This is a genomic window from Pseudomonadota bacterium, assembly GCA_039193195.1.
In the GTDB taxonomy this organism is placed as follows: Bacteria; Pseudomonadota; Gammaproteobacteria; order Steroidobacterales; family JBCBZW01; genus JBCBZW01.
The window spans coordinates 1-45,613 of the sequence record JBCCWS010000048.1 but is presented as its reverse complement, the minus strand read 5'-3'; the positions used below and the strand labels follow the sequence as shown (position 1 = coordinate 45,613).

Annotated in this window: 38 protein-coding genes; 16 read left to right on the top strand and 22 right to left on the bottom strand. The window is 62.3% G+C overall.

Going from position 1 to position 45,613, the window contains the following annotated elements; genetic code table 11:
• From AAGA68_23270 to AAGA68_23210, 13 genes are all read right to left on the bottom strand, one after another.
• A partial coding sequence (locus tag AAGA68_23270; GenBank protein MEM9387995.1) for a hypothetical protein occupies positions 1 to 371 on the bottom strand: 371 nt, incomplete at its 3' end.
• 96 nt (positions 372 to 467) lie between these two features.
• Positions 468 to 923 carry an Lrp/AsnC family transcriptional regulator gene (locus AAGA68_23265; GenBank protein MEM9387994.1) on the bottom strand — a complete coding sequence of 152 codons (456 nt, stop codon included), beginning with the start codon at positions 921 to 923 and terminating at the stop codon, positions 468 to 470.
• Positions 924 to 1,087: 164 nt separating this feature from the next.
• On the bottom strand, positions 1,088 to 3,673 hold the full coding sequence (locus AAGA68_23260) for a hypothetical protein (protein ID MEM9387993.1): 2,586 nt from the start codon (positions 3,671 to 3,673) through the stop codon (positions 1,088 to 1,090).
• Between the two features lie 100 nt (positions 3,674 to 3,773).
• Entirely contained in the window at positions 3,774 to 4,772 is a 999-nt protein-coding gene (locus AAGA68_23255; GenBank protein MEM9387992.1) for a hypothetical protein, read from the bottom strand.
• A 444-nt stretch (positions 4,773 to 5,216) separates the two neighbouring features.
• Entirely contained in the window at positions 5,217 to 5,693 is a 477-nt protein-coding gene (locus AAGA68_23250) for a BLUF domain-containing protein (GenBank protein ID MEM9387991.1), read from the bottom strand.
• A gap of 28 nt (positions 5,694 to 5,721) precedes the next feature.
• A complete protein-coding gene (locus AAGA68_23245; protein ID MEM9387990.1) occupies positions 5,722 to 6,255 on the bottom strand; it encodes a BLUF domain-containing protein in 534 nt (177 codons plus the stop codon).
• Positions 6,256 to 6,299: 44 nt separating this feature from the next.
• Complete coding sequence (locus tag AAGA68_23240; protein ID MEM9387989.1) at positions 6,300 to 7,049, bottom strand: hypothetical protein; 750 nt, start codon at positions 7,047 to 7,049, stop codon at positions 6,300 to 6,302.
• Between the two features lie 687 nt (positions 7,050 to 7,736).
• Positions 7,737 to 8,405, bottom strand: coding sequence for a DUF2490 domain-containing protein (locus AAGA68_23235; GenBank protein MEM9387988.1), 669 nt, complete (start codon positions 8,403 to 8,405; stop codon positions 7,737 to 7,739).
• Positions 8,405 to 10,216: a cation-translocating P-type ATPase gene (locus AAGA68_23230; protein ID MEM9387987.1), complete on the bottom strand. Its 1,812-nt coding sequence runs from the start codon at positions 10,214 to 10,216 to the stop codon at positions 8,405 to 8,407. Before AAGA68_23230 ends, AAGA68_23235 begins: the two co-directional genes overlap by 1 nt.
• A 116-nt stretch (positions 10,217 to 10,332) precedes the next feature.
• Positions 10,333 to 11,565, bottom strand: coding sequence for a protease modulator HflK (locus AAGA68_23225; GenBank protein MEM9387986.1), 1,233 nt, complete (start codon positions 11,563 to 11,565; stop codon positions 10,333 to 10,335).
• A complete protein-coding gene (locus AAGA68_23220) occupies positions 11,562 to 12,536 on the bottom strand; it encodes a protease modulator HflC (GenBank protein ID MEM9387985.1) in 975 nt (324 codons plus the stop codon). The genes AAGA68_23225 and AAGA68_23220 overlap by 4 nt, the downstream gene beginning before the upstream one ends.
• A gap of 41 nt (positions 12,537 to 12,577) precedes the next feature.
• The gene (locus AAGA68_23215) at positions 12,578 to 14,257 is read right to left on the bottom strand and encodes an SPFH domain-containing protein (protein ID MEM9387984.1); all 1,680 of its coding nucleotides are present in this window, start codon (positions 14,255 to 14,257) and stop codon (positions 12,578 to 12,580) included.
• Between the two features lie 28 nt (positions 14,258 to 14,285).
• A complete protein-coding gene (locus tag AAGA68_23210; GenBank protein MEM9387983.1) occupies positions 14,286 to 15,023 on the bottom strand; it encodes a hypothetical protein in 738 nt (245 codons plus the stop codon).
• A 277-nt stretch (positions 15,024 to 15,300) separates the two neighbouring features.
• Between AAGA68_23210 and AAGA68_23205 the strand changes: the two genes are divergently transcribed.
• The 5 genes from AAGA68_23205 (at position 15,301) to AAGA68_23185 (ending at position 20,634) form a co-directional block, all read left to right on the top strand.
• Complete coding sequence (locus AAGA68_23205) at positions 15,301 to 16,320, top strand: AraC family transcriptional regulator ligand-binding domain-containing protein (GenBank protein ID MEM9387982.1); 1,020 nt, start codon at positions 15,301 to 15,303, stop codon at positions 16,318 to 16,320.
• 63 nt (positions 16,321 to 16,383) lie between these two features.
• Positions 16,384 to 16,986 carry a hypothetical protein gene (locus tag AAGA68_23200; protein MEM9387981.1) on the top strand — a complete coding sequence of 201 codons (603 nt, stop codon included), beginning with the start codon at positions 16,384 to 16,386 and terminating at the stop codon, positions 16,984 to 16,986.
• Between the two features lie 48 nt (positions 16,987 to 17,034).
• Positions 17,035 to 17,883, top strand: coding sequence for an SDR family NAD(P)-dependent oxidoreductase (locus AAGA68_23195; GenBank protein MEM9387980.1), 849 nt, complete (start codon positions 17,035 to 17,037; stop codon positions 17,881 to 17,883).
• Positions 17,884 to 18,262: 379 nt separating this feature from the next.
• Positions 18,263 to 19,213 carry a hypothetical protein gene (locus AAGA68_23190; protein MEM9387979.1) on the top strand — a complete coding sequence of 317 codons (951 nt, stop codon included), beginning with the start codon at positions 18,263 to 18,265 and terminating at the stop codon, positions 19,211 to 19,213.
• 347 nt (positions 19,214 to 19,560) lie between these two features.
• Positions 19,561 to 20,634: a hypothetical protein gene (locus AAGA68_23185; protein ID MEM9387978.1), complete on the top strand. Its 1,074-nt coding sequence runs from the start codon at positions 19,561 to 19,563 to the stop codon at positions 20,632 to 20,634.
• A 111-nt stretch (positions 20,635 to 20,745) separates the two neighbouring features.
• Here AAGA68_23185 and AAGA68_23180 read toward each other — a convergent pair whose 3' ends face one another.
• The 4 genes from AAGA68_23180 to AAGA68_23165 all read right to left on the bottom strand — a co-directional run bounded on the left by AAGA68_23180 (position 20,746) and on the right by AAGA68_23165 (position 27,370).
• A complete protein-coding gene (locus AAGA68_23180) occupies positions 20,746 to 21,816 on the bottom strand; it encodes a S41 family peptidase (GenBank protein MEM9387977.1) in 1,071 nt (356 codons plus the stop codon).
• 139 nt (positions 21,817 to 21,955) lie between these two features.
• The gene (locus AAGA68_23175) at positions 21,956 to 23,302 is read right to left on the bottom strand and encodes a diguanylate cyclase (GenBank protein MEM9387976.1); all 1,347 of its coding nucleotides are present in this window, start codon (positions 23,300 to 23,302) and stop codon (positions 21,956 to 21,958) included.
• A 426-nt stretch (positions 23,303 to 23,728) separates the two neighbouring features.
• Positions 23,729 to 25,087, bottom strand: a complete 1,359-nt coding sequence (locus AAGA68_23170) for a hypothetical protein (GenBank protein ID MEM9387975.1) — start codon at positions 25,085 to 25,087, stop codon at positions 23,729 to 23,731.
• 198 nt (positions 25,088 to 25,285) lie between these two features.
• Entirely contained in the window at positions 25,286 to 27,370 is a 2,085-nt protein-coding gene (locus AAGA68_23165; GenBank protein MEM9387974.1) for a TonB-dependent receptor, read from the bottom strand.
• 464 nt (positions 27,371 to 27,834) lie between these two features.
• On the opposite strand from AAGA68_23165, the gene AAGA68_23160 reads away from it, so the two are divergent.
• The 10 genes from AAGA68_23160 to AAGA68_23115 all read left to right on the top strand — a co-directional run bounded on the left by AAGA68_23160 (position 27,835) and on the right by AAGA68_23115 (position 37,067).
• The gene (locus tag AAGA68_23160; protein MEM9387973.1) at positions 27,835 to 28,992 is read left to right on the top strand and encodes a sialidase family protein; all 1,158 of its coding nucleotides are present in this window, start codon (positions 27,835 to 27,837) and stop codon (positions 28,990 to 28,992) included.
• Between the two features lie 168 nt (positions 28,993 to 29,160).
• Positions 29,161 to 29,865, top strand: coding sequence for a hypothetical protein (locus AAGA68_23155; protein ID MEM9387972.1), 705 nt, complete (start codon positions 29,161 to 29,163; stop codon positions 29,863 to 29,865).
• Between the two features lie 443 nt (positions 29,866 to 30,308).
• Positions 30,309 to 30,899, top strand: coding sequence for a hypothetical protein (locus tag AAGA68_23150; GenBank protein MEM9387971.1), 591 nt, complete (start codon positions 30,309 to 30,311; stop codon positions 30,897 to 30,899).
• Between the two features lie 51 nt (positions 30,900 to 30,950).
• Positions 30,951 to 31,661, top strand: a complete 711-nt coding sequence (locus AAGA68_23145; protein ID MEM9387970.1) for a hypothetical protein — start codon at positions 30,951 to 30,953, stop codon at positions 31,659 to 31,661.
• 77 nt (positions 31,662 to 31,738) lie between these two features.
• Positions 31,739 to 32,077, top strand: coding sequence for a hypothetical protein (locus AAGA68_23140; protein MEM9387969.1), 339 nt, complete (start codon positions 31,739 to 31,741; stop codon positions 32,075 to 32,077).
• Between the two features lie 49 nt (positions 32,078 to 32,126).
• Positions 32,127 to 32,801: a hypothetical protein gene (locus AAGA68_23135; protein ID MEM9387968.1), complete on the top strand. Its 675-nt coding sequence runs from the start codon at positions 32,127 to 32,129 to the stop codon at positions 32,799 to 32,801.
• The gene (locus AAGA68_23130; protein MEM9387967.1) at positions 32,788 to 33,507 is read left to right on the top strand and encodes a hypothetical protein; all 720 of its coding nucleotides are present in this window, start codon (positions 32,788 to 32,790) and stop codon (positions 33,505 to 33,507) included. The genes AAGA68_23135 and AAGA68_23130 overlap by 14 nt, the downstream gene beginning before the upstream one ends.
• Positions 33,459 to 33,737, top strand: a complete 279-nt coding sequence (locus tag AAGA68_23125) for a hypothetical protein (GenBank protein ID MEM9387966.1) — start codon at positions 33,459 to 33,461, stop codon at positions 33,735 to 33,737. The genes AAGA68_23130 and AAGA68_23125 overlap by 49 nt, the downstream gene beginning before the upstream one ends.
• 176 nt (positions 33,738 to 33,913) lie before the next feature.
• Complete coding sequence (locus tag AAGA68_23120; protein MEM9387965.1) at positions 33,914 to 34,462, top strand: hypothetical protein; 549 nt, start codon at positions 33,914 to 33,916, stop codon at positions 34,460 to 34,462.
• Between the two features lie 433 nt (positions 34,463 to 34,895).
• Complete coding sequence (locus AAGA68_23115) at positions 34,896 to 37,067, top strand: glycosyl hydrolase (protein MEM9387964.1); 2,172 nt, start codon at positions 34,896 to 34,898, stop codon at positions 37,065 to 37,067.
• Positions 37,068 to 37,129: 62 nt separating this feature from the next.
• Here the strand turns inward: AAGA68_23115 and AAGA68_23110 are convergent, their stop codons facing one another.
• The 3 genes from AAGA68_23110 to AAGA68_23100 all read right to left on the bottom strand — a co-directional run bounded on the left by AAGA68_23110 (position 37,130) and on the right by AAGA68_23100 (position 41,292).
• Positions 37,130 to 39,538, bottom strand: coding sequence for a TonB-dependent receptor (locus AAGA68_23110; protein ID MEM9387963.1), 2,409 nt, complete (start codon positions 39,536 to 39,538; stop codon positions 37,130 to 37,132).
• A 183-nt stretch (positions 39,539 to 39,721) separates the two neighbouring features.
• Positions 39,722 to 40,759 (bottom strand): FecR domain-containing protein, encoded by a 1,038-nt coding sequence (locus AAGA68_23105; protein MEM9387962.1) that lies wholly within the window; start codon positions 40,757 to 40,759, stop codon positions 39,722 to 39,724.
• Positions 40,759 to 41,292, bottom strand: a complete 534-nt coding sequence (locus AAGA68_23100) for a sigma-70 family RNA polymerase sigma factor (GenBank protein MEM9387961.1) — start codon at positions 41,290 to 41,292, stop codon at positions 40,759 to 40,761. Before AAGA68_23100 ends, AAGA68_23105 begins: the two co-directional genes overlap by 1 nt.
• Before the next feature lie 327 nt (positions 41,293 to 41,619).
• Between AAGA68_23100 and AAGA68_23095 the strand changes: the two genes are divergently transcribed.
• Complete coding sequence (locus AAGA68_23095) at positions 41,620 to 43,866, top strand: hypothetical protein (protein ID MEM9387960.1); 2,247 nt, start codon at positions 41,620 to 41,622, stop codon at positions 43,864 to 43,866.
• A 46-nt stretch (positions 43,867 to 43,912) separates the two neighbouring features.
• On the opposite strand, the gene AAGA68_23090 is transcribed toward AAGA68_23095, so the two are convergent.
• Complete coding sequence (locus AAGA68_23090) at positions 43,913 to 44,911, bottom strand: phosphotransferase (GenBank protein MEM9387959.1); 999 nt, start codon at positions 44,909 to 44,911, stop codon at positions 43,913 to 43,915.
• A gap of 64 nt (positions 44,912 to 44,975) precedes the next feature.
• A partial coding sequence (locus tag AAGA68_23085) for a WD40 repeat domain-containing protein (protein ID MEM9387958.1) occupies positions 44,976 to 45,613 on the bottom strand: 638 nt, incomplete at its 5' end.

Sequence of the window (45,613 nt, the reverse complement as noted above, 5' to 3'; positions counted from 1 at the left end):
TTTCCGTCGGTGACCGCGACGGCGCAGTAGTCCGGATCCGAGTGTTTGCGATCAAACAACGAGGCGTAATCCGGCCGAACGCCCCATTCTCGCTCAGTCCGATCGCGCAAGGTCTCACCCAAAGCGTACGCACCACCCAGCGACTTGAAACTCTTAAGCGGCTCGCGCAGACCCTCGTCCTTTATAAACAGCTCGCCAACACCCACTTCGATCGCAAGGTTTGGCAAGCGATGTAGGGGTGTTCGCGGCGCAAGACCCCAGCCGCGAAGTTCCTTCCGCGCAAGCGCCGCTCGCGCCAGGTCAACGGGGATGTCTTCAAGACACTCGTACGGAAAGGTCGGGTCGAATGACGGATTTAGCTGAAGGCGCATCGTCGCGGAGTTGCTGGAGCCAGCATCTGTGCAGCGCGAGAGACTGAGTGACCTGACACGGACCCACGCGCTTTACGCAGCAAACGCGTCAGGCGTTCAAACAGGAAGCGAGAGCCCAACTTTAACTCTCCGCATCACCACAGTCGTATGGAATCGCCGCATGTTGGCGTTTGCAAAGAAGTTCTCCTGCGTAAATCGCTCGTACTCCTCCATGGACTTCGCCGTGACCAGCAGCACGTAGTCATGATCACCCGTGACGTAGTAGCACTGTTGCACCTCGGGCAGCTTCTGCATCTGCTTCTCGAACTCTGCGATCAGCTCCACCCGCTCCCGTTCAAGCGTCACCTGAACCAGCAGGAGTAGCTCGCGGTCAACCGCCTTGGGGCAGAGCAATGACACATCTGCCTCGACGACGCCGCTTTCTCTGAGCCTCTTGAGCCGCCTCTGCACGGACGCCGGCGACGTACCCAACTCCTGTGCCAAGTCCTCGGATGTACGCCGGTTGTTGACTTGGATTTGCGTAAGCAGCTTTCGATCAATCTTATCCATCATCGACACCAAATTGCTTCGAATTTGGACCTCATTATGATGGATTCACTCGTCTAAGCTCATCCAAGAGATTTTATCCATCAGGCATGTCGGGGCTTGTCGCTGCGGGTCCAACAGCAAGTCAGGATTAGCGTGCTTTGGCTACCAGGCGATCGGATCCAGAACACTCAGTCACCTGTGCACGGACCGAACGCATACACGCCATCATGCGCATCGCCGTCTATGTCGATGAAGGCGCTGTAACTCGGATACCCTGGGAAGTTGATACACACACGTCTCTCGTCGCGCTTCAGGTGCACGGGCCAAAGGGACCTTGCACGGGGGCGCAGCCGATCATGGTGCTTGAGTTCGAGGACGGAGGACCATCGCTCGCCTAGCGCGCTACCCGTCTGCGCACGCAGGATCAACCCGGCCGCAATGGCCTGCCCATCGATCGCATCGTAGTCCCAAAAACCCACGATCTCCGTGGCCCTTTGTACAGGGGCGGTGACAGCGGTCTCGGGCGTCGCAGAACGATTCTCCCGGGTGAGCGCGGGTGGCGTCTCGCCGCTACCGGGCGGATAGGCGTACAAGCGCAATAGGTCGTAGTTCACCTGACGTGCATCTTCGTTTCTCACGCGCACGGTCAACGCCCCCACCAGCGGTGTGTTCGGTGCCTCGTAGATGAGGTCGAAGGGGGCAAACTCGCCCTTCTGTGGCGTTGCGAAGCGTCTGCTCGCGACCACCTCCTCCCCGGAAAGCAACTCCAGGTGGAAATGGCCGGACTCGAAGCCAGGCTCCAACCGATTTCCGGCCCACACTTGCAAAGTGTAAGTCCAGCCCGGTGCTGGCGGATGGGAAAGGGTCTGCGCCATCCACGAGCCCGCCTTGGACAGGTACGCGACCTGCCGCCCCCCGGGCGCCAGCCCCCCTGGGTACATCGTCGCGGGCGGAGTCACCACGCCATGGCGTTGACCCTGCCACTGCTCCATCGCGAACTGATACTGAGCAACGCGTGGCGCTTCGAAGCTCGAATTCGCCAGCGGTTGCAAGCCGGGTGTCGGGACGGCGGCGCGCTCAGGCACTCTCCCGGCGGTGACCGGGGGTGCCTGACGGGCCGCAGGCGATGGGGGCGGGGAGGCTGCTTGCTTTGGTATCCTGCCCACCACCCTGATCGGCTTTCCACTCGCGTCGCAGAGTCCGAGCGCCCTGGGCATCGCCGGCCGTCTGCCGAGACTGTTGAGATAATCCACGTTCAACCCGTACCGAGACAAGGGGCTGGCGCTGTACTGCATTAGCAAGCGCATACGATAGGTGTACAGGCGATCGTTCTGTGCCTGAACGTGATTGAGGATCATGATCCCATCGTACTGCGGGTCCACCGTGAGGGTGATCTCGCCGGCGAACAAGCGCAGCACGATACCCTTCTCCTCATAGGCCCATCGATGCTGATCATCGAAGACGTTGTCGATGCCGATCACTCCGTCGGCACGCAGGAAGATGGCCGCTCCCAGCGATCCGGTGTTGCGGTAGCGCGTCGCCAGCGCTGCATCCCAGTTCTTGCCGATCACCTGTTGGCGCGCCGCGTAGCGCGGCCGGCGCTCAAGCGACCACAAGGTGTCGGCGAAGCTGCGGCCTCGAATCCGCTCGTAGTCGAGTTGCGCCGTCGAGCAATCGCGCACCTGCATGTAATCGAGGGGCGGCCAGGCCGCGGCCGGCACGAGGCCGCGCCGCGTAGGACGGAGGAACAGATTTTGCTCAGCCGGGGTGGGTTCCGGCACAGCCACTTCGCCCCAGAAAAGGTGGTTGGATCGTTCGATCACACCCGGCCACTGCAACAGTTGATCGCGCGTGGTCTCGCAGCGCTGAACCAAACTGTTGTCTTGCAGGTCAGCGCTGAACTTGCGCAGCACAGCGCAACGCTCGCCCCAGCGATTGTAGGTGTCGTTGAGGATCGCTCGCGTCTGCGAGCCAACGTTGGGCCCGCGCCGTTCGTAGCGCTTGAATCGCGGCGACGGACGGGCCTCGAACAGGTAGAAGCCCCCGTCGAAGATCAGCAGCGGTTCTCGCAGCGCGATCGATTCCGTCAGCTGCTCGAGATTGCTCACCGAATCAGTCGATTCATGGTAGTTCACGGCTACCGCTGACCTGGCACGTATCAGGGCGAAGTTCAGCGCAGCGATCTCCTCCCGCAACGCGTCCTCGAACACGGCGTGCATCACCTTGGTGGTGGCTAGATCTCGTTTGTTCCGGCGCTCTCGCGCGCGCGTCTCCTTGAATCGATCCCGTAGTGTCGTCTTGGCCTTGCCAGTGGCCGTGCGCTGCTCCTCGGTCAGTGATTGCACAGACTCTTGGAGCTCGACCGCTTCGCGCTCCAATCTGTCCCAGTACGCGCGAATCTCGGCGATCGATTGCGCGCTCACGGTCATCTGGCCTTCTACCTCCAGCTGCCACTCCAACACGTTGTACTTCGGCGGGCGCTTGTCCCGAGTGGTCGAGCCGTGCGTCTTGAGGAACACGGGGCCGCCGGGGGGCTTCGCGTTCACCAGGTAGCGCGTGTTGACGATGGTCACCGGCCGGTAAGCACCCACGAGATTGGCCTTAAGCCGCGCCACTTCAGCGTCGCTCACGGGCGGTGCCGTATCGGTCACCAGCTGCTCGAAGGTGGCGCTATGCGCCCTCGGAACGCCCGCGCTCAACACCGCCAGGAACATCCAGCAGCATGCCGTGAGCCCGGGATGCTGCGCCCAGATCGTTCGGAGCAATCTACTCACGCGAAGTCTCCTTCTAACCCGTATCCGTCGAGGTCACGGTGTCCCTTGCGCCAGGTGAGTATCCAGTGACTATTGGCGATTATCTAGGTGATGAAGTAGGTCATTCACACGGGCCGAGCCGGTACACCCCGTCAGCGTCGTCCCCCGGTGCGTCGATGAAGGCCGCGTAGGTGGGATAGCCGGGGTAGTTGATGCAGACCCGGCGAGCGTCGCGGTGCAGCTCGACGGGCCAAAGCCGGCGGGCGCGCGGGCGGAGTTCGCCGTGGTCGGCGAGCTCCAGGCGGCGCTGCCATTGCGTGCCAAACGCGGCGCCTGGCGCTTCCAACACCCGCAAGCCGTGGCTGAGGTGCTGAGCGTCGATCTCGTCGTAGTCCCAGTAGCCGACAAGCTCGACGGGGAGTGGCGTTGTGGCGGGCGAGGTAGGGACTGTCTCGCGCCACCACCAGGTGGCTGTCCCCACTGCCGCAGCCACCGCGAGGGCGAGGAACACGCGAAGGGGACGATTGATCCCGCTCTCAGTCAACGCCCCGACGGCTACCAAATCAGCCGCAGGCGGCTTCCCGGTAACTGGCGCGACGATGCTCTCGGCAAACTGATCCTCCAAATGGCGCGCCGTCTGCTGGCTCACCGACGGCCAACGGCCGTCGAGAAGCGCTTGCACGAAAGTCTCAGGCCAGGCGCTCGTCTCGGCTAGCTGGGCTGGCGACAATTTGGCGCTTATCAGCGCTGAAGACAGGCGATCGGCATCGACAAGATAACGGTTGGTCGTGCCTAGCGGGCGGTTCCCTGTGCGACTCGCCACTCCTTCTACGCCATCGTATTGGTGTGCATCCTCTAGCAGTTCCCACCAAGGAAGCGGTGGTTGCCCGCAAGCCGCGGTGCTGGCACAGAACTTTTTGATCACCGCTTCCGTGTGGTGTCCCCAGCGGTCTGCGCGTCGGCCGCCCGCGATAGCTTGCGCTGTAAGCAACAGGCGCTTCTCCCCTGCCTCAAGCGCCGAAGGGCGGATGCGAAAGATCTCCTTCGCCTGCAACACCAGGTCCGGGCGCACCGCAAAGTAGGCACTATCCAAAGATACGATCCGGGTTGTGGTGGTCACGCTCGCCCGCCCAACACCTCGTAGACCGCCTAATCGTAGTCGGCTGCGGTGCTACTCAGGCACAGGGCTGGGTCCCTCGCGGGGTGGGGCCACCATGTGGATGAGGGCTCATCGTTCGCCCCGCCCTCGCCTGCGGTCAAGACCTCAAACGATAGTCTTGCAGTGATTTACAGGGTCCACAATGGGAGCCTGCAAGAGGCACCCGCGTTCCGGCGTCATCGCGGGTGCCGCATGGATTGAGATTAGACGACAACGGATCTCGGAACTGCTATGGGGATGCCACGGTAGCATCCCAGCGGTCCTGCGCTTCTTGTCAGGCGCTGGCGAGTGCCTTGACGCCTTGCGGCGCAATGCACGAGCGCAGCGACAGATTCAGTGGGCGTCGGATCAAGACGCCCTCGGGGACGTTGCTCCACGCCTTGGTTGTCATCCGCCCCTCGAGGCTCAGCCGGCACTCGCAGCGAGCGGCGCCGCACTCTCAGTTTGAATTGCTCGACGACCCAGATCGCGCAGCAACAGGCGCGCGGATTCCACATTGAGCAGATAAGGGTTGAATTGCACCGTCGTCGAGTACTTCAGATACGTCGCGAGATTACCCTCTGTCGGCGAGGCGTAGTTCATCGACCACTGCGCCCACTCTCGGGCCTTGATTTCCTTGCTCTCGATCACCTGAAGATCATGATGGCGGCGGTCATTGATCAGCTTGGCTAACAACCCATTGATCTGAGCGCGAGGACCCTCAATTGTCTGCAGGAAGTACTCGCGATTGAAGGTCAGCATCCCCGTAATGCCGTTATCGCGGTTATTCTCTTGGGCCTGACGCAAGATCTCCTGAAAGTCCTTTGGCGATACATCCGGATTCGCTCGGCTGGCGTACGTCAGCGAGATGAGAATGTGGGCGTCGGTATGGACTTCGCTCATTGTTCCGTTCCTCTCGAATTTGACCGCTTCAACTGGCCTTCAGCAGACCAAAAAGCTTGCGTGAGGACTTGATCGATTCCTCGGCGCGGCTTCGATGCTCCTGCATCTTGGTGAGCGATTCGATCAACAGCATCACCTGCTTAGTGCTCATCAGGTACGGATTGAAAGTAGCTCCACCGGAGAAGCGAAGAGCCTCGTTCTGGTACTTCTTCGTGGGCGTCAGGTAGTTCATCGACCACCCGCTCCAGCGGCGTTGGTCGATCTCTCTGGCCTCGATGATCTGCAGAGCGAAGTGACGCGAATCCCTAACTAGCTTGCGCAGCAGATTGTTGATCACTGGACGCCGCCCTTCAATACTCTGCAGGAAGTAGTTGTGATTGAACACGAGCACTCCGGTGATGCCGTTGCGCTCGTTGTTCTCCTGCGCCTGGGACAGGATACGCTGCAGCTCATCCGACTCATTGTGGTTGTTGTACCGGCTGATGTACGTAAGTCGCAGCAAGATGTGCTCACCGTGCATGGCCTTTAGGGCTTCGTCGTTACTCTGTAGGTTGCTCATCATGGATACCTGAAATACTGGGATTCACTATATTGACGAGCCAAACGCTAGCTGGCGGCTCGCAGGGCGGCTGCCAGCCTCGCCACCCCGCGTGGCAGCTTGCGCGTCGTCTTCTCGAAGTGATCGAGGAGCTGCAGCAAATCATTCGCACTGCCACACCTCTCTAGCTGAAACAGCCAGGTCCACGGATCATCGAGCGAGGGGTGGCGCTCGATCGCCTCCGCTAGGGCTGCACGCACAGCCTGCCAGTCCACGCTAGGCGACTTATGGGTCACCTGCGGCTGCCTCTTGCGCGGCGCAGGCTCAGGCTGATGCTCTCGCAGGCTCGCCATCGCCTGCTCGGCCCGCTTGTCCTCGAGTCGAACCACCGGCGCTCGGCCCGCGGCCTCTCCCTCTGCAACCTCTGGCGGATTGGTTAGCTGCGGCAGAGGTGCGTCGATGGTGTCATCGCTCGCCAGCACTATTTCCTCTGCGTATTCTGCCGCGTGATCTAGAGCCGTGCTGTGCGCCGAGTTCACGGCTCGAGAATTGAGCTGCTCACCGGTCTCAGGTTGCTCTTGCGACTTGGCGCACAGGTACTCCAGATCAAACAGCAGCTGTACCAGCTGATCGATCCCTCCCAGAGATTCGAATACCTTGCTGGCACTGAGGGCGTTTCGGTACTGCTCTAGCGTGTCTTTGCCGTTGATCAAGATCAGCAGAGAGCGTGCCTCGCGTGGCAGCAGGGCGTCGTCCTGCACGCGCATTTGGGCGAGCCCCTTCTCGGTCTTAGCGAGAATCTCGTTGCCGGTGAACATAGTTTCACGTCCTCAATTCCTGTTGCCTTCTCAGCTTTTGTGGCCAACACGCCAGCTCGTCACGCCCAGGCAGCTGCCCGGACACCGAAGCTTAGTCCTGACGCAGACTTAGTAGACCTGTTCGTCGCGCGGTGGTGAGACGGCTTGGGAAGCAGCGCGCAGTTCGAGACTGTGATGAGCCGCGCATAATTGAGCGACAACCCAAAATGGGCCATTCGCGAATCAGGGGGCGCCAGGGGGCGCTACGAGGTCCACAGCCTGCGGTAGATCCCGAGCGACGCTATCGCGCCGCGCATCACTCCACAGGAGCCAACAGGATCGCTTTCGGTCAGCATCCTCGAGTGCGGCGTCCCGGAAAAGGCCGATCAGCCCATGGGCATCGCGAGCCGCACTCGAGGGAGAGTAGACCGCTGCTCCCTTTTGCAGATTGAGGGGCAAGTGAACAAATGATGTGATTAGGCCAATCAGCACATACGGAATCACAGCGATGATCCAAGGCCTGCGGCGATAGCTGATCCGCCAGTCGACCTGCGCTGACAGCAGCAACCCCAGCAACGTAAGTAGATACAGGGGAGTGATCGTCAGAGCAAAGCTCGGGAACTGCCCCAGAATACCGGGTAGAAGTACGCAAGCAGCTGCAAACGCGCCGATAGCCGGAGCCACACGACGAGGCCGCCACCAGCATCCTTAGAAGAAGCCCACAAGCCCCACACCAGGGAAGCGGAAGTCCGGCCCTCTCTCCGTTTCCGTCCACTGGTGGAACGCGTTTATTTGAAAGTGCTTGTTCAGGCGAAAGTACAGCCCGCTTGCCCAGCTTGTCTGATTGTCATCGTCGTCCGTGAGGTTGAAGATCTGCTCTACGGAAGCGTAGAGCTGGAACTCGACACCGGCCATGTCACCGAAGTAGCTCACGCGGAATCGAGGCCTGTAGCGCGTGCGCTCGTTAACACCGGAGGTGTTCAGACGTTGCTCCAACACTTGCCTCGTATCCAGTCGCCAAGACTGGCCGAAGAAGCGCTGGGCGTTGAGATAGCCCCAAAAGGTATGCTGATCACTGCTCCCGTCAGCACCGAGAAACTGGTAGCGCCCTCCCAATTGAATGTTGTCGTTGAGCGCCTTCGCTAGGTCGAGCACACCGAGGCCAATACTGTCGTCGATGCCGTAGGCTGCATACAGCTGCCCAGTCCATCCCTCTGTCAGGTTTTTAGAGACACCAAGGTAGAGCAACTCGACGGCAATGTCGGTCGCCAGATCGGTGGAAACAGACGGCGTTTCCGGCGTAACCTCTTGCGCCATGGCGCCGCCGGCAGCAGCGCAAAGTAGGGCGACATAGAGAGTCCTAGGCTCGCGTTGCATCACACACCTGTTGGCTCGAGTGGATTGCCTCGCTCGAGGAGCCTCGAGCTGTTGAAGACCACGAAGACGGCGCCCGCGTTATGCAGTAGCGCGCCAGTGACAGGATTGATCCATCCAGCGCTGGCGATCGCCAGCATGCCTACAGAGAACGTGAGGCCGACCACCACGTTCTCCAACACCACCCGTCGGGTGCGGTCGGCCAGTGCCACCGCATCGGGCAAACACCGCAGCTCGTTCGAGAGTAATGCGACGTCGGCACCGCCCAAGGCCACTTCGTTGATCTGCGCGCCCACGGCCACCCCGACGTCGGCTGCCGACATCGCGAGAGCGTCGTTGATGCCATCGCCCACCATCAGCACGCGGCGCCCAGCCGCTTGCTCACGCTCTACGACACAGAGCTTCTCCGCGGGGAGCACCTCGGCGATAACCTCGTTCAGTTTGAGGCGCTCGCCCACTGGCTTGGCCACTTGCTCGCGATCGCCGGTCAGCAGCACGATGCGAGCGAAGCCGAGTGCCCGCATCTGCGCGATGGCCTCCTCCGCGCCCTCCTTCAGGTGATCCGACAAGGCGATGAACCCCAAGGCCGTGCCGTCGCGAGCCAGCCACACCCCAGCGCCCTGCGACTCCAGTCGCCCCGCTACGCCGCACTGCCTCAGCCAGCTCGCGCGACCGATTTGCACCGTTGCACCGTCGACGGTTGCCCTCACCCCGCGCCCTGGATACTCGCGAGTATCCCGTGCCACTGGTACCGCGAGCTTGCGTGCCTGCGCCTCGGAATTGACGGCCCGTGCCGCCGGATGGCGAGACCCATGCGCCACCGCCGCTGCTAAGCGGAGTATGTCGTCTTCGGTCGTTCCGTCGCACGGTTGCACACGATCGACCGATTGAACGCTGTCGGTCAGAGTTCCCGTTTTGTCGAGCACCAGCGTGTCGACCGTGGCCACCCTTTCGAGGAACGCCGCGTTCTTGATCAGGATGGATCGCTTCGTCGCCGTCGCCATCGCCGCCACCATCGCGGCGGGCGCTGCGAGGATGAGGGCACAGGGGCAGGCCACGACCAAGACAGTGACAAAGCGGCTAAGCTCACCCGTAACAAACAGGGTGAGGGCGGCCAGGGTAACAACGGCGGGGAGGTACACGGCGGCACCTCGCTCGAGCAAGCGCACGACCGGCGTCTTGGCACTCTCGACCTCCCGGAGAATGCGAATCACCTCACCGAGAACGGTACCGCGGCCGGCCTTCTGCACGCGCACTTCGAGCAGTCCGTCCAGGTTGATCGTTCCGGCGTACACAGCGTCTCCGGGGCCGACGCCATTGGGACTGGACTCACCGGTGACTGGGCTCTGGTCAAGGCTGGCGTGCCCTGATTGCACGACGCCGTCCGCCGCAATCACCTCGCCCGGCCGCACTATTAGCAGATGACCTGGTTCGATCACCTCCGCAGGCATCTCACGCTCTTGCTCATCAATCGACACGGTGGCGGTGCGAGCACAGAGTTGGCCCAGGCGATCGATCGCTGCCTGCGCACCTAGGGCACTGCGCTCTTCGAACAGATGTCCGATCTCGAGGAGCAGCGGTACCAGGGTGGCCGAAAGGAAATCGCCGGAGGCGATGGCCGCCAACACCGCGAGGGCTACGAGCTGTTCGCTGTAGTTGTACGGTGGCACACTGAAGAAACCACGCAACGCCTGGTGGAGAACCCCGGCGCCGACCATCAACGCGGCGGCGAACTGAAACAGCTGGCCAACCTCGAATTGCCCCCCCGCGCGCCCGATCAACAGGCCTACGAGAAACAATCCGGCGCCGAGCATATTGACGCCTAGCCTCCTCGATATGCTGTTGCGCTCACGCCTAGTGAGAACGCTAGCCTTGGCTCGGTCGGAGACCCCGACGGCCTCGCCGATCGCGCTCAACTGTCGGACCCCCGTCACAGGCTCGAGCCTTCGGTCGGCACCGACTCGACCGCAACACTTTCGCGCCGAGGGGGCTCGGCCTGGTCCACGTCCCCCACGGCGCGGACGGATGGGGTCGCCGAGGACGCTGACCCCGAAGGTAGGGACAGCAAGAAACGCGTGCCCCCATAACCACCGGCGCCAGGAGGTGGCACGAGCTTTAGCTCACCAACTCCCCCCAGCGCGCGCTCGAGGCCCTCGCGATACAACCGTTGCCGCACCAACTCGGGCGTCGCCTGGTAGGACGGTAGTAGGGCCGCGAAGGCACTCGACTCGGCTCGCGCGGCGGAGGTCAAGGCAAGGGACGCTGCGCGCGCGCGGCTGACGATCTCCTGCGCCTGTGCTTTCGCGGCCGGCACCAACTGAGCGGCGTAAACGTTGGCCTCTCGTCCCAGGGTTTGGGCCTCGATGTAGGCGCTTTGTACTGAGTCGAAAGCCGCTTCGACGGCGCTCGGGGGCGAGAGGTGTTCAAGCTCTATGCTTACGAGCTCGAGGCCCACACGGACCTTATCGAGCCTCGATTGGGCATCGCGCATCACTGCCCGAGCGAACTGCTCCCGCCCGCCACCCAGTAGGTCATCGAGGTGCCTGCCCCCCGCAAGCCTCGTCATGCTCTCGCGCAGCGCTGAGCGGAGAAAGTCCTCAGCGTCAGACGCCAACAGTAGGCGCTCGATGGGGTCGCTCACGCGGTAACGGGCAACGAGCTGAGCATGGGCGAGGTTGCGATCACCCGTGAGCGCATAGCCCACGATAGATGACCGCTGTTCGAACCCATGCGGGTCGCCGTCTGCTTCTTGGGCCCCCGCCAGATCCTCGCCCGCCGCGCCGCGCACGCGGACCTGCCCACGCGGTAGGGCGAGTTCGTCGATCACGATCGTCTCGATGCGATCGACCTTGACTCTGATAACCTCGTCGAAGGGCTTTGGATAGGCGAGCAACATGCCTGGACGATGAATCACAGGGCCATCGGAGGAACGGGTAATCGCGCCAAAGCGAAGCACGATCCCTACCTCGTCTGCCTCGATGATGGAGATCCCCGAGACGGCGTAGAGCAACGCGAAGGAAGCGACGACAAGCGGCATTCGCTGCCACGCCAACCCAAGCAACCGAGTGAGCGGCGAGAGGAACAGCAAAAGCTCGTGATCGGCGCCGGAGCGTCGTCGTTTCGGGCCACGATCTACCCGGCGCAGACTACTAGCTCGGCTCACTCGCCGCCCTCCGCGGGTTCGAGCGCAGACCTCGCTGGAACGGACGTTAGCGCCCCACGCTCGTGCACCTTGGTGCCCGATCCTGCCTCCAGACTGATGAGCAACTCGAAGGGAGCTGAATCAGTGCGCAGCGTGACACCGGCGTCGCGACCTAAGGTCCGGGCAAGGCTGTCGAGCGATCTCATGAAGTGATAGAAATCAGGGTTAGTGCGGTGGGCATCGACGTAAATTCGGGCTGCCTCCGCCTCTGCCTCACCGAGTATCTGCGCCGCCTGCTCTTCGGCCTGCGACAGAATCCGGGCGGCCTCGAGATCTGCCCTGCTCCTAACCTGAGCTGCCTGCAGACTCCCTTGCGCACGGAATCGAGCTGCGAACTGACGACGCTCGGCGCGCATCTGCTCCAGCACGAACACAATGTTCTGCTCTGGCAGCGAGACTCGCTGGAATCCGGCGTGCACCACTTCCACGCCGTACTTGCTGGATGAAACCTCGTTCACCGCCTCGAGCACATCCCGCTCGATGCGCTCCACCTGCAAGGCCTCGGAGTCCGTAGAGACGAGGGCAGACAGATCGTAGCGTCCGAACACCGCGATCTTAGCATTCACCATGAGACTGTTGATTTTCTCATCGGCTTGCTCGAGCGAGCCCAGTGCACGATAGAACTGCACGGCATCGCGAGTCTGCCAGGCCGCGCCGGTCACGAGCACGATGTTCTTGCGATCCCGGGTCAGCAGTTCCGTTGGCGGCGTCGACAGCCAGCGGCGACGGGCATCGATCTCCACGATGCGCTCGATCGGCCAGGGAGCCTTGAGGTGAAGGCCCGCCTGCTCAGTCACCCGTACCACCTCACCGAAGCGCACCACCACGGCTTGATGCCCTTGCGGAACGCTATAGCCGATGGCGGACCCGAGTAGCGCGACCACGCAGACCCCACCGACCAGGTAGCGCAGCACCGTCCGACCGCGAGACATCGTCTCCCCAGATCGCGGTGTGACGAAGGACTTTGATTCGCTCAGTTCTCGAACCACAGCACCCCTCCGTCCCGCTCGATTCGTTCATCGATCACTGCGAAGGGGCGGTCCCTCACCAGCGCCTCGAGGGCACGTAACCGATGGTGCTGCTCGAAGGCGGTTGGGGCGAGCGCGTGGACCGCTTGTAGCTGTCGAAAGGTCTTCGCCGCGCCGCGTGCGCTGGCGACCCTCGCCACAGCCGCCGCCTTCGCATCGGCCAACCTCTCGAGCGCTGCGACCTGCGCCGCATGAACGGTCTCGATTTCATACTGGAGGCTGGCCAGAACCTCGATCTGGCGTTCATGTTGCGCGCTGACCACGGCTTGATAGTCCTCCGCAACGCTTACGGGCGGGTGCAGCCCCTGCAACGACAGCCCCATAATCTGCGCACCCACGCCGTACTGCTTCACCCGCTGACGGATCGCCTCTTCGATCTGCTGAGCTAGCACTGTCGTGTTGTCGGACAGCACCTCATCCAAGGAACGGCTGACCGTGGCACTCAGCAAGGCCTGCTCCGCCGCTATGCGCAGCCCCTTTTCGGGGTTTTGCGTCTCATAGCGCCACGACCAAGCGTCCAGCACCCGGTACTGGAGCGAGGCGTTGAAAGTCACAAGGTCACGGCCATCACCGAGAAGAAGGCTGTATTCCTCTTGCGCATGTGCCCTGGTCCAGAGAAGCGAGGCACCCTCCATCGGGCCCACATAGCCCAGTGGAATCGATCGCACACGAGCAGTCTCCACCTGCCGAATCTCTTCGATGGGCCAGGGGGCTTTGAGGTGCAAGCCAGCAGCGAGCGCCTCCTCCAGCACTGATGCACCGAAGCGCTCGCGCACCCCGCTCTGCAAGACACCTACCGTCACAAGGCTGCTCGAGAGCCACAGCACAAGGGCCAACGCCACTGCTAGCGGAGCGAATAGGCGCCGAATGCACGTGAGCGCCCAGGTGCTCCTCACGTCCACGGCGGTCGCCCGCTCGATTGCAGCGAACAGGCTCCGCACAGGGTTCAGTCGACCGAACAGCAGGGGTATCCCTCGAACATCGCCGACGAGCGATGCACGCCCGTCCTCGTGGGCGAGTGTACGCACGAGCCACTCGAGCACGGGAAGCAGGGATGAGAGCATCAACCCCTGCACGATCGCTTTCTGAGTCTGGACTATTCCGGTGGCCAGTAGCAGTGAGAAGAGCAGCGCAGTCGTAGTCAACCATATCGACGCGCGGCACCAACTCGCCAAGCGCTTCGCTTGGAGCAGATCTGACGCTGATTTACGCTCGAAGTAGTTGGCGAGTGCGAAACTCAGACCTACGAAAGCCGCTAGTGTGGCGATGGCGACGGCGCTCTTACCGCCGTCAAAAGGCCTCGTCGGAGCATTGTAACCGAGGCCAACACAACTCGTTAGCAGCAACCACAGAACTAGCGCCGAGCTGAGAAACGCCGGTGGTACGAACGCGCCTGAGCCAGCGGCGTGATGGTCCGTCACGCTAGCGGCAAGCCGATACCTGAGCTCTAGGAAGAGCAGTGCCTGTAGGCCCAACCATGCGGCGGCAGCCGTTGCCGTGTGATGTCTCGACCACATTGCCACCGCCAGGCAAACCAGGGCACTCGCGAGAAGAAGGGCGGGCAGCAGCGTGCCGGAAAACTCGACATGCCGGCGAAGCGCATCATCTTCGGGCGCGTGTTCCATCGACTGCTTGGCGTTGTGTCAACGACAGCTAGCGCGCGACGGCGCTAGCCGGCGGGGAGATTCCCACCCCCTGGGAGGGTCGCGGGATCAAGGAGAAGACATTGATGTGAGAGGCGTATAACCAAACGATGTAGACGGGCAGCATCGACAGCAAAGCATGGGTGATGAACGTGTGCGTTACGTACCAGGAGATCGTGGAGTGCTGCACCAAAGCGGGCTCGAAGCCGATGCCCCATAGCCCCCCCAATAAGGCCCAGACCCCAAACAAGCACTTCGCACCGAGCGACGCGTTGGGCGCATTTCTGATGAACACGTACACCATGCCCCAGATACCCATCAGCGACGTGACGCCAAAGGCGACGAAGGGAAACCACACCATGGGGATGCCGAACAGGTGCATATCCACCCAATGCTCAGCAAATGGCTGGTGGTCACCGCGAAGGTACGAGTACAGCTCGATGAGATGATCTGTACCACCGCCCGCCAGCCCAAACCAGCCGAGAACGATGAACCACAGCGGCAGGTGATGCCGACCGTAGAGAAAGCTCGCGTTGGCGCAGTACCAATTTGAGATAACAAACCAGACGCTCGCCAATGGCACGATGGCGCCGCTCGCCAAAGCCGTGTCCCCGCGGGTGCTGAAGAATTGCTGCACAGCGACCCCGGAGGCACAGACCGCACCGGCCAAGATGATGAAGACAACGGTCTTGCGAGTGAACCGGACCTGCCCGTCCTGATTGTTGTTCCTAGGTTCGGTTCGACTCATCTGCCCTCTCCTTGAGCGTGGCCGTTCGGTCACGAATGAATGCTTTCGACGCTCCCACAGTTCGCGAGTCGGAGGGAGGACAAATCGCGCCAGGTTTTTGCCCCCGGAATGAGCCCAAAGACCGCACACGATGTCGTATTGAGAAAAAACCGACGGTGCGTCGAAAATGGGGGCACGATGGAAATCTTCAACGTGACTGCAGGAGAGTTGGGTGAGGACGACAACAAGCATCCAGCGGGCTAGGAGGGGTCGAGGGCTGATCGGGCGTTCAGGTACTGTGAGCGCCGATCCGGTGCTCAGCCTCGCTCGGTACTCCCTGCGCTGCGGCATGCCAAGGGATCGCATTGAGAGTCTGATCGGCGTATCGCTGGGTGCTTTGAACCCAGGGAATCCTCTGCCGGCGATCGCCGGACCTACCCTATTCGCACAGGTGCTCGAGGAAGGACTTGGCGTTGCGCCCGCGATTGAGGTGGCCCAGGGCGCGCCCTTTAGCTTCTTTTCCGGGCTAGAAGGAGCCGTTCAGCTCGCCCCAACGGGGCGCGCTGGGCTCCAGGCGCTAGTCTCTTACTTCGATCTCTTTCACAACGGCTTGATTGCCGCGCTCGACGAAACCAAGACCTACACGCGCTTCTCGATCAGGTTCCCTGGCATCGAGTTCGACAACGGCTGCTGCAACGAGGTGGTAATGGGCGTACTCGTGCGTCTTATGCGTTCGGTGTTTCGCGCCGATGGGCAACCGCACGAAGTGCGCCTACGCTTCGACCGCAACGGCGTGCGCACCGCCTACGAGGACTTCTTTCAAGCACCCGTTCGCTTTCACTGCGAAGATCAGAGCTACTCCTTGGTGTGGCGAAAATCGAATGTGGAGCACCACCGCAGCGCGCACGAGCATGCAGCTTTCCGCAAGGCCTTAGGGCAACTCGAGCAAAGAGCAGCCCGGCGGCAGAGCGGTTCCGAGGTAGCCGACTTCATGGAGCTGGTCAGTGCTGTCAACGTGTGCGCCAACATGGGCTTTTTCAGCGTGGAGCGCGCGGCCACCAAGGCAGGAATGGGTGGTCGCACGGCACAAAGGGTCGCCCAACGCCAGGGTACGAGCGTTGGCAAGCTCATCGAGCGAGCGCGCCTTAGACTGCTGCGTGAGCAGGTGATGCGAGATCCGACGACAAGCGCTGAGGACCTCTCGGGCATTAGCGGCTTCTCTGACTCACGCGCTCTACGCCGCGCCATCAAGTCGTGGACGGGACAGCCGTTGGTCGAGTTTCGCATCGCCCCCTATGCAGGCACCACGGGTGAATAGGCGTGCCGCCCACTTACCGCCTGCCCGATCGGGTATCACCGCTGTCGCCGTAGGTCGTGCCTCGTGAACGTCGCCCTCCGCAGATACGAGGTGCCCGTCAGCGAGGCGGAGGGCTTGCGCAAGGGCGAGAGAACCCGTCGCGCGATCGCGAAGGCTGCCATTCGCATCTTGTGTGAATCAGGTTACCAAGCCCTTACGGTGGCTTCTGTCGCTGAGTTCGCGGGTATTCGCAGGAACTCCTATTACACCTACTTCAGCGATCTGAATCGCCTTATCGACGAGCTCTCGCTGAAGACGCTCAATCAAATTGGGGGCAGGAGCGCAAAGGCGCCTGGCAATCGGTACCGCTCGGTAACCATCTCGCGGCTCCAGTATGTGCTCGCGCTACGAGATCACGACACCGACGCCACGGTCGTTCTCTCCGAGCTCTACGCCCACCATGCCGATACGGCCGCCGAAGTGCATCGCCGTCTCACGCTTGATATCGCTAACGATAGGCGTCGCGGCCTAATCAGCAACACGGGCCGAGAAGCACTGATAACCGCTACGATTGCGGCGGCGGGCACGATGGAGCGCTTGCGCAGAGGCAGTGTCGCGAAATCGGGAGATGACGAGGTGTTCCTCTCACTGATTGCCCGACTGTGTGGCTTGTCCGCAGCGAAGTGATACCGACCTTCTCACCACGAACGCATTATCAATCGGCAGGAGCGGAGCATGTCCATTTCAAAGACGGCAGTCATTACCGGGTCAACTGGCGGTATCGGCGGGGAGATCGCCACCCTGCTCGCCGCCGAGGGATGGGACCTGGCGCTCATCAACCGTTCGTCCGACAAATCCGAGAGCCAGCGACGGGGGCTGGGAGCCGCCTTCCCAGACGTCGATGTCCGTGCGTATCACGCGGATCTCACGCAGATCACCCAGATTCGGGAAGCGGCTGAGGAAGTTCGTACTGCACATCCGAGGATTGACGCGCTTTACAACGTCTCCGGCGTGTTGGCGTCATCGCCCAGTATTGGGCGTAGCGGACATGACGCCCACTACGCGGTGAACGTATTAGCAGGCTACGTGTTAACGCAGCTGCTGCGACCGGCGTTAGTCCGTGGGGAAGGAGAGGCGCCCACGATGGTGAGCACCATGTCCTCCTCAGCTATCAAGGCCGTAAAATGGCTGGATGTTGCCCAACTGTCACGGCCTGAGCAGTTTGGCCTATTCGGTGCTTATGCAGCGTCGAAGATGGCACTGACGATCATGGGCACCGCCATGGCCGACGGTCTTCGGCGTGACAACATTCTGATTCGCTCGGTGGACCCTGGGCCAACGCGAACCTCCATGACGGCTGGTGGCGATGGAATGCCCCTGGTGCTCCGGTGGTTGGCACCGTTGCTGTTCAGTCCACCAGACAAGCAAGCCGCAAAGGTGGTGTTCGCGACCGACCCTGAGAGGTTCGATGGTCGCACGGGCATACTGGTCGCCAACCGCAAGGAGCAGCCCCTCCCCTCGTTGGTGACTGATCCTGACGTTCAGGCCGCGCTTATGGACAAGCTGGAGCGCGACGCCGCCTGACCGTCAAGCGGCCACACAAGCCTGCAAGGCGCTCTGTGTTGGGGGTGCGGACTCCCCCGTACCGGTGCAAGTAAGACTCCATTGACCGCACTGGTCATATCGTTTGGGCACAAACCGATTGCGTAGAAGGCAAATTGCGGACGCTGAAGAAACTCTCACCGGAGACTTCCGCGTCTGCCGAATGGCCGCAATTGGAGACCAGGACTCTGCCAGTTGGGCGACACACCTCGACCATGGCGCCCGCCTCGACATCGCTCAGCACTGCGCCCGCTCCGAGCCTGACACGCCAACGCGAGGCGGGGAGTCATGCGACTTTGACTTCCCACCGCGAAATTGCTGAGCTGTGCCCTTACGCGTTAGCTCAATGATGAGACCGAACATGCACCGACTAACTACCCTCCGCGTTGGACTGCGTGGCGACAGCATTGCGGCCCTAGGCCTGTTGCTCCTCGTCGCCCTCTCGACCTCCGCTACAGCGGCCGCGGCGCAGGTCCAACCTGCCCACCCGGAACTCGGCCGCGTGCCCGTCTCCGCCCAGTTCCGCTTCCCCGATGACTTCATTCCCCGCTCCCAATCGACCTCCATCGTCTGCCAGGTAATGGTGAGCAAGCGCGGCGACGTGGGCGCACGAAAATGCGCGCAACACGGCGGTGGCGACCGCCTTCGCTTTTGGTTGCGCAACGAGATTCTCCACCGCTTGAAGCGGGCCAAGTTCCTGCCAGCGCAGATCGACGGGGAGCGGGTAGCCGTCTCCATGCCCATCCGCGCTCAGGTCGACTGCGACTCCCGTGGGCGCTGCGAGGTGAGCGTGTTTCCGAACGCGGGGCTGCACACCCGGGATCACGGTAACGACTACTACGGTCCGCAGGAGATCATAGGCAAGTCCGGCACTTGGTACGACCGTCTCGTCGCTAGCGCCGACTGCGATGCGGGCGATGCAGAGGTGTGTAAGGACATCTCCGCCTTCGCCTTTGGTGCCTCCGTGCAGGTCGGAGCCGACGGTCTAGTCGCGGGCGTCGGCGTGGTGAAGGGCGTCGATCCGGGGGCCTTCCCTGTCGACGCAGCCTTCGAACACCTAGTCGAGTCGCGTTACATCCCGGCGCGGGAGAACGCAGGATCGGCGATGGCGCTGGTCGTGCACACGCCAACGCTACACAAACGCAACAGTCGCTACTTCCCGCGCGACAACTGTCGCGAAGATGAGGAGCTCGGCTCACGCCTCGGCCGTGACTGCTACACGATGCAAGAGATGGCGGCGTTCCGACCGGAGGACGACAGCCGCTTCTTGGACGAGCTCAACCGTTGGCTAGGCCAGCAAGGCACTTTGTAGAGCCGCACGCCGGGGGCACGCACCCGGCCTTGGCACCCAATCCCGGCGAGTCGCTGTGACACGCCGGGTGCAATCCACCCCACTGATCACGACCAGGCGGACCGGCTTAGCCGCGGCCTCGCTTTAGCGCCCTAGCACCGCGCCTACTCAGGGATCGGCAGCGCCGCGTCGACACCCCGAAGAACGGTCATCTCGCGCGATCGCTCCATCTTTCTCCTGTGCCCACCTCGCCTCGCTCGCCTTGCGTGTCGCGGGCTATGTCGGCTTCCGTGCCCGCTTTGCGTAAGGAGGGTAGGGCCGCTACGGCCATGCCGTCACCCGCCGAGACGACGATCAAGGAGATGACCATGAACTCACTGGTAGAAGGCTGCGCCACACACCGCAGGGGTAGCAGCGAATGGTACCTGGCTGGGGTGACAAGCCTTCTCATCCTGGCGACGGCTATCGATGCGGCTTCCGCCGCCTCCGTGGAAGTGGTCAGCTTTACCACTATGTCGCATCAATTCACGGTCAGCGACGGCGCGGTGCCCGATGGGGTCACGTCGCAGACCTCAGGGCCCATCTTCGACCCGTTCGGGATCAGCAGCACGATCGATGATCCTGAGGCCATTGTGGCGGTAGACACCGACGACGTTCAAATCGGTTGTGCAAGCTGCGACCCGCCGGTGCCCTTCTTGTCCCGACGCCAGCTGCGCACCAACCGTGTCGACCCCACCGAGTTCTCAGACGCGCAGTACGACATCTCGGTGCTCGCCCTTCAGGACCAGGGTAGCGATGTGACATTCTTCGCCATGGGGGATGTCGATGTGGATCGCTCCGGCTTGGCTCAGGTGCGGATCACCTCGACACCTGTCGCAGCTGAGGCGTACTCGGCTTACGGCATTGCCCGCACGACGACCTTCGAGAACACCACCGGGCGGGACATCAGCTTCGATGTCACGGGTGAGCTCGACGGATTCGTCCTCTCACGAGTCGGCGGCAGTGACGGTGCCGCCAGGACAAGCGCCACCTTCTCGATCCTGTTCTCGGGACTCTCGAGCGAGCACCTTAGCTACGACGACTTCGCGGGACCCGTGATATCAAGCAGCGAGGTAGGCGCGGGCGCGACCGTTACCTACGGTATCTTCGACACGGACGACGGCATCTTGGGACTGCAGTTCACGGTGGGAGCAACGGCGACAGACGACGACGGCTTTGCCGAAGCGAGCTTCGATGTGTTCCTCAGCTACATCTTTGGGTTGACGTTAGGCGCGGGACAAGGCGTCGACATGACCTTCGCCTGGACGCAAGTGAACGACGCTCAGTTCCACCCATCGCCGATACCCACTCCAGCGGGCGCAATCCTATTCGCCAGTGGGCTCATCCCCTTGATCATGCGTATACGTAAGCCTAATAAAAAAACCAGGTGGGTTTCGCGCTAGTGGGCCGGTTGGTAAATGAGGTGACGCTCAGCGAGTAGCACGGGCGCCGCCAGATCGACACCCATCAGCTAGGGCGTGCAGGGCACAGGAAGCGTCCGTGAGGCTTCCTGATCAGTTACCGGTCGCGGCCCTGATCTTCTCGTATCGCTTGATGACGCGATCGTGTTTGGCGGTCGCGATGAGCCGATCGAGCGCGAGCAGATGGGCTGTCGACAGAGCATCCTCTCGGCTCGTCTCAATGTCTGGCCGCACGCCGATCGCTTCCCAGTTCGTCTTGGTGACGGGGTTGACCGTCTGCTGAGCCGGTATTTGAATGACGAAGTTGTCGTCGACCAGACGGAAACTGATCCCGTTCGCGGCACCGGCGCTGACCTGACCGATGATCTCCGCCTTGTCGAAGTGCTTCATCGCGTAGGCGAAATGCTCGCCGAGCGAAAACGTCTCCGCGCTCACTAGAATGATGACCGGCCGATCGAGGTAGCGCGGCGCGCCGACGTCTTGGAAGGTGTACGTCGAGGTTTTCTCATCCGTGGGGCGAGTGTAGCTGGTCGACCATAACACCGGCTCGGGATCGACGAAGTAGCTCCCGAGGTAGCTGTCGGACGGGCTGTAGCCGCCACCGTTCTCGGTGAGATCGATGATCAGTGCATCGGTGTCGGCAACGAACGCCATCGCCGCATCGGTCGTCGCGCGCATCCAATCGAAGGGATGGAAGAACGTGAGTCTGATGTACCCGACGTTGCCCTCGAGCACGTCCACGCGCCTGAATCCAAAATTCTCTTGACGTGCGTACCATCGATCCCAGTCGATGGCCTCGGCCTCATCAGCGACGTCGGCATCGCCAGCCCTCGCCTGCTCTTGCGCCGCCCGTCGCGACGCGACAAGCTCCGGCCTGTAGCCGACTTTGTAGTGCTTATCGTTGGTGATTGCCAAGAGATCATCCGTCAGTGCCCGCGCGAAGGCCTCGCCGGTAGTGACCTCATCGTACCGACCCGCGACGTTCAACTCTTCCAGGGCCCCATTGACCCGGTCCACCTCGTCGGGGAACACGTAGTCCGACGCGATCAGCCTCTGGATCTTGTCAATCACTTCCGATTTTTCTTCGCTCGACATAGGTGCTTGCGCAAGGGCTGACATCGAGCACAAGCCGAGCAACAGGGTGATCGATAGCAGATTAGTCATGAGCCCGTCATCTTCCGTGAGTGGCAACGGCCCAGAAGTCTAGCCAAGCGCGCGCGGGCTTTCGAGCGAAACACGGTCCAACGGTGAGCGATCGATCAACGGCACTGGAATGCGTGTGTTGACGAAACGATCAACCGCCTCACGAGGCGGCGGCAAGTCTTCCCGAGCGTTGACCCACCACGGTGCGATCGCGCCCCTGGGCCTTGGCGCGGTAGAGCGCCTCGTCGGCAATGCGGATGAGGGACTCAGGCTTGTCGCCTTCAAGCGGGTCCGCGATCGCCACTCCTGCGCTTGCCGTTACAGTTCTTCCCGGAGCGAGGCCTGGATGTGGCAGCGCGAGCTCTCGCACGCAACAGTGCAGTCGATGCGCAATTCGCCACATGTCCGCATCACTCGGCCCGGTGAGGAGCACCGCAAACTCTTCGCCGCCGTAGCGCGCTGCCAGGTCTTCTCGACGCACGCTCGCCTGCAGTGCGTTCGCGACCGATATCAGGTAGCGGTCGCCCTCCTGGTGGCCGGCCGCATCATTGAGCTGCTTGAAGTGATCGACATCGACCATCACCAGGCCGACGGGATTCTTGTGCTGAATCGCACTCGCCCACACCTCTGCGAAGCGCTCTTCGAAGTGACGCCTGTTCGCGAGACCCGTCAAGGCGTCCTTCAGTGACAGCTCACGCACTTCGTACAACGCGGCCTGAAGCTGGCGGGTCATCTGCTTTTCCGCGGTGATGTCCGTCGCGTACTTGATGACTCGTACCACCTTGCCGTTTCGGTCCCTGACCGGCGCATAAACAGCACGAATCCACAACTCCTGGCCTTGCTTGGTTTGCCTCAGATACTCGCCTTGCAACGACTCGCCGTTCGCAAGCCTCGCCCACCACTGCGCGTAATCCGGCGAATTCACCACCTCGGGCGGACAGAACACACGGTGATGCTGCCCGACCAGCTCCCCAGGTGCGTAGCCCGTCGCAACCGCGTAGTTGTCGTTGTAGGACTGGACGACTCCCTCCGGACTGAAACAGATCACGCCAAACCGCTCACTGACGGCGTGCGCTTCTTGTCGCGCCTGCACAAGCTGGTTTTGCTCTGCGGTCACGTCCATGGCGTACTTGACAACCTTGACGACAGTACCTTGCGCATCACGGACAGGCGCGTACACCGCGCGCAGCCAAACGTCCTCGCCCGTAGCTGAGAGCCGATGCACGACACCACTGCGTGGCTCACCGCCAGCCAACGATGTCCACATCTCCTGGTACTCCACTGATTGGCAAAACCCAGGCAAGCAAAAGCTCGCGTGGCGCTGGCCCACTGCCTCGTTTCCCTCGAGGCCCATCACAGTGGCGAAGGTATCGTTGTAGGCGAGCACCCTTCCTTCGGGGGTAAAGCTGACGATCGCAAAGATGCTGCCGAGCGCCTCCTGAAGCCCTCCGTCCTCTTCCCTCAACACTGCATCATGGAGATTTGGAAGCTCTGTAAGACCGGTCACCTAGCGCTCCTGGATTTCCGGGCGATCGTCCGCGGTGTTTATGCGATGGTACGGGGGCTCGACCGCCGAATCGGATCAGCCTCTCAGCGCGATAAGGCGCGAGCCGGTGACCTGCGGTGGTTTCACCAACGGAGGAGTCTGCTGCGGCATGGACGGAAGTACGTTGACCTAGGTCAGACGTCATTCAGGGAGTTTCGTGACCCACATCAAGAGTCGAGCAAAGGTGTCGAGCAGCCAGGAGCACGAGAGCCCTCTTCCATGAGTCCCCTGCTCAAGGCGGCATTACGGTAATCGGAGCATCTACGTGACACGCCGCCGGTCGACGCGGCATAGACGCCTGCCGATACTCGCCGCCCTCGCGTACGCTCGCTCACGGCATCAGCTTGTAGTCCGCTGAAGATGACATTGCCTCGAGGGCTGCACACGCTACTCTTCGCCATTGGTTCCGTCGTCGGCCGAGGTCGCGGACACGTGCGGAACAGCGTGGAGCTGACTCGTCTGAATGACCTGATCGTATGATCTCAAGCAAACCGGCAGAGGCCCGCTCGTACGGCGATCCCCAAGCAAGGTAGCACGGGCCGTTACACTGGTATTCGGATCGTCCCTTCCGGCGCGAAGCACCCGCACGTCGCTTCCGTCTGAGGAAGCAGCGTCCGTCCCGGCGAGCATTCGCTTCAGCGCTCGCCCCACACGATCGACACTCTCATCTAGATGCTCAGTCGCGACGATGCCTTCTAGGGCTGCACGTACGCCCGAATCAAGGCTCAGCATTTGCACTCTGCCACCGCTGACGAGCGACGGCACCAACAATGAAGTGTCATAGAGCTCAACGTGGACTCGATAGATAGCGTTCAGGTGATGGTAAGCGTAGGTTATCGTCAGCGCTCGGTTACCGTTGACAAGGGTGGCCTTCCGAGAGGCCTCAGAGGTCTCCTGATCAGTCGATTCAAACTCCCGGGTGAGGGTTACCTGGCGGCTCGCTGTGTACTTCTCTGACAGCTTTAGGGTCGTCTTCTCCACCCTGTCGGCGAGTTCTTCGAGGCTGTCGCTTTCAGCGCCACCTTCCGTGCTCTTGCGACTCGAATCGGCGAAGTTTCTCGTTCTCTCACGGCTCCACTCGATGGACTGATCACTGTTGGACACTAGCTTCATTTGCCTTTGAAACTCGAGATTGAAGTCGACCGCCGACTCTGCGGTCGAACTCTCTACAGCAACACTCTTGTCTACACGTTTCGATGTCTGAGCTCGCGTCAGCTTGAACTGAACCTCGCGCGTCTCGCCTGGCGTTAGCGTCACGGTGCCGGCCGGACTGCCGACAATGTACTTCGAAAACGTCGACAGTACGCGAAGGGTCTGGACGATGTGGACTTCGTCTTGCGTCGACCGTGCCGTAAGCGACTTCGGGGGCTCCAAGGTAACCTCGATGAGCAACCTTGCTGGCACGGTTTGAGGATCGTCTTTGAGGTCTCGCAGGAGGCCAAGCACACCTCGCGTGCCGAGCAAAGGCCAATGAATCGATTCGCGTTTGAAGCTAAGCACGGGAATGTCCTCACCGACCGGCTCTCCCACTAGCTGGTACGCCTGTAGCCTATGGGTGAGGTCGAAGGAGAAGCTCTTGTCTGAGCCATGAGGACGCAAGTTCGAGAGCAACTCGTTGAGTTCGCGTACTTCGCCTTCACTGTAGTCATCGGCCCAAAAGGGGAGTTCGTCCCACGCAAGCTCTCGGCGCACATCTTCGGCGTTCGCCCCAAGAGGTGAAGGCAGTGCGCCGTTCGGCGTCGACACTCGAACTACACGTGTCCCATAGAGGACTGACGGTACAGCGTGGTCGCCGAAGTCTAGACTACTGAGTTGCGGCACATCCGACATAGCGCTTTGTATCCTCGTATCGAAAGCTCTGAAATAGGAGGGCGTCCTGTGTTCTTGGCAGCCTCTCTCCGGAATACGTCGACCAAACGTCCCAGTGGAGTTTCCTACGGAACCTTAGAAACTCCCACTGACCTGGACCGTCAAGGTCCGTCCACGAGACTGATTGCGCAGCTCTCTAAACGCCAGCTGCGCCGTGTTGCGCGGACCCGCAAACACCAGCCGATCCCGCGCCTCACCTCCCCGAAAGAGATCTTCCACTTGGAGGCGAATGCGAAGACCTTTGACTGCGCGCGTCTCAATGAAGGCATCGGCGTCAAAGCGTTTCCCTCGAGCCTCTTCCTCATCAAGCCCGAACGAGGGAAAATCAGGAAGCGTAAAGGCCACGATTTGCCAGGCAAATTTGGCCTTTTGAAGATCCTGGCGCAAGGTCGCGAAGAAGGTCCAAGGACGTTCACCCGACAACGCCCGGGAGACTCCATTCAAAGGGTCATTCACGGACGAGGTTTGCCACGATCCCTCTAGATCGAGCCGGCCATTCGCCAAGCCAAGTTCATCTAGCGAAAGCGTGGCCTCGCCGCGCATACCCGAGCGTCGGCCCGATCCGATGTTGCCGGGCACTTCGAGAATGCCTTCCAATGGCAAGACATCCTGCACGTCCTGGATACGGTCATGAAAGCCCGTGACGCTCAGGACACCAAAGCTGCCAAAGCGATACTCGAGGGTCATGTCGACGGTCAGCGTGCGCTCTGGGACCAGATTGGGGTTGCCAAGAGACAGTTCCACATCGCCCAAGTCTGCCCGGCTCACAAAATCGAAGAAATCGAGCTGCGCCACCTGGCGCAGCACCCGTGCGCGAAGCTGCGTCTTGGGCTTAGGCGAATAGGTTAACGTCAGGCTTGGTTTCCAGAAGAAGAAGCTGCGATCTTCCGCAAAACCGCCGGTTTGGGTAATGGTCGACGCTTCACCGGCGGCCATGATGTTGACCGAGACCGCCCCAAGCTTGAACGTGTCGGCCAGGGAGAAATCGAGGCGCCGTTCATCAACCTGCGTGTTTGCACCGGGGACATCCTGCGGGACCAGCGTGTCCCCTTCCAGTTGGCTCAACGCAAACTCGCTGTCCAAACTATTCAGTGCGCCTTCAAGAGAGGCTTCGAACAGGTGCCCCTCGAGACCGGCAAAGTCGACTTCCACGCGCGCGATAGCTTCTGTGTCCAGGCTGTCGAACAGTGTTTCTGTCTCTGTCACGCCTTCCGCGTCAACCGCACCGCGCACCAGAGAGTTGGTTTCGCGAAAGTCAGCTTGGCGATACAGGCCGATGAGTTTTGCAGTCACCTGCTGGCCGAAGGGCCGTTCGATATCGCCGCCGATTTCGAAGGCGACTTCACGATCCTCATCGCCCTGAAATAGTCGGAACGATTCGCCCGCCACGGGCGCACGATCAGACGTTTCACCCCCCGCCTCATCAAAGAACCCGAACGACGCGTTCAAGGCATACTTGGCGACCCCACGCTTGGTAGTTGCGATGAGCGAGACGTTCCCCCGTTCACCGGTCTCTTCAAAAATCTCGTCACGGAATTCGAGGCGCTCATCGGCCGGATCCAGCAGCTGCTCATCCCGCTCGAAGATGCGTTGGTAGCGACTGGCGTCCACAGCAAGCGTGTAGTCGATTCCGGCGACAGCGCTCGAGTAGCTCGCTTCGCCAAACGGTAGCGCTTTGCGCTGTGGCTGCAACGTCGACAGGCCGAGCGTCCAGGCGCCAGACGCAGCGCCTGCTTTGCGAATGACATCCGCTACGACCGTTTGCCCTTGGAGGTCGAGACCACCCACTTGGCCGCGAATGAGATCGATGCGATCGACATCCGCGGCGGGAATGCGGCCAAGAATGCTGGAGGGGTTCTCGCTCTTGGCGGACACGCGCTCACTGTTGATCAGGACATTGCCTGCCGCCCCGCCGAAACCTCGAGTATCGGCACCGCCGCCGTCATCGAGGGTGAACCCTGGCAAGTTCTCGACCATGTCCAGCGCTGTGACCGGCGCATAGCGGGCAAAGAAGTTGGGCGAGTAGCTGACCGTGCATGCACCGCTTTCGCAAACCGCTTCTGGCGGATCGATCGCACTCTGCGCGAGCGCCAGTGTGGAATGCACCAAGGCGCAGACCAGGAGCGCTAAGGCCAGATGGGTAAGACGGAAAGCGAGCACTGGGAACAACTGGATAGCGAATTCAACAGATCACGGCGACACCTCGCCCGCTAGTCTACTCAGCCAAGAACGGGGACGATACGGGCAATGGCAGCCTTCGTGGTGCCAGCAACAGCCCGCATCCCCCCTTCCGGTCAATAGAGGACCTGCCTGTCCCTAGTGGGCCACAGGGCGAGCCAACGGCCCCAACGGAACCCGATCATCGTCGTTCGGCGACGCCTGCGACGCGTTGCGCCAAAGCCCGCAGTCAACCGTCTTCTCTAACGTCGATGGCGTTCAAACCATCTCTCGCTACATGACATCGCATCAGTTGATGGGTGGCGGTGAGAACAGCTTTCTCAAACCAGCCCCTACACCACTGCTCGGAGGCTTTGATGATCCATCCGCCGATCTTGCTGGCGCTTGTCGGAGCTCTGCTCACTACGGAGAACGCGGCTCGAATTGACAGCCAGGGAAGCACAGCCGTGCAGCAACGAACCGTCCAGCATCTGGACGTACTTGCCCGCGAAACCATGATCGCTGAGCACCCATCAGGCGCCCTGTTCGTCGCCGGGCACGGCGGCGGCAAGTTAGGCGATCCACCGCTACTGTGGAGGAGCGACGATGGCGGCCTCACTTGGGCGCGGATCGAGGTAGGAAACGGGGCCGACGGCGCTAACGGCAACGCCGACGTCGATCTCGCCGTGGGCCCAGACGGCACGCTCTACTTCGTGACCATGGGCATTGACCTCAACACGCACAAGGGCACTCACATCGCCATCGGTGTGAGCGCAGACGTTGGCGCTACCTGGCGCTGGACCTACCTGTCACAAGACACCCTAGACGACCGGCCTTGGGTCGGCGTCACACCGCAGGGCACTGCACACGTTGTGTGGAATGATGGCAAGGGGGTGAGCTACGCCGTGAGCACAGATCGCGGTGAAACATGGCATGAACGCGAACGCATCTACCCGAAGGGATGCTCGAGCCATATGGCGGTGGGCCCCTCCGGAGAACTCGCCGTTCGGATCACGCCTGACTCCGCTTCGTCACACCAATATGACGAAGGCGTCGAGTTCTTGGCAGTCAGTGTAGATGACGGAGACACGTGGCGCGTCCACGATGTGCCGGGGGAGCGCTACTGGGATCCGGATTGGGAGTACCAACACAGCGCACCGCGCTGGGTCGAGCCAGTGGCATGGGACGCTGCCGGCGCGCTGTACTTGTTTTGGAGCGAAGATCGAGTCCTCTACACTGCCCGCTCGCTCGACCACGGTACGTCCTGGAGCACATGGCGCCTCGCTTCGGAGCCACACTTCGCCTACTTCCCATACCTTGTCGGAGGTGAGGACGGCAGGGTGCTGGCCACGTGGCACACCGGGTACAGGAGGGGACCTACGTCGCTGAACGTCGCCCTACTGGACTTTGGTGACGAAGCACCGCGCATGCGTAGACTGACCTCCTTTCTTGCCGACTCCTGGAGCAGCGAGCCAAGGGTGCAAGCTGCCGCCGGAGAGTACTTCCCTGCAGTCTTCTTAGCAGACGGCGATATCGGCCTGGTGTCGACGATCGAGGACCGCGAAGAGAAGCGCTTCGGTTTCCAGTGGCGGCGCCTAAAGCTGGCGCACACACCTGGCAAGTAGGGCAGATCGAAGGGCCAGAATCCGCCCCTTAAACCGATGTCGGGCGTATGCCATCTAAAGGACCATATCCACAAAGCTAGGGAGCACAGCATGAGTGTCGTTGGAAGATCGGCTCCAGACGCCGCCGCCCAGTCGCTCATTAGGCGCGGCGCGCTTGCAGCATGTGCCATGGTGCTATTGATCGGGACAGCGAACGCAAACCGCAACGATGAGTGCCTTGACACGAAAGAAATCTCGAAGGAAATCAACCTCGATGGCATCCTTGGCATCGCCGTCGACGCTGGCGCAGGCTCGCTTACGGTCATCGGTCGGCCCGGGTTAGCTACCGCTCAGATAAGGGGCGTCGCGTGCTCTCGACGCGCTGGAGACCTGGACAGAATTTCCCTCGAGTCGCGCAACGACGGCCCAACCCTGACCTTGCAGACGGTATTGCCGCCCCCCGTTGCGTCCAGCATCGGCAACCTAAATGCCAGGCTCGATCTGAAGGTGGAGGTACCAAGCGCCTTTGCGCTAAGCGTCGTTGATACTACCGGTTCCATGAAGATCGACGGCGTCGCGTCGGTGGAGATTGACGACGGTACGGGATCGATTCAGGTCAAGGATGTGCCAGGTCTCGTTCACGTGGTCAAAGACACCAGTGGCAGCATCAAGATCCTGCGAGTGGGAAGCGTGCGCATCGACGAGGACGGCTCGGGCTCCATCAGCGCGTCCGTCGTCGTAGGGGATGTTCATGTGGGTCGAGATGAGTCGGGAAGCATCGCCGCCAACGATGTGGGCGGTAGCTTCACGGTGCTAAGCAATGCCAGTGGTGGGGTCCGCTACCAGAACGTCGCCGGAGACGTACGCGTTGCTCGCACGCCAGGATCGAACTGACCGAGGGCTTCGACGGCCGCTGCCGCGCATCGTCCCCGCCACGCTCTGCATGACCCATCCAGATCGTGAAGACGGCGGTTTGGCTGGTAGCGTCCCTGGCGGAGTTAGCTATCGCAGCAATGCCGCCAGCCAATACAACATAACTCCCCTTGCACCTTGCCTACCTAGTGGGCCGCTTGGTAAGTAAGGTAACGCTCAGTCTGCGTAGGGGCAGACCCGAAGGGCGAGTAGCTGAGCGTCACCTTGTTTACCAAGCGGCCCACTAGCCCGCGTCTCCCTCATTCCTGACCCGCCATAGCCCGATCGCGAACTCCACCTAACCTGTACGTCGGCAGTGCACGCGCGAGTCTACTGTCGCTGGAAGGTGGCGTTGGCGGTACCATCCGCCGTGGCCACCGGCTGACACAGCCCACCGCGAGCCACCAACGATTAGGAGCGGATGCATGGTTACTCGGTTCTCTCTCGCCGTCGCAGCTCTCTTGCTGAACGCTGGCATCGCCTCAGCACAAGTCGAGTTTGGCACTGACCTGAAGAGCAGCTGCAAAGAGATCGAAGGCGCCATGAGTGCCAACAACCTCAACAGGGCCCTGGAGCAAGCACGCCTGTGCGTGACGGCGCTGGAACAAGAAGCCGAGGGTGCCCTCAAGGAGCTCTTCCCGGAAAAAGTCGCTGGCTACGACCGCACCGATTTCCGCCAGGAGCAAGCGATGGGCTTCGCCAATACCACCGCGACCTACCAGGGGGGTGAAGGCACCATCCGCGTCGAGCTGATCGGCAGCGCCGGAAGCGGTGGCCTCGGCGGTATGGCTGAACTCGCCCGCATGGGCATGGCTGCCGGCGGCGGCGCGATGCGTGTGGATGGCCTCGAGGCCATGATGGACGACCGCGGTGCCGTCACGATCTTCTTGGCCGACGGCTCGATGCTGAAAGTCTCCAGCCGCGACATGAGAACGCGCGAGGCCGCCACCAAGGGCTTGCCGCCGTTTCTGAATGAATTCCCCGTTCGCGAGATCAGCGACGCGCGCAACCAGTAGCGCCGAGACCTGGTCGCCGTGCTCCAGGACCAAGACCGCTCCAGACCGGCTGTGCAACGCATTGCCCTTGGCGGCGTACTGGCGCCGGGGCTGGCGCTGCTCGCACGCCTGGCGGGCATGTTCGTCGCAGGCCATTGCTGCGTCCCCGAGGGCAGCGGTCTCGCCGGCCCCGGTATCGTCGTGGGCTACGGCTTTCTCGCCGCACTCGGCGGCCTCGCGGACGGGATCGTACTTGCCTGCCTCCTCCCTTGGCGCACCCTCCTGCCGGCCAGCGTCCTCGCCGGGCTCGGCGGTACAGTGGTGGCCGTGGCGCTCGTGCTATCGATCATAAATGGCGCCAACCAGTCTTCCGAGGCGCTTGCTCAAGCCTACGAAAGGCTACCTGTCTTCGAGCTTGACCTAACACTATCAGACGGTAAGCCATTCGACCGGTTCACGGCCAGCTGGGCCACGCGCGAGACAGCGCAGATCCGAGACGGCGCACCTCCCTGTCGCCGCGAGCTCCCGGGCCAGCAGGCGGTTCAGCTCCTCGAGTCACTGCGCAGCGTCGAGGGTGTAACGCTGCGCAGTCCGCAGCCCTGCGCGGCTCACCCCGGCTCGCCAGTACAGACACTGAGCTTTCGCATCGAGGAAGGCCGCCCCCCGAACACTTCAGCAGCATTCGCCATCAGCGCCGCTTGCCTCGCCGCGACGCCAGCGCTCGGAGCACCGCTAGAGGCCGCCAGGCAAGCCCTTCGCCGAGGGGGTAAGTGCCTCCCGTAGCAACGAGGTGATGAGCGAGCCCACGACGGCCGCTGAGCCCGTCACCCCTGACGTGGAGGCCCTCACGAGGAACCCGCATGAGAATAGCTCTGCCAACCGCCCTGTGCGTAGCAGCGAACGTCGTCGCGACATGTGCCATTGCCCAAGCCGAGGAGTGCACCCCGACAGCTGAGCGCCACGCCGTCCAGGTCACCCATCCCGGAGGAAGCCACCGCCGTCCCGCCGTCAGCGGGGAGAATGACTTCTATCAGTCACTGGACAACGGCTGGGTGTTTGCCCTCCAGCGAGCAGAAACCGGTTGGCAAATACGACTATACGATGGCGTGCCCGAGCAGGGTGCCGTAGATCTCACGCAGCTCACCTCCCCTGCGCGGAGCCCCCAACCCCCGGGATCTCTTCGGCTGGCATTTCCGTAACAAGGACAACACCGGCCCAAACGAGGGTTCCGTCAATGCACCGCAGGAGATGCGCGCCTTCGCTATCTCACCAGGACTTGCGGGTACGGCAGGGCTCAAGCCCTCCAACGGATCACTCGAACTCGGTCCCGACGATGGCCTGGGCATGCTTAAGATCACCGACTACGGCCTACGCAACCCCATGCCCGGCACGCGAGCCGTCATGAACTACGTCGAGTTTGAAGCCTGCCTGCGCTGGCCCCGACCGACCGAAGAGGTAGAGAGGATTCGCGACGAGCAGAGCCTCGCGTTCAACCCAGTGGATCACGAACTCTTTGCCAGCTGCGGTCTCGACCTGCGTCGCTACGCGCTGGACGCCGGCTACGCTCCGCGCACCTTAGGCGGTGATTTCGATGGTGACGACAGCCTGGACGAGGCGGTCCAGGTTCGCGACAAGGCCACCAACAAGCGCGCGATCGCTCTCTGTCGCGCTGGCACCTGGCTCCACCTCATCGGTACCGAGGTTATCCCAGGTGATCTGCGCGAAGACTACGTGGATCAGGTGGAAGCATGGCATTGGATCCACTCTAGCGAGGATCTGCCGCGCCGCCTGGTGGGATTCGACCTACCCCGGTCGGATGGCGACATGCTGGTCCTCGAACGAATCGAGAAGGAAGCCGTCGTCCTCTATTGGCGCGATGCATCGCTGGGAGCTCAACAGATGTACCGCTATGTCGAACCGTAGCCTCGCCATTCGCGCTGCCTTGCTGGCCATCGCAGCCTCAGATGCCCTGGCTGACCCAGCCTGCCTGGGAGCCTGGGTCAATGAAGCTGCGTCCCTTGGCGGCCGTGCCGCCGGCAGCGCGAGCTTCGTGCGTGCGGTTACCGATGACCTGAGCTTTTCCTTGGTGCCCAACGCATCCGGATGGCAGGTGCAAATGCTGGGGCCCGACGGTCAGGCCATTCCCACGCGTCCCGTCGCGAGCGGAATTCCGCCAAGGCGCGGTGAGAGCGCCCCGGGCCGCGCCTTCATCTTCGGCCCTGACGTGATGGACCCGGCCTTGAACCCGGAACTACAGGTTCCCCGAGCACCAAAGGGCCAACCCGCTAGCGTTGCTTCCGTCGAACCCGCGCCAGGCTTGCAGGGGCGTGGCTGGCTGATCATCGAGGACCGTCGCTTCGACCACGATGCGACTCACCGACGCGGCCATCTGCAGTTCCGCGGCTGCGTTCATTGGAACTTAGGCCCGCGCGAACCGGACCTGACCCGGTATCCGCACCCGGAGGATGATCTGGTCAACTTTCCAAGCTGGGTGGTGCTGGAGTTCGAGGCCTGCGGCCTTGGCTACGATTGGCTTCTGTCGTGCGAATGCCACGGGCAGGTTATCGACAACGCGCGTGGTTGGAGCCCGACCTGGACGGTGACGGCCGCGCGGATCTCGCGGTCCTGATCGATCGGGTGGCAGGCTCGGGCCAGGGACTCGCGCTCTGCCTGCGCAAGGACAAGCGCCTGACCATCGTGAACGCTACGGACTCCACACTGGGCGGTCTTGGTACCTTCCTGCGCAATGCCGACTGGTGGAACGTCGACGGACGCACCATCGTGATCGGCACTGAGGACGCAAGATCGATCAAGGTGCATCTCGACGAGCACGGCTCTCCTATTGTGTTCGGTGGATAGCGCTTACCGCTTGATCGTGGGCCGCAGGCTAGCTGCGTGACCGTTGCATACGTGCATGCCCTGCGGTCGGTAGTCTGCTTGGGAGAGCGCGCAGTAGCAGGCATCACCACCACCGTTTGCGCTCCCTGCTCACGGCTAGCATGCTCGTCCCTTCACCCCGGAACGAGACCCGACCAATGGCGAAGACACGCGCCGCCTTCATCTGGGCCGCCCTGCTGCTCGCTACATCGCACGCTCCCGGCGCTGATCTACCACCGCGCATACGCAGCGCCGCACTGCTCGAGACCATCGCCACTCAGGGCGAGCACTGCGGGCTGCTTCGCCCATGGCAAGCCCTCGCACTGCGCGCTGCCAATCTGAACGACGTGAGACCCTTGACCGGCGAAGCCTGCATGCAACTGATCGAGGCCGCCGAGACACAGATCGCGTCCACCCCATGCGACGCGCCAGCCCTGACCACGTGGATAGAAGGCGCCGCCCGGGGTTTCGAGCAGGAGATGCTGCCGCCCTACCTCATCGCCTACCTCACCCTCGTAGGGCGGGAAGGTCCACCGCAGGTCTTCGGCCAGGCCACCGCTCGCCTGCGCTGTCGATCGGCAGTGCAGCGCATCCGCGATGAGCCCAGCGAATCCTCTCGTCCGAACACCATTGAGATCCAACCGTCGACTAGGGCCTGCGCCCGCCTTCGCCTCACGGTCTCGTTACGTAATCAACTAAGTTTATAATTACAACACTAGCCTGGATCCTGACGGACTCAGCGTGCTCGCCGCGCTAGTCTCAAGCGTCATCAGCACCAGCCCATCGCGATCTCAGACAGATATCGAAGGTGAGGGCGTTGGTGCAACTTCGATGGATGCGCGGCCGTGAGGCCAGTCCGCGCCCAGCCGTCTCGCCCGGACGGGGCGACGCCAACTCGACCCTAAGGGGTGATCGCGAGGCCATCGCCAGCATCGAAGACGCCCAAGACACCCTCGCCATTGCCGGCTCAGCCGGTGTGGCACTCTTCACCGCCGGCACAGCGCCGTGCGGATGGCACCGGTGCTGCCGGCATGGCCCCGACGGCCTTCAGCATCGGCACTTGCTGCCGTGGCTGCGGCAACGGGCACAAGGGCCCTTTGTCTGGCACACTAGGCCAAAAATATGACATGGAGAGTCACCGTGACCCTACGCCACCCGTGCCAGTGCGCCGCTGCCGCCCTGCTGCTCTACGCTAGCGTGAGCCTGGGTGAGCAACTCATCTCTCCGAGCGACCCGGCCTTCGAGTACTCCGAGACCGTGCTTCTGGACGTCAATCCAAACCGGGCGCGGTTCACTCGCGAGACCGTGGATTTTTACGCGAACAATTTTGCGCCTGGCGCCAGGGTCAACTTCGCCACCGACGCCACCGCCATTCGGATCGGACTGCGCTACCGAGAGCAGGGAGGCTCCGGGCGCCTGGCACTCGAGGTGGACGGCGCTCTGGTGACTGACGACCTCGGCTCCGACACGGCCATCGGTGAGCTGTGGGTGACGCTCTTCGAGCAGGAGCAAGCGACGGAGCACTCTTTCAGCGTGGTGTTGCCCTACGGGGCTGACGTGGACTTCCTTGGTCTGACCGTCAGCGGCGGTCAGGAAGCGCTGCTGGAGGACCCGGCCCAACGACCTCCCGTGCGCTACGTCGCCTACGGCGATTCGATCACCAACGGAGTCTTCGCCACCACCGTGGCACAGAGCTATCCCTATTTGGTCGGCAACGATCAGAATTGGCAAGTAATCAACATGGGGTTCTCCGGCCAGGTTGTGACGCCTGCCGACGGCAGGGCCGTGGGCGAGCTCGGTGCCGATGTAATTACCGTGGCCATCGGCACCAATGACTTCTGGTTCGTTCCCGGTGAGATCACGTTCAAGGCCAACTACAACGCCTTTCTTGACCAGCTGCGTGCCCTACAACCCGATGTCCCCATTTACGCGATCACGCCAATTTGGGCCGTGTACGACGGGTATGACTATTTCGGGACTCAGCTCGAGGACTATCGACGATACATCCGTGAATTGGTTGCCGAGCGCCAACGCACTGATCGACGCCTTCGTCTACTCGAGGGCTACGACATGGTGCCGCCGGCGGGCCCCTACTATCCCGATGGCATTCACCCCAGTGATGTCGGTTTTCGCTTCTACGCGGCCGCAGTCGGGCGGCGTAACCTGGCTCGCAATGGCGGCTTCGAATGGGATGATGGTGGCGCCATCTGGGTTGACTGGGGCAACACGCAGATCGTCGATACACGCCCGGCGAGCGGTGCGTCCTCCCTACGGGTTGGCCCCGGTCAGGGAGGCCGGGGGCAGGCGGTGGGAGGCCTCGAATCCGGGCAGTGTTACGCGCTGCAAGCACGCGCTCGGCAAGTCGACGCGGATGGCCACGCCTGGCTCGGTGTGTCGTTCTACAACGATGCGGGCACGGAGATCCAGAAGGAACAATCGCTGATTCCCGCGGGCGCGTACCAGAGCGTATCCGTGCCCTTCGTGCCTCCTCGCGACTACGACAGTGCGACCCTATGGACGTGGAAAGAGGCCGGCGGTTACTCGCAAATCGATGCCGTTACCCTCAACGAGTCAACCGGCTGTACGCAGTCACCGATACGCGGCGTCGGCTATCACCCGCTGAGCGTTTGCGAGGACCTCGTCGCGCTCGCCCCAGCTTGGCACTATAACTGGACGCCACTGGAGGCGTGCACTTTCGCCCCTGAACAGGGCGAGTTCATCCCGATGATTTGGGACGAGTGGTTTCTGGCCCCCGAACAGTACGAGAAGTACATCGCGCCGCTGATCGACGCGGACTATCCCGCGCTGCTCGGCTTCAACGAGCCAGACCTTGCCGAGCAAGCGGATATGACGGTAGCCCAAGCCCTCGATCTGTGGCCACAGCTGGAAGCCACCGGATTGCGCCTAGGCAGTCCGGCACCAACGCAGGGCGGGACGGCATGGCTGGAGTCGTTTCTGGCCGGTGCCTCCGAGCGCGGACATAGAGTCGATTTCCTGGCCCTGCATTGGTACGGCGACTGCACGGACGTCGAAGACCTCCGGGCCTTTCTGGCCTATTGGGATCGTAAGGAGATGCCCATGTGGTTGACGGAGTTCTCGTGTTACGCCCGTGGCGAGGCAGTAAATCGAGATTTTCTGGAGGCCGCGATACCGGTGCTGGAGTCCTTTCCTAGACTCGAACGCTACGCCTGGTACGCGAGCCGCACGGAGGCGCCCGTGTACGGCGGGGCCGACATGATCGATGAGCACGGCGCGATCACCACGGTCGGTGAGTTCTTCCGAACCTTGCCCCGCTACCGCACCGAGCGCTGACGGATGACGCAGAACAGTCCGAACATCCGCAAGTAGGCTTGCGCACCGGGGCACGCGTAGGGCTAGAACTGGGCCTCTAGAATCACACCCAGCGTACGCGGCTGACCCACCGTACCGAAGGTAGCTCCCGGCTGAATCGCGTTCGGACCGGTGCTCAGCAGGTACTGGGCGTCGAAGACATTCTGAGCGAAGATGAACACGCCGTAGTGGTCCGCCTTGTACCCAACTCTTGCGTTAGTCACGAAGCGGGAGTCCGTCCTGCCTTGGGGATCGTTCTGCAGCGCAGAGAAGTAGCTCCCTGTGTACGCGGTATCTACCGTCGCCATGAAACCGGATGGATGCCTCCAGGTGCCGCCCAGGGCCCCGCTTGCCGCCGCCTGCTGAGGGAACTCGTTGCCCTGCAGGTTCTCCCCCTGGAACTCGAACACGCCGAGCTCGGAGTCGATAAACCCCAAGGACCCGTAGAGCGAAAGGCTGTCGGTGATATCCCACAGGGTCTCCACCTCCACGCCGAACAACTCCGCCTCTCCGGCGTTGGCGACGAAGCGAAGCAGGGGATTTGCCGGGTCAGGCGCAAAGCGGATCTGCATGTCGGAATAGTCCACGAAGAACGCATTCACGTTTACCGACAAGGTGTCGTTCAGGAATAGCCCGCGAAACGCAACTTCGTAGTTAGTGGTGAACTCCGGCGCGAACTCGACCGCTTCGCCCGTATCCGGTCGGATATCAGCACCTCCTGGCCGGTACGCGCGCTGTACCGTGGCCGTCAAACCTATCCGATCCGTAAAGTCGTGACGTAGACCCAGCTTCGGCAGAAAGGCGCTGAAGGTGGCATCGGACGGCGGAAAACTCACCTCGACCGGCGGCAGGAAGTCCACTGGCGGGTCAGTGAAGATGTTCTGCGACTCACTCCGGGTGGAGTCTTCGACATCGTAGCGGGCGCCTGCAAGCACAGTCCAACGAGGGCTGAGGTTAATCTCCATATCGGTAAACAGCGCAAAGTTCTCGAAGCTGTTGGCGAAACTATCTTCGAGGAAAAGCACCACGTCCGGGGCCACCAGCCCTGAGCCGACGCGTTGCTGCTCTTCATCGAGCTTGCTGTAGTAGGCCCCAATCAACCCGCGCACGTTGCTCGTATCGAAGCTAAGGCGCAGCTCTTGGGTGAACTGCTGGTCCTGCGAGTTAATGTCAGTGGGAAAGCCCCCGACTGCGAGCGTCTGTTCGATCGGGGCGGTGGTCGATTCCCGGTCTGTGTAGGCCGTGACCGACGTCAGGCTCATTTTCTGGCTGATCTCGTAGTCCACATCGAATACGTAGGAGGTGATGTCCGTATCCGTCAGGTTCACCGCATCCAGCGTGCGCCGCTCGGACACCGGCGGCGGGGTGTTGATAGCGTTGGGGGCCTCCTCAGCCTGGGCGGTGGAGAGCGTGAAGGTGGCCGCCAGGCCATCGAGAGGCGTGAACAGGAGCTTGCCGCGATAGAGGTCGCGATCGTCGCGCGCGATCTCGTCGATCTCGCCGTTCTCGGTGAGGACGCTGATGTAGCCGTCCGTCTCGGTCAAGTCGGTCGCCACGCGGAAGGCCAGCAAACCGTCGACGATGGGCCCGCCCATGGCTGCCGCGTACTGCCGCGTGCCGAACTCCCCCGTGGCCACGCGCGCCCGCCCACTCCATTCGAAGCCTGGATCTTCCGTCTGTACGACCACCGCACCGCCTAGCGCGGCCCGGCCCTGGGTGGTCGTCTGCGGCCCGCGGAATACTTCAAACTGGGCCACATCCCACGTGCTCAGCAAACCCGTCTGCCCGCCGCCGAGCGATTGCACGGCGCCATCGATATAGAAGGCGGAGGTCTGCGAGGTGTCGCCAACGCCGGTGCCGAGGCCGCGTTCCGGAATGCCGCGGATCACCAGGCCGTCAGCGCCGTTTGTCGAGACGTTAGGGATTCGCAGCAGTATCTGCTCGGCGTCCGTCAGGTAACTCTCGTCAATGACCGCGCCCGTCAGTACGGAGACGCTGGAGGTGGTCTCCTGCAGCGAGCGTTCTAGCTTCTCTCCCGTCACAATCAGGGTTTCCAGGCGGGGCGTAGGGGGCGGGTCCTGGGCCGGCGGCAATGACCGAACGGGGGTGGGCGCCGGGTCCGGAAGGGCTTCGATTGTGTAGGCACCGTTGGGAAGCTCCTTAGCCACCAGTTGCGTGCCCGCCAGCATGGTCGTGAGGGCGTCCGCCAACGACGACCGCCCACGCAAGGCTGCCGCCCGCTTGCCCTGCACGAGCGAATTCGGCGCCAGGATCTGGATGCGGTACACCTCGGAAAGGGTGAGCAACGAGCTGCCGAGGGGGCCCGCGGGAATGTCGACGGCGGTGTCGAGCTCTGCCTGAGCGCCCACAGACCCGCTGAAGCAATATCCTATGGTGAACGCCAACAGGAGCGCGCCGCGCCCGAGGCGGCTGGTCATCTGTTTGAAAAACAATGGAAAATCCCTTCGATCGATCACAGAACGGACCCTCCTGGCGGACGCGGCAGACTGCCGCAACGTAGGCCGAGGAGGGCTTGCGAAAATAGAAATCATTCGCAATCTCGTAGGGATGACCCCTGGCTGAAGGGAAATGACCCCCTCGGCGGCGGATTCTCCGCAGCCCCTGGACCGACGGGATCAGTCGGTCGCTTTGCGATACAGGACGATGCGGCGGGGCTCGCTGTCGTCCACCTCGATCGGGAAGACGTAAGCGAGCGTGTCGAGCAGCCCCTCGCGGTCGGTGGCATCGAAGGACGCGGTGATAGTCTGCCCGGCCAAGGTTGCCGCGGTTGCGTCGAGGACGATCGGGCGATCGGAGTAGCGGTTCGCGTCCGCCACAAGCTCTTCGATCGTGGCCCCATCGTAGACCAGGCGGCTCTCACGCCAGGCGGCGACCTTCGCAGGATCGATGGATTCCACCGGGCGTAGGCCCTGCGTCCGCGTGGCGGCCACCTGCGTCCCCGCCGCGAGCAGCCGCCGACTCGGGCGAGCATGGTCGGACGCGCTCGCGTAGCTGACCTCTACCGTACCTTCCGCCACGGCAACGCGCTGAACGCCACCATTGCTGCGCACCTCGAACTCGGTGCCGACCGCTGTTGCCTTGAGATCGCCCGCGGAGACAGCAAAAGAGCGCTCGGGATCGGAGGCCACGGCGAAGATAGCCGCCCCCGACACCAGTTCGGCCGTGCGGGAAGTCTCGCCGTAGACAACACGAAGCTCCGTCGCTGCACCGAGCGTGATGCGCGTTCCGTCGACCATGGTGACGGTATCGATCTCGGCGGTGGCGGTGGCGTACGTGCGTTCGATGAGCACCGGGGTCGGAGCACCGCCCTGCAGGAGGAAGAGAGCTGCTGGGATTGACGCCAAGAGGGTGAGCGCGACCGCCGCGATGGCGAGGTATCCTGGCCTTCGGTGATTTCCAGCTTCGCGAGCTACCGGCCCCGCTAGCTCGCAAGGCAGCAGGTCAGCGTCGATGTCCTGTCGTTGGAGGTGATCGTATGCCGCGATGAGCGTCTGGCTCCGCTCCCAGGCTGCGGCATTGCGGACATCCGCCTCCAGCCAGCGTTCGAACGCGGCGAGGTGCTCTGCTGACGGTTCTTCGGCGTCGAGCTTCTCCCGCCAGTCGTGCGCCGCCTGGCAGAGAGCCTCGCGCTCAGTGGGGTCGTCGATGCTCATCACTGTCCATCTGCGCCCTTGCGCATAATGTGGAGCTCAATATCGCGGTAGGCCCGCGAGATGTGTCGTGTGGCCGGGCTGCGCGCGATGCCCAGACGCTTCGCCACCTCCGTGACCGTGAGGCCTTCCACGCGGTTGAGCAGAAACGCTTGGCGCCGCTTCTCGGGCATCGCGCGCAGGGCCTCGTTGATCAACCGCAATTCCTCCTCTGCTCCTAAGACCCTTTCGGGTGATGAAGTGTCCCCCCTGCGGGGGAAAAAAAGCTGCTCGATCTCGAAGTCGAAGGCGCTGCGCACATTCTCGTGGCGGCGGCCCTTCAGACAGATGTTGCGCGCCGTGCGCCAAAGGTAGGCCTTCAGGTCGTCGATATCGCTCCAGTCGCCGCGCTCGAGGACGCGCTGGAAGGCGCGCTGGGTGACGTCCTCTGGGTCGGGGGGACCGTTGCCAAACATCTTGCGTAGCGTGGCGATGATCTGAGGGGCGTGCGCCTCGTAGAGGGCGGCGATCTGGTGGTGTTGCGGCGCCTTGGTCATGGATTGCACAGGATAGGACGGATCGACGCCCCGCCCAAAGCTCACCGCGCTAAGCACCAGCAGCGGCTTGCGATAACACAGAGCGCTACGGCACCGGAGGTCTCCAACGTCTAAGCTAGCTCATGCCACGCGGCCCACGTTGGACCACCGAGACCTCGATACGCCCTAGCCACTAGCTCGGTGCGTTGCGCGCCCTACCGGTCGTACACTGCGTCGGCGTCGCCGGGTTGCCGACTGCCAAGACCGATGGGCTATGGGCAAAGACGACACGAAGCTGCCGTTCGTACGAGTCCGAGAAAGCTAGGAGCCGAGAGCGCAACCTTCCAGATGAAATCGCCGATTCGCACACTGCTCTGGTCCATACTCAGCCTTGGGCCGACCTCGCTATGGGCAGCGACGGGGCCCGAGGCTCTTCAGATCACCTTTGGAACCCGTTCTCCACCCGGCGAGCCAAGCGCAGTCGCCGACTTGGGTGATCATCTAGTGGAGGCAGAGAACGGGGACATTGTTGTCGCAGGCTACGGCGCCTCTTACTACTCAGATACGGGCCAACGCAGCAAGCCGTTGATCGCACGCTTCAGTCGTGATGGGCGAATGATCTATCAGCGGATTCTGGAGGGGTTCGAGAACTATAGGGTCGAGGATCTGCACGCTGGCCCGACCGGGGAGCCCCGAGTCGTTCTCAGTGCGCCCAAGGGGCAGCGCGCCGGCTCAGTCACAGAACAAACGATCCACCTATTCACGATTGATGACGGCGGTTCAACCAAGCGCACCCTGGCGGGGTCCGTCAACCCGAGAGACCCGTGGTCCTCCATGCGTTCGGCGGACGATGCGACCGCGGATCTGATCCTTACGTCCTTACCCACCGCACTGGCAGAGACCCATGCACGTTCGCTCATTCGCCGCCGTTTCGAAGTCGCTGCGAGTGGCGAATGGCAACCTCGCTACGCGCCAAATCCCCGGTCCACGCATCTGTGGCTCACGGGAGAAGGCGATGTCGTGTACCGACAGGGGAGGCCAGCCGGCATTCGAAGGGTGAATGCCAGTGGGCACATCGCATCGGTATTGACGTTTGGGAAGGAGCAGTCGCGCAGTCAGGTTGCCATGGCGGACGATCGCATCTTCGTGGTGGACCCCCCTTCGCGCCGCAGTGGCGGCCACGCGCTCGTGCACGCGTACTCGATGGAAGGTCAGCTCATGTGGCGCCAGTACCTGGGCCCCATCGAGGGATTCCTAAGGCCGCTACCGCTACGCGATGGCGGTCTGCTGGTGGCGGGCGCCTATGAGGGCAGCCCCGCTGTCGCCCGCTTCGACCGCGATGGACGCATCAGCTGGTACGAGCGCTTCCAGTCCACCAAGCTCGTCACCCGCATCAACGCTGTGCTTGAGCTGCGCGATGGATCGATCGCACTCACTGGCCAGACCGGCCCAAGCGAGTACGCGGACTCACCTAGCGACGATGACGGGTTTCTGATCGTGACAGACGCGAATGGCGAGGATCTTCGCACTATCCAACCATGTCTTGTCGATACGCAAAGGCTGACGTCCCTGCGACAGGAGCTCGAGGCTCTCACAGGCATTCGCGTCACGCGACACGCCACATATCGCAGCCGTCCCGACATCGTGCAGGCATCTTTGCCGCCCCTTCACGTACCCGTGCGCCTGTCGGACCGGTGCGCCCCTGTATCGGAGACTCACCTCTTCGCGTTTCTCACGCAGGCCCTGGCCTCAGCCCGTGCCCTATCACTGGAGCGGCCCTACGAGAACGCGTTCATGACCGTGATGGTGCTGCCCGAGAGCGTCTTCTCGGGCCAGACCGCCCCCTACCGTGATGACCACAGACTGTCGGGAGGACCCTCCGCTGCTCTACTGGCCGGGCACCTTAGCGCGCACGCTACCGTCTCCTACCTAGCTGGCGAGATAGCGCCGTTCCTAGCGCTGATGAGAGACGCTGCCCGAGGTTTGCGCGAGCAACTCGACTGGCCCCTGCGTGCTGCCGATAACTACAGCATCGCCGGCGGCGAAGCCCCCTTTGGCGAGAGAGCGCAAGTAGCGAATGCTGCTGTTCAGCAATTCGTCTCCCTCGACAGCGAAGCTCAGACCTCCGTACGGACGCTGTACGCGGACTACTCGTTCGCCGTGAGCCGGCACCCAGACGTACTGCATGTCTGGGGCAGTAGCCGGATCATAGTCGGTCGCGATCGCGTGGCGGACTTGTTTCCTTACTTGCTGGCGCTGCCGGAGCTCAGCGCAGAAATAGAGCGAGCGAGCACCCAGCTTCTGGAGACCCTCAACATCAAGGTCTACAGGCGCGACATCAGCGTGTTGCACACCACGTACCTCAACTCGCTCGTGCGCTTACTGCGGCTCGCAGACGGCTTGAGCGAGGCGCAGCTTCGCGGCGTTCGCGCGGCCGCGGTGGGGTTGCTAGTCGCTCCCGCCCTATCAGCACAGGTGATGCTGGATGGGGAGCAGCGCCGACTGAGGATGCGCCCTGGGGCCGAAATGGAACTATTAGAACTGGTGCTCTCGAAACAGACCGCCCTGGCGCAGCAGGCACCTAGACACGAGTAGTAGCTCGCCTATGGCTGCATTCGACCGCCTTGCCCTGGCGCCCATGCTACTCGCTGGGCGTCACCTTATTTACCAAGCGGCCCACTAGGGTCCGATGAGTCAGGCGCTCCGCGTAGCGATTCAGCTTCCAGTGGCCGGGACTCCAGCCCTTTAGAAATCGCGTGAAGTCCGCCCAGGCCGGGGCGTATAGGGTGCGCCACTCGCCTTCCACCGCCGCCGCGTCCAGGCCCGGGTGTTGTACTTCGAGCGCATCGCTCAAGACGCTGAAGTAGAAAGCGAGGAGCTGCTCCTCAAACGCTTCGCATTGCTCGCTGCTGAGACAGCTCCCAAGGAGGTAGATCAGATCTTTCATGCCACATCCGCCGCCCACGTACTGAAAGTCGACCGCGACCACGGACTCTCCGTCGGGCGCGAAGCAGAAGTTGGCAATTTTGGCATCGCCGTGAACGAGCGTCTGGAACCGGGCCTGCTTAAGCAGTCGATCGATGCTGGCTGCCGAGCTTCGCACTTCCGCGTCCTGAACTCTCTCGAGTTCGTCGGGCCTGGTGTCCAAATGCCAGTAGGTGCCGACATCCCAAAGACCCCGCGGTGAGACGCCTAGGAACGTTGCATGAAAGTGGGCCAACCACCGGATGCAATACTGCAGTTCGGCCAGCGTGACGGAGGACTTTCGCTCTGGGAACCCGGCCGCGTCGAGGTCTTCCAGCGCCATGTAGACCTCGGCACCGGCGGTATCCACCGCATAGCAGTCAGGCACGCGACAGTCGATTCCGCAGCGGTGACTCCACTTGCGATACCAGGCGGACTCGACCTTGTAGGACTTGAGCTTTCGCTGGTGGGAGCGCTCGGTGTTCCAACCTCGCGGGTGCTGGACGGCACTCGGTGGGCACACGTGCTTGATGATGACGGAGTTCACCGCGACGCCTTCGACGCCGTAGCGCCGGATGGTGCCGTACCCGCTCCACAGCGACTGGAGGGTGTCGAGCTGGACAAGCTTCGTCGCTTGTAGCTTCTCTCGCAAGGCTGCTTCGAAGGTGCTCTTCATGACTCGGTTGCGTTTGCGGACTGGGGCGGTGTCTGGGCACCTGATCAGGGGGACGCGAGGACGATCACTCTGCTTGCGTGTAGACGGGCCAGTTGCACGTTAAGCCGTGTAGTGCCTCCTGCGTAGGCGCGACCAGGCGAGGTTCGCCGGTCGCGTCGGTTTCCACGGCGTTGACGTACTTCCAGAGTTGCCCCGTGCCGGCGATGACCTGGCGACCAGCGTCGAAGGCGAGTAGGGCGTCGGGATAGACTCTCAGCCTTGCTAGGGCGGTCGGTTGATCTGGCGCCCAAAGCACAAGGTTGCCGCCCGAATCTGCAATGACAACGGCAGTGCCATTGGGGCTGAACATCGCTGAGCGAACCCAGTCACCGTGGCCTTCGAAGCGGCGAAGCTCATCGCCAGAGCGAGCGTCCCACAGGCGCGCGGTGCCGTCGTAAGAGGCCGTGAGGATCCGGGTGCCGTCGGGGCTGAACACCCCGGAGGTGACTACGCGACCGTGGCCTTCGAAGCGGCGAAGCTCATCGCCCGAGCCAGCGTCCCACAGGCGCGCGGTGCCGTCATCAGAGGCCGTGAGGACCCAAGTGCCGTCGGGGCTGAACACCCCTGAGCGAACCCAGCCACCGTGGCCTTCGAAGCGGCGAAGCTCATCGCCAGAGCGAGCGTCCCACAGGCGCGCGGTGCCGTCATCAGAGGCCGTGAGGA

Bases quoted from the DNA above. Each gene is read 5' to 3' on its own strand.
- AAGA68_23265 (MEM9387994.1), bottom strand. From the start codon at position 923: ATGATGGATAAGATTGATCGAAAGCTGCTTACGCAAATCCAAGTCAAC.
- AAGA68_23250 (MEM9387991.1), bottom strand. From the start codon at position 5,693: ATGAGCGAAGTCCATACCGACGCCCACATTCTCATCTCGCTGACGTAC.
- AAGA68_23245 (MEM9387990.1), bottom strand. From the start codon at position 6,255: ATGATGAGCAACCTACAGAGTAACGACGAAGCCCTAAAGGCCATGCAC.
- AAGA68_23240 (MEM9387989.1), bottom strand. From the start codon at position 7,049: ATGTTCACCGGCAACGAGATTCTCGCTAAGACCGAGAAGGGGCTCGCC.
- AAGA68_23235 (MEM9387988.1), bottom strand. From the start codon at position 8,405: ATGCAACGCGAGCCTAGGACTCTCTATGTCGCCCTACTTTGCGCTGCT.
- AAGA68_23230 (MEM9387987.1), bottom strand. From the start codon at position 10,216: ATGCTCGGCGCCGGATTGTTTCTCGTAGGCCTGTTGATCGGGCGCGCG.
- AAGA68_23220 (MEM9387985.1), bottom strand. From the start codon at position 12,536: ATGTCTCGCGGTCGGACGGTGCTGCGCTACCTGGTCGGTGGGGTCTGC.
- AAGA68_23215 (MEM9387984.1), bottom strand. From the start codon at position 14,257: ATGGAACACGCGCCCGAAGATGATGCGCTTCGCCGGCATGTCGAGTTT.
- AAGA68_23210 (MEM9387983.1), bottom strand. From the start codon at position 15,023: ATGAGTCGAACCGAACCTAGGAACAACAATCAGGACGGGCAGGTCCGG.
- AAGA68_23195 (MEM9387980.1), top strand. From the start codon at position 17,035: ATGTCCATTTCAAAGACGGCAGTCATTACCGGGTCAACTGGCGGTATC.
- AAGA68_23190 (MEM9387979.1), top strand. From the start codon at position 18,263: ATGCACCGACTAACTACCCTCCGCGTTGGACTGCGTGGCGACAGCATT.
- AAGA68_23185 (MEM9387978.1), top strand. From the start codon at position 19,561: ATGAACTCACTGGTAGAAGGCTGCGCCACACACCGCAGGGGTAGCAGC.
- AAGA68_23180 (MEM9387977.1), bottom strand. From the start codon at position 21,816: ATGACTAATCTGCTATCGATCACCCTGTTGCTCGGCTTGTGCTCGATG.
- AAGA68_23155 (MEM9387972.1), top strand. From the start codon at position 29,161: ATGGTGCTATTGATCGGGACAGCGAACGCAAACCGCAACGATGAGTGC.
- AAGA68_23150 (MEM9387971.1), top strand. From the start codon at position 30,309: ATGGTTACTCGGTTCTCTCTCGCCGTCGCAGCTCTCTTGCTGAACGCT.
- AAGA68_23140 (MEM9387969.1), top strand. From the start codon at position 31,739: ATGAGAATAGCTCTGCCAACCGCCCTGTGCGTAGCAGCGAACGTCGTC.
- AAGA68_23135 (MEM9387968.1), top strand. From the start codon at position 32,127: ATGCGCGCCTTCGCTATCTCACCAGGACTTGCGGGTACGGCAGGGCTC.
- AAGA68_23130 (MEM9387967.1), top strand. From the start codon at position 32,788: ATGTCGAACCGTAGCCTCGCCATTCGCGCTGCCTTGCTGGCCATCGCA.
- AAGA68_23120 (MEM9387965.1), top strand. From the start codon at position 33,914: ATGGCGAAGACACGCGCCGCCTTCATCTGGGCCGCCCTGCTGCTCGCT.
- AAGA68_23105 (MEM9387962.1), bottom strand. From the start codon at position 40,759: ATGAGCATCGACGACCCCACTGAGCGCGAGGCTCTCTGCCAGGCGGCG.
- AAGA68_23100 (MEM9387961.1), bottom strand. From the start codon at position 41,292: ATGACCAAGGCGCCGCAACACCACCAGATCGCCGCCCTCTACGAGGCG.
- AAGA68_23095 (MEM9387960.1), top strand. From the start codon at position 41,620: ATGAAATCGCCGATTCGCACACTGCTCTGGTCCATACTCAGCCTTGGG.
- AAGA68_23090 (MEM9387959.1), bottom strand. From the start codon at position 44,911: ATGAAGAGCACCTTCGAAGCAGCCTTGCGAGAGAAGCTACAAGCGACG.